Source organism: Flavobacterium terrisoli, assembly GCF_030167905.1.
GTDB classification, from domain to species: domain Bacteria; phylum Bacteroidota; class Bacteroidia; order Flavobacteriales; family Flavobacteriaceae; genus Flavobacterium; species Flavobacterium terrisoli.
In genome coordinates, this window is record NZ_JARGNA010000005.1 from 173015 (window position 1) to 228971 (window position 55957).

At 38.1% G+C, this 55957-nt stretch carries 65 protein-coding genes and 1 tRNA gene (2 of these 66 cut by a window edge); 19 read left to right on the plus strand and 47 right to left on the minus strand.

Going from position 1 to position 55957, the window contains the following annotated elements:
• From scpA to P1K33_RS08340, 6 genes are all read right to left on the minus strand, one after another.
• Positions 1-191 carry the start of a methylmalonyl-CoA mutase gene (scpA, locus tag P1K33_RS08315; protein WP_284652479.1) on the minus strand. 1954 nt of this gene lie to the left of the window's left edge, so 191 of the gene's 2145 nt are visible here — the first part of the coding sequence; it begins with the start codon at positions 189-191; its stop codon lies off the left edge, out of view.
• A 2-nt stretch (positions 192-193) separates the two neighbouring features.
• Positions 194-643, minus strand: a complete 450-nt coding sequence (locus tag P1K33_RS08320; RefSeq protein WP_284652480.1) for a hypothetical protein — start codon at positions 641-643, stop codon at positions 194-196.
• Positions 644-647: 4 nt separating this feature from the next.
• Positions 648-2048 (minus strand): methylmalonyl-CoA mutase subunit beta, encoded by a 1401-nt coding sequence (locus P1K33_RS08325; RefSeq protein WP_284652481.1) that lies wholly within the window; start codon positions 2046-2048, stop codon positions 648-650.
• A 10-nt stretch (positions 2049-2058) separates the two neighbouring features.
• Complete coding sequence (locus P1K33_RS08330) at positions 2059-2412, minus strand: FtsB family cell division protein (RefSeq protein ID WP_284652482.1); 354 nt, start codon at positions 2410-2412, stop codon at positions 2059-2061.
• A 9-nt stretch (positions 2413-2421) separates the two neighbouring features.
• Positions 2422-3030, minus strand: coding sequence for a uridine kinase (udk, locus tag P1K33_RS08335; protein ID WP_284652483.1), 609 nt, complete (start codon positions 3028-3030; stop codon positions 2422-2424).
• A 290-nt stretch (positions 3031-3320) separates the two neighbouring features.
• A tRNA-Pro gene (locus tag P1K33_RS08340) sits at positions 3321-3395 on the minus strand.
• A gap of 151 nt (positions 3396-3546) precedes the next feature.
• On the opposite strand from P1K33_RS08340, the gene trxB reads away from it, so the two are divergent.
• The gene (gene trxB, locus P1K33_RS08345; RefSeq protein ID WP_284652484.1) at positions 3547-4494 is read left to right on the plus strand and encodes a thioredoxin-disulfide reductase; all 948 of its coding nucleotides are present in this window, start codon (positions 3547-3549) and stop codon (positions 4492-4494) included.
• Positions 4495-4982: 488 nt separating this feature from the next.
• On the opposite strand, the gene P1K33_RS08350 is transcribed toward trxB, so the two are convergent.
• The 6 genes from P1K33_RS08350 to P1K33_RS08375 form a co-directional block, all read right to left on the minus strand.
• On the minus strand, positions 4983-5819 hold the full coding sequence (locus P1K33_RS08350; protein WP_284652485.1) for a GIN domain-containing protein: 837 nt from the start codon (positions 5817-5819) through the stop codon (positions 4983-4985).
• A gap of 106 nt (positions 5820-5925) precedes the next feature.
• Positions 5926-6666 carry a head GIN domain-containing protein gene (locus P1K33_RS08355; protein ID WP_284652486.1) on the minus strand — a complete coding sequence of 247 codons (741 nt, stop codon included), beginning with the start codon at positions 6664-6666 and terminating at the stop codon, positions 5926-5928.
• A 2-nt stretch (positions 6667-6668) separates the two neighbouring features.
• Positions 6669-8420 carry a PspC domain-containing protein gene (locus P1K33_RS08360; RefSeq protein WP_284652487.1) on the minus strand — a complete coding sequence of 584 codons (1752 nt, stop codon included), beginning with the start codon at positions 8418-8420 and terminating at the stop codon, positions 6669-6671.
• 5 nt (positions 8421-8425) lie between these two features.
• A complete protein-coding gene (locus tag P1K33_RS08365; RefSeq protein WP_121314380.1) occupies positions 8426-8755 on the minus strand; it encodes a PadR family transcriptional regulator in 330 nt (109 codons plus the stop codon).
• Positions 8756-8837: 82 nt separating this feature from the next.
• Positions 8838-9215 (minus strand): hypothetical protein, encoded by a 378-nt coding sequence (locus P1K33_RS08370; protein ID WP_284652489.1) that lies wholly within the window; start codon positions 9213-9215, stop codon positions 8838-8840.
• A gap of 135 nt (positions 9216-9350) precedes the next feature.
• Positions 9351-9806, minus strand: coding sequence for a DUF4870 domain-containing protein (locus P1K33_RS08375; RefSeq protein WP_284652490.1), 456 nt, complete (start codon positions 9804-9806; stop codon positions 9351-9353).
• A 197-nt stretch (positions 9807-10003) separates the two neighbouring features.
• Here P1K33_RS08375 and P1K33_RS08380 point away from each other — a divergent pair, with 197 nt between their 5' ends.
• The 11 genes from P1K33_RS08380 to P1K33_RS08430 all read left to right on the plus strand — a co-directional run bounded on the left by P1K33_RS08380 (position 10004) and on the right by P1K33_RS08430 (position 21540).
• The gene (locus P1K33_RS08380) at positions 10004-10456 is read left to right on the plus strand and encodes a DUF4442 domain-containing protein (RefSeq protein ID WP_284652492.1); all 453 of its coding nucleotides are present in this window, start codon (positions 10004-10006) and stop codon (positions 10454-10456) included.
• Positions 10457-10532: 76 nt separating this feature from the next.
• The gene (locus tag P1K33_RS08385) at positions 10533-11438 is read left to right on the plus strand and encodes a TIGR01777 family oxidoreductase (protein WP_284652493.1); all 906 of its coding nucleotides are present in this window, start codon (positions 10533-10535) and stop codon (positions 11436-11438) included.
• Positions 11439-11703: 265 nt separating this feature from the next.
• Positions 11704-12273: a nucleotide exchange factor GrpE gene (locus P1K33_RS08390; protein WP_372508220.1), complete on the plus strand. Its 570-nt coding sequence runs from the start codon at positions 11704-11706 to the stop codon at positions 12271-12273.
• Between the two features lie 8 nt (positions 12274-12281).
• Positions 12282-13406, plus strand: coding sequence for a molecular chaperone DnaJ (dnaJ, locus tag P1K33_RS08395; RefSeq protein ID WP_284652494.1), 1125 nt, complete (start codon positions 12282-12284; stop codon positions 13404-13406).
• Between the two features lie 193 nt (positions 13407-13599).
• Positions 13600-14523 carry an ABC transporter ATP-binding protein gene (locus P1K33_RS08400; RefSeq protein WP_284652495.1) on the plus strand — a complete coding sequence of 308 codons (924 nt, stop codon included), beginning with the start codon at positions 13600-13602 and terminating at the stop codon, positions 14521-14523.
• Complete coding sequence (locus tag P1K33_RS08405; protein WP_284652497.1) at positions 14523-15821, plus strand: ABC transporter permease; 1299 nt, start codon at positions 14523-14525, stop codon at positions 15819-15821. The genes P1K33_RS08400 and P1K33_RS08405 overlap by 1 nt, the downstream gene beginning before the upstream one ends.
• Before the next feature lie 3 nt (positions 15822-15824).
• A complete protein-coding gene (locus P1K33_RS08410) occupies positions 15825-16256 on the plus strand; it encodes a Cif family virulence factor (RefSeq protein WP_284652498.1) in 432 nt (143 codons plus the stop codon).
• An 84-nt stretch (positions 16257-16340) separates the two neighbouring features.
• The gene (locus tag P1K33_RS08415) at positions 16341-17450 is read left to right on the plus strand and encodes a sensor histidine kinase (protein WP_284652499.1); all 1110 of its coding nucleotides are present in this window, start codon (positions 16341-16343) and stop codon (positions 17448-17450) included.
• Positions 17443-18129: a response regulator gene (locus P1K33_RS08420; protein ID WP_284652500.1), complete on the plus strand. Its 687-nt coding sequence runs from the start codon at positions 17443-17445 to the stop codon at positions 18127-18129. Before P1K33_RS08415 ends, P1K33_RS08420 begins: the two co-directional genes overlap by 8 nt.
• A gap of 100 nt (positions 18130-18229) precedes the next feature.
• Positions 18230-20164, plus strand: coding sequence for a KUP/HAK/KT family potassium transporter (locus P1K33_RS08425; protein ID WP_284652501.1), 1935 nt, complete (start codon positions 18230-18232; stop codon positions 20162-20164).
• A 2-nt stretch (positions 20165-20166) separates the two neighbouring features.
• On the plus strand, positions 20167-21540 hold the full coding sequence (locus P1K33_RS08430; protein ID WP_284652502.1) for an outer membrane beta-barrel protein: 1374 nt from the start codon (positions 20167-20169) through the stop codon (positions 21538-21540).
• 6 nt (positions 21541-21546) lie between these two features.
• Here P1K33_RS08430 and P1K33_RS08435 read toward each other — a convergent pair whose 3' ends face one another.
• From P1K33_RS08435 to P1K33_RS08445, 3 genes are all read right to left on the minus strand, one after another.
• The gene (locus tag P1K33_RS08435) at positions 21547-21981 is read right to left on the minus strand and encodes a response regulator (RefSeq protein WP_284652503.1); all 435 of its coding nucleotides are present in this window, start codon (positions 21979-21981) and stop codon (positions 21547-21549) included.
• A 69-nt stretch (positions 21982-22050) separates the two neighbouring features.
• On the minus strand, positions 22051-23478 hold the full coding sequence (locus P1K33_RS08440) for an L-serine ammonia-lyase (protein WP_284652504.1): 1428 nt from the start codon (positions 23476-23478) through the stop codon (positions 22051-22053).
• Between the two features lie 59 nt (positions 23479-23537).
• The gene (locus P1K33_RS08445) at positions 23538-23870 is read right to left on the minus strand and encodes a potassium transporter KefB (RefSeq protein ID WP_284652505.1); all 333 of its coding nucleotides are present in this window, start codon (positions 23868-23870) and stop codon (positions 23538-23540) included.
• A 127-nt stretch (positions 23871-23997) separates the two neighbouring features.
• Here P1K33_RS08445 and P1K33_RS08450 point away from each other — a divergent pair, with 127 nt between their 5' ends.
• Entirely contained in the window at positions 23998-24768 is a 771-nt protein-coding gene (locus P1K33_RS08450; RefSeq protein ID WP_284652506.1) for an oxygenase MpaB family protein, read from the plus strand.
• A 12-nt stretch (positions 24769-24780) separates the two neighbouring features.
• Here the strand turns inward: P1K33_RS08450 and P1K33_RS08455 are convergent, their stop codons facing one another.
• From P1K33_RS08455 to P1K33_RS08465, 3 genes are read right to left on the minus strand one after another with little or no spacing between them, the layout of a single operon-like run.
• Complete coding sequence (locus P1K33_RS08455; RefSeq protein ID WP_284652507.1) at positions 24781-25179, minus strand: FKBP-type peptidyl-prolyl cis-trans isomerase; 399 nt, start codon at positions 25177-25179, stop codon at positions 24781-24783.
• A gap of 24 nt (positions 25180-25203) precedes the next feature.
• The gene (locus P1K33_RS08460; RefSeq protein ID WP_284652508.1) at positions 25204-26307 is read right to left on the minus strand and encodes a ligand-binding sensor domain-containing protein; all 1104 of its coding nucleotides are present in this window, start codon (positions 26305-26307) and stop codon (positions 25204-25206) included.
• Positions 26308-26320: 13 nt separating this feature from the next.
• Positions 26321-26953: a hypothetical protein gene (locus P1K33_RS08465; RefSeq protein ID WP_284652509.1), complete on the minus strand. Its 633-nt coding sequence runs from the start codon at positions 26951-26953 to the stop codon at positions 26321-26323.
• 150 nt (positions 26954-27103) lie between these two features.
• On the opposite strand from P1K33_RS08465, the gene P1K33_RS08470 reads away from it, so the two are divergent.
• Positions 27104-28162 carry an NAD(P)-dependent alcohol dehydrogenase gene (locus P1K33_RS08470; RefSeq protein ID WP_284652510.1) on the plus strand — a complete coding sequence of 353 codons (1059 nt, stop codon included), beginning with the start codon at positions 27104-27106 and terminating at the stop codon, positions 28160-28162.
• 68 nt (positions 28163-28230) lie between these two features.
• Here P1K33_RS08470 and P1K33_RS08475 read toward each other — a convergent pair whose 3' ends face one another.
• From P1K33_RS08475 to trhA, 8 genes are all read right to left on the minus strand, one after another.
• Complete coding sequence (locus tag P1K33_RS08475) at positions 28231-29688, minus strand: T9SS type A sorting domain-containing protein (protein ID WP_284652511.1); 1458 nt, start codon at positions 29686-29688, stop codon at positions 28231-28233.
• Between the two features lie 158 nt (positions 29689-29846).
• Positions 29847-30011: a hypothetical protein gene (locus P1K33_RS08480; RefSeq protein ID WP_284652512.1), complete on the minus strand. Its 165-nt coding sequence runs from the start codon at positions 30009-30011 to the stop codon at positions 29847-29849.
• 125 nt (positions 30012-30136) lie between these two features.
• Positions 30137-30835, minus strand: coding sequence for a cupin domain-containing protein (locus tag P1K33_RS08485; RefSeq protein WP_284652513.1), 699 nt, complete (start codon positions 30833-30835; stop codon positions 30137-30139).
• A 119-nt stretch (positions 30836-30954) separates the two neighbouring features.
• Complete coding sequence (locus P1K33_RS08490; protein ID WP_284652514.1) at positions 30955-31752, minus strand: helix-turn-helix domain-containing protein; 798 nt, start codon at positions 31750-31752, stop codon at positions 30955-30957.
• Between the two features lie 203 nt (positions 31753-31955).
• Positions 31956-32330: a hypothetical protein gene (locus P1K33_RS08495; RefSeq protein ID WP_284652515.1), complete on the minus strand. Its 375-nt coding sequence runs from the start codon at positions 32328-32330 to the stop codon at positions 31956-31958.
• A 13-nt stretch (positions 32331-32343) separates the two neighbouring features.
• Entirely contained in the window at positions 32344-32742 is a 399-nt protein-coding gene (locus P1K33_RS08500; protein WP_284652516.1) for a cupin domain-containing protein, read from the minus strand.
• Between the two features lie 76 nt (positions 32743-32818).
• On the minus strand, positions 32819-33592 hold the full coding sequence (locus P1K33_RS08505) for a sulfite exporter TauE/SafE family protein (protein WP_284652518.1): 774 nt from the start codon (positions 33590-33592) through the stop codon (positions 32819-32821).
• Positions 33593-33598: 6 nt separating this feature from the next.
• On the minus strand, positions 33599-34231 hold the full coding sequence (gene trhA / locus P1K33_RS08510) for a PAQR family membrane homeostasis protein TrhA (protein ID WP_284652519.1): 633 nt from the start codon (positions 34229-34231) through the stop codon (positions 33599-33601).
• 115 nt (positions 34232-34346) lie between these two features.
• On the opposite strand from trhA, the gene P1K33_RS08515 reads away from it, so the two are divergent.
• Positions 34347-35594 (plus strand): YncE family protein, encoded by a 1248-nt coding sequence (locus P1K33_RS08515; protein ID WP_284652520.1) that lies wholly within the window; start codon positions 34347-34349, stop codon positions 35592-35594.
• On the opposite strand, the gene P1K33_RS08520 is transcribed toward P1K33_RS08515, so the two are convergent.
• The 5 genes from P1K33_RS08520 to P1K33_RS08540 form a co-directional block, all read right to left on the minus strand.
• Entirely contained in the window at positions 35560-36216 is a 657-nt protein-coding gene (locus P1K33_RS08520; RefSeq protein WP_284652521.1) for a Pr6Pr family membrane protein, read from the minus strand. The genes P1K33_RS08515 and P1K33_RS08520 overlap by 35 nt on opposite strands.
• A 9-nt stretch (positions 36217-36225) precedes the next feature.
• Positions 36226-36684: a hypothetical protein gene (locus P1K33_RS08525; RefSeq protein WP_284652522.1), complete on the minus strand. Its 459-nt coding sequence runs from the start codon at positions 36682-36684 to the stop codon at positions 36226-36228.
• A 6-nt stretch (positions 36685-36690) separates the two neighbouring features.
• Positions 36691-37146, minus strand: coding sequence for an META domain-containing protein (locus tag P1K33_RS08530; protein WP_284652523.1), 456 nt, complete (start codon positions 37144-37146; stop codon positions 36691-36693).
• Positions 37147-37198: 52 nt separating this feature from the next.
• A complete protein-coding gene (locus P1K33_RS08535) occupies positions 37199-38176 on the minus strand; it encodes a YitT family protein (RefSeq protein WP_284652524.1) in 978 nt (325 codons plus the stop codon).
• Positions 38177-38266: 90 nt separating this feature from the next.
• A complete protein-coding gene (locus tag P1K33_RS08540; RefSeq protein ID WP_284652525.1) occupies positions 38267-38725 on the minus strand; it encodes a hypothetical protein in 459 nt (152 codons plus the stop codon).
• Positions 38726-38962: 237 nt separating this feature from the next.
• Here P1K33_RS08540 and yaaA point away from each other — a divergent pair, with 237 nt between their 5' ends.
• Complete coding sequence (gene yaaA / locus P1K33_RS08545; protein WP_284652526.1) at positions 38963-39721, plus strand: peroxide stress protein YaaA; 759 nt, start codon at positions 38963-38965, stop codon at positions 39719-39721.
• 38 nt (positions 39722-39759) lie between these two features.
• Here yaaA and P1K33_RS08550 read toward each other — a convergent pair whose 3' ends face one another.
• From P1K33_RS08550 to P1K33_RS08595, 10 genes are all read right to left on the minus strand, one after another.
• Entirely contained in the window at positions 39760-40110 is a 351-nt protein-coding gene (locus P1K33_RS08550; RefSeq protein WP_284652527.1) for a hypothetical protein, read from the minus strand.
• 189 nt (positions 40111-40299) lie between these two features.
• Entirely contained in the window at positions 40300-41070 is a 771-nt protein-coding gene (gene trpA / locus P1K33_RS08555) for a tryptophan synthase subunit alpha (protein ID WP_284652528.1), read from the minus strand.
• 2 nt (positions 41071-41072) lie between these two features.
• Positions 41073-42260: a tryptophan synthase subunit beta gene (gene trpB, locus P1K33_RS08560; RefSeq protein WP_284652529.1), complete on the minus strand. Its 1188-nt coding sequence runs from the start codon at positions 42258-42260 to the stop codon at positions 41073-41075.
• Positions 42257-42889 carry a phosphoribosylanthranilate isomerase gene (locus tag P1K33_RS08565; protein WP_284652530.1) on the minus strand — a complete coding sequence of 211 codons (633 nt, stop codon included), beginning with the start codon at positions 42887-42889 and terminating at the stop codon, positions 42257-42259. Before P1K33_RS08565 ends, trpB begins: the two co-directional genes overlap by 4 nt.
• Entirely contained in the window at positions 42889-43674 is a 786-nt protein-coding gene (gene trpC, locus P1K33_RS08570) for an indole-3-glycerol phosphate synthase TrpC (RefSeq protein ID WP_284652531.1), read from the minus strand. Before trpC ends, P1K33_RS08565 begins: the two co-directional genes overlap by 1 nt.
• Positions 43671-44669 carry an anthranilate phosphoribosyltransferase gene (trpD, locus tag P1K33_RS08575; RefSeq protein ID WP_284652532.1) on the minus strand — a complete coding sequence of 333 codons (999 nt, stop codon included), beginning with the start codon at positions 44667-44669 and terminating at the stop codon, positions 43671-43673. The genes trpC and trpD overlap by 4 nt, the downstream gene beginning before the upstream one ends.
• Before the next feature lie 74 nt (positions 44670-44743).
• Positions 44744-45313 carry an anthranilate synthase component II gene (locus P1K33_RS08580; RefSeq protein ID WP_372508221.1) on the minus strand — a complete coding sequence of 190 codons (570 nt, stop codon included), beginning with the start codon at positions 45311-45313 and terminating at the stop codon, positions 44744-44746.
• 9 nt (positions 45314-45322) lie between these two features.
• Positions 45323-46717 carry an anthranilate synthase component I family protein gene (locus tag P1K33_RS08585; protein WP_284652534.1) on the minus strand — a complete coding sequence of 465 codons (1395 nt, stop codon included), beginning with the start codon at positions 46715-46717 and terminating at the stop codon, positions 45323-45325.
• 263 nt (positions 46718-46980) lie between these two features.
• Positions 46981-47544 carry a YceI family protein gene (locus tag P1K33_RS08590; RefSeq protein WP_284652535.1) on the minus strand — a complete coding sequence of 188 codons (564 nt, stop codon included), beginning with the start codon at positions 47542-47544 and terminating at the stop codon, positions 46981-46983.
• A 65-nt stretch (positions 47545-47609) separates the two neighbouring features.
• Positions 47610-48068 carry a MarR family winged helix-turn-helix transcriptional regulator gene (locus P1K33_RS08595; RefSeq protein WP_284652536.1) on the minus strand — a complete coding sequence of 153 codons (459 nt, stop codon included), beginning with the start codon at positions 48066-48068 and terminating at the stop codon, positions 47610-47612.
• Between the two features lie 171 nt (positions 48069-48239).
• Here P1K33_RS08595 and P1K33_RS08600 point away from each other — a divergent pair, with 171 nt between their 5' ends.
• Genes P1K33_RS08600 through P1K33_RS08610 form a run of 3 tightly spaced genes read left to right on the plus strand, consistent with a single transcriptional unit; the run spans position 48240 to position 50534 of the window.
• A complete protein-coding gene (locus tag P1K33_RS08600) occupies positions 48240-48560 on the plus strand; it encodes a rhodanese-like domain-containing protein (protein ID WP_284652537.1) in 321 nt (106 codons plus the stop codon).
• 6 nt (positions 48561-48566) lie between these two features.
• On the plus strand, positions 48567-49871 hold the full coding sequence (locus P1K33_RS08605; protein WP_284652538.1) for an NAD(P)/FAD-dependent oxidoreductase: 1305 nt from the start codon (positions 48567-48569) through the stop codon (positions 49869-49871).
• A gap of 3 nt (positions 49872-49874) precedes the next feature.
• On the plus strand, positions 49875-50534 hold the full coding sequence (locus tag P1K33_RS08610) for a M15 family metallopeptidase (RefSeq protein ID WP_284652539.1): 660 nt from the start codon (positions 49875-49877) through the stop codon (positions 50532-50534).
• On the opposite strand, the gene P1K33_RS08615 is transcribed toward P1K33_RS08610, so the two are convergent.
• The 6 genes from P1K33_RS08615 to P1K33_RS08640 form a co-directional block, all read right to left on the minus strand.
• Positions 50531-51100 (minus strand): hypothetical protein, encoded by a 570-nt coding sequence (locus P1K33_RS08615; RefSeq protein ID WP_284652540.1) that lies wholly within the window; start codon positions 51098-51100, stop codon positions 50531-50533. The genes P1K33_RS08610 and P1K33_RS08615 overlap by 4 nt on opposite strands.
• 4 nt (positions 51101-51104) lie before the next feature.
• Positions 51105-52283, minus strand: coding sequence for a THUMP-like domain-containing protein (locus P1K33_RS08620; RefSeq protein ID WP_284652541.1), 1179 nt, complete (start codon positions 52281-52283; stop codon positions 51105-51107).
• Position 52284: 1 nt separating this feature from the next.
• Positions 52285-53400, minus strand: a complete 1116-nt coding sequence (locus P1K33_RS08625) for an AI-2E family transporter (protein ID WP_284652542.1) — start codon at positions 53398-53400, stop codon at positions 52285-52287.
• Between the two features lie 85 nt (positions 53401-53485).
• On the minus strand, positions 53486-54442 hold the full coding sequence (locus tag P1K33_RS08630) for a zinc metalloprotease (protein ID WP_284652543.1): 957 nt from the start codon (positions 54440-54442) through the stop codon (positions 53486-53488).
• Positions 54443-54605: 163 nt separating this feature from the next.
• Entirely contained in the window at positions 54606-55244 is a 639-nt protein-coding gene (locus P1K33_RS08635) for a DUF4159 domain-containing protein (protein ID WP_284652545.1), read from the minus strand.
• 9 nt (positions 55245-55253) lie between these two features.
• Positions 55254-55957: the 3' portion of a 16S rRNA (uracil(1498)-N(3))-methyltransferase gene (locus P1K33_RS08640; protein ID WP_284652546.1), read on the minus strand. The gene runs 4 nt beyond the window's last position; 704 of the gene's 708 nt are visible here — the last part of the coding sequence; its start codon lies beyond the right edge, outside the window; its stop codon occupies positions 55254-55256.

Sequence of the window (55957 nt, forward strand, 5' to 3'; positions counted from 1 at the left end):
TTGGGCGCAAAGCCGGCTCCGAATTCCAGATGCTCTAAATCGGTTATGTCTTCCTTCGAATAAGTCGGTTTTACTTCGATGTTTTCGGCGGTTGTAAAGCTGTCAGCTTTTAGCGGTTGGCTGTTAGCTAATTGCGGACTGCTAACGGCTGCCTGCTCTAATTTTATATGTTGGATGTTCTTTCTCGACATGCTTATTTTTTTTGAGGAGTAATTGTATTGCCAAATTCAAATGGCAGGGCGAAAGTGCAGCGAACCATTTTAATTGTCTGGTCGTACTTTTTACCCGGAATCCATTTGGGTGACAGCTTTAGTACTCGATTGACTTCTTGAGTGACTGCAGAGCCAAAATTGCCATTCACAACTCCTTCTGAAAGCGAACCGTCCTTTTCTACAATGAAAGACACGTAAAGTTTCGTTATCGATAGGCCTTCGGGAATTTTGAAATTAGCATAAAAGAACTGATAGAATTTTTCTACGCCACCCTCGAACCGTGGTAGGACATTGATATTGTCCCGACTGTAAATGTGGTTGTCAACTTCGTTTGTTGCAATTGTTGGCGGTTCAACAAGGTCGATGATTTGCTGTTGGGCAAAAATGCTTTGAATACTTAAAATAGCTATAAATACAATAATCTTCTTCATAATATCATTCTTCGGTTGCCAAACGTTCCTGTTCCAGTTTCTCAGCTAATCTTTTTTCGATAATCGGTGTGATTAAGGTTTTGCGCGGATTTTGTTTGACGAATGGGTACAATTCCAAATCGTGTTTCATTTTGTCGTTCTTGTTGGGGTATTTGTTTGTGCCCAATAAAACTTCTTTGCCGCTGTCGAACAATTCCTGTTCCTTGGCAGCGCTTTCGCTGATTTTCTTTTGGATATTGCCTTCGATGAGTTGGGTAATCAAACCGCCATTGGCTTCAATGTCTTTGAACAGGAGCAAGGCTTTTTCGGCCAATTGTTCGGTCAACGATTCGATATAGTAAGCACCATCGGCGGCATTATTGACTTTGTCGAAATAGCTTTCGTGTTTTAAGACTAACAATTGATTGCGCGCAATGCGGTCGCCAAATTCATTGTCTTTATGGTACAACGCATCGTAAGGTAAATTGGCAATGGCATCTGCTCCGCCTAAAATCGCCGACATGCATTCGGTTGTCGTGCGCAGCATATTAACGTTGTAATCGTATAAGGTTTTGTTGCGTTTCGTTGGTGTCACAACAATATGGCAATCTAAATTGTGGTTGTATTCCTTGGCTAAGGTTTGGAACAATAATCGCAGCGTACGCAATTTGGCGATTTCAAAAAAGTAATTGGTGCCTACTGATACTTCAATAGTAATAGGTTGTCCAATGCTTGGAATTCGATTGAAATATTCATTGATATGTGCCAATGTATAAGCCAATTGCTGTACCATATTGGCTCCAGCATTCTGATAGATGCCTGACTGAATATTTATGAAAGGAACTATTGGCATGTCGTTGTCCGGGTCACTAGCGGATGGTGCAAATCCTTTTACGATATTTAACTCTTTAAAATCGCTTTCAAGATTAACAAACCAATTACCATCTTTTGCCAACTGACCGATTGGATCAACCTGGATTATGAATTTTGACTCATCATTTCTGTAAGCATAATTCATAATCTTAATCTGCATGTAATCGATATCCAAAAACGGCAGATTAAAATAATAGAGGGTATTTTCTATCGGAAGGTCTTTCATTAATTCTTCAATAGAAACAGTGTCATTCTCAATGGTAAAACGAATGCTTTCGGCACCGCGGTTTAAGGCCTCTAATGCTCTTTTATTGGATAAGGCCACATCGTGGACAAAGATGTTTTGCAGTATGGAAAAACTGTGGTCGGTTGCGATTCCACCATATTTTTTTACGTCTTCGTCAATATGATAGAAAGGCTTTACTTTGATGCCTTCCGGGCTTTCCCACACTAAAGTTTCGTTATAATCGGCGCCTTTGAGTTCGTACTGGATTTGTTGTTTCCATTGCTTGGAAGACACCGGTTCGAACCCATTGAATAAATTGTCAGCCATGATTAAGCAGTTATAAGGATTTTGATTTGGATTGCTCTTCTTTTAGGGAATCCTCTTCAAATTCGATGATGTAAACGTCTTCGCTGTCGCGTTTCATATAGTATTTTTCGCGGGCGTATTTTTCGATTTGATCAGGATTTTTGAGGAGTTTGATATTCTCCTGGTCTTTTCTGATTTCTTCCTGATAGTATTTTTTATTGTCTTCCAATTCATCAAGTTGCTTGTTCAAAACACGTTGTTCCATATAGGAAGTATTGTCGATGAAAAGCATCCAAACGGTGAAAAAACACAACACAATAACATATCTGTTTCCGAGAATTTTCAGAATGGGATATTTATCGGTTAAGTTTTTAAAGAAGCTCATAAATGGATTTTAGGTAATTCTTTGGTTGATTACGGCTCTTACGACGTCAATCGCCACGGTATTGTATTTGTCATTCGGGATGATGATATCGGCAAAAGCTTTTGTTGGTTCGATGAACTGTTGGTGCATTGGTTTCAAAGTCGTTTGGTAACGGTTGAGCACTTCTTCCATGTCACGGCCACGCTCGGCAATGTCTCTTTTTAATCGTCTGATCAAACGTTCGTCAGAATCGGCAGTCACAAAAATCTTTACATCAAACAAATCACGTAGTTCCGGGCTGGTTAGGATTAAAATACCTTCAACAATCATTACTTTTCTCGGATGGGTTACAATGCAGTCATCGGTCCTGTTGTGTGTGATGAACGAATAAACCGGTTGCTCAATGGTTTTGCCTTCTTTCAAATCTTTGAGGTGCTGTACCAAAAGATCAAAATCAATGGCGCGAGGATGGTCAAAGTTGATTAAGGCTCTTTCTTCAAAACTCAGATTATTGTTTTCTTTATAATAAGAGTCTTGCGAAATCACGCCCACTTCTGTCTCGGGCAATTCATTCATGATTTGGTGCACTACGGTTGTTTTTCCACTTCCTGTTCCACCGGCAATTCCAATGATAAGCATATATAGTTGTGTTATTTTTACTGAGAACAAAAATAGAAATTATATCGGAAGAGAATTTTATTTTTTAGAGAAAAGAGAAAAGAAAATAGAGAAAAGAAAAATGTAACGCGGAGCTTTGACGAGTTGGGTTCTTTTTGGCAGGATTAGATATCCTGATTAGAGCTTTATTACAAGTAAATCCATTTGAATGTTCCATTCAATGTATTTTTCATTTTTAAAATACCTTCAACGAGTTGGGGTGTTTTATAAAATAAAAAATCCCTTCTGTTACACAGAAAGGATTTACTCGGTCGGGGTGGCAGGATTCGAACCTGCGACCTCCTGGTCCCAAACCAGGCGCGATAACCGGGCTACGCTACACCCCGAATTCCCTTAAAAAGGGAGTGCAAATATAAAGCTATTATTTATTTTTCAAAGCATAATATAAAATTATTTTTTCATAGCTTTTTCTGATTTAAGGAGATTAATTTTTTCATTTTAAACAGTTACATTTGCAACCGAAATAAAACACAAATCATGTCAGATACTATAGAAAAAATTAAATGCCTTATAATAGGTTCAGGACCTGCGGGCTATACAGCAGCCATTTATGCAGCCAGAGCCAATATGAATCCAGTGCTTTACCAGGGAACACAACCGGGTGGACAATTGACCACGACCAATGAAGTAGAAAATTTCCCGGGTTATCCTGATGGGGTTACCGGACCGGAAATGATGGTACAACTACAGGAACAAGCCAAGCGTTTCGGAACTGATGTTCGCGATGGTTGGGCCACCAAAGTTGATTTTTCAGGACCAGTTCATAAAGTTTGGATTAATGATAGCATCGAACTTCATGCAGAAACGGTAATTATTTCTACCGGTGCTTCAGCAAAATATTTAGGTTTGGCGTCTGAGCAACATTATCTGCAAATGGGTGGTGGTGTTTCGGCTTGTGCCGTATGTGACGGATTCTTTTACAGAAACCAGGAAGTAGTAATTGTTGGTGCCGGAGATTCAGCTTGTGAAGAAGCCCATTACTTATCTAAATTGTGTAAAAAAGTAACCATGTTGGTAAGAAGCGAGAAATTCAGAGCTTCTAAAATCATGGAAGAACGCGTACGCAAAACGGAGAACATTGAGATTTTAATGAACCATGACACGGTTGAGGTAATTGGTGATGGACAAGTAGTGACTGAAGTGAAAGCGTTGAACAAAACGACAGGAACAGAAATTACGATTCCGGCGACCGGTTTCTTTGTAGCGATTGGCCACAAACCAAACACCGATATTTTTGCCGATTATATCACGTTGGATGAAACCGGATATATCATTAATGTTCCGGGGACTTCTAAAACCAATGTAGCCGGAGTATTTGTTGCCGGTGATGCTGCCGATCATGTGTACCGTCAAGCGATTACTGCTGCGGGAACCGGTTGTATGGCGGCTTTGGATGCTGAAAGGTATTTGGCGGCTTTGGATTAAATTTTCAATATTATACCATAAAAAAATCCCTTCTGATTCAGAAGGGATTTTTTAGTCTTATTACTTTTTTCCTTGATGAAAAAAGTAATCAAAAAAATCAAGCCTGCATAGTCTTATCTTGAAAACTAACCTCGAATGTCATTCCGAGCCCCAAGCCGCTCGCTGTGATCGTCTCGTGGAATTCTGCCACTCCATTCATCGTTGTTTTGCTGCGCCTGTTCGCTTCGCTCGAGTCTACGCTAATTCTATGAGGGCGGTTTCTTTCTTACGCTATTGTGCTTAGAAAGCTCCTTTTACGCCAGTGTAGATTTCAAAATCCGTTTAGAATTTTCGAAGCCTTGGAAAAAATTTAGGATTTTGAAATTGGTTTTGCGAAGCAAAAACACCTTCGTAAAAGTGCCCTTTCTTTTGGTTCGTTTTCTTTGGGCAAGCAAAGAAAAGGAACAGAAAATCACATAAAAAATCCCGCTCAAAGACGGGATTTTATTTTATTTGGATGGCTTCTTTCTGAGTTCGGCACTATCGGCAAAGCGTTTCATGTCTATTTTCACCGGTTCGCCATACAATTGGATTTCGCTGTTTCCTGAGGCATCAATAGTAACAACGTTACTGACACCAATACTGCCTTTGGCATAACTACCGGTTTCGAGTAAGGCATTTTTAGCGGTTAGTTTTTTTCCGATGAAATCGGAGTTATTGTCTAAGCGTAATTTTAATTCTAGGATGTCGCCTTCAATTTCGGCGGATGATTTTTGATACATGTCAAATCGCATTTCACTTGACGAAATCAACGCTTTTACATAGGCACTTTTGCTGAGGTCAATGGCAGTTTTAACCGATTTTAAATTGAGTTCCACTTTTGATTTATCATTGGCCATCAAAGTGAAGTTTTTGGTATTGGCGTTGAGGAATAATTTGGCATAATCATAACTTTTAAAAGTCACATTGTCCAAAACCACATCGGAAAGCGCAGTTACATTGGTTTCATCTTTGGCAATGACCATATTGAATTGGTCATTGTAGGTCACGCGAACACTCAGTTTTTTATAACTTGAAATGTCTCTTGTGGTTGAAATTCTGAGTGTGCTTCCGGCCAGTTTGTATTCTACGAATTCAATCAGGTTATCGTCGGCTTCGACTTCAAGGGCACATTCATTTCCTTTTACTAAAAAAACTTCGAGATTGTCTTCCACTTCCAGGCTGACAAAATCGCCAACTTGTTTCTGTTCGAGTTTGACAATTTTAGATCCTTTCACTTTCTCCTTTTTTTGGGCAAAAGAAAGAGCAGTGAGTAAAAGAAAGCTAAATAGTATAATTTTTTTCATAAAAGTAGGTGGTTAGGTTGTTACTTCGTACAGTTCGGCCTTGCGGCCTCGAGTGTCAAAAATAGAAAAAAAAACATCCCAATTTTCATTGAGATGTTTTATTAACTTATTCTTTCGAAACACTTCCGCCGGAGCTTTCTTCCTTTCGGACTTCCTTGGCTTGTCCGACGTAGTTTATTGAGCTGCCACTTGAGGCTTTGGCATCTAATAATACGGCTGCATTTACTGATGATGAACTTCCGCTTGAGGATTGTGCAAACACTTCGTTGGCAATTAATCCGGTGGCGTCAATGGTACTTCCGCTGGAAGAAGCAGTGTTTAATTTCAATGCTTTTCCTTTGACTCTTTGTTCACTTCCGCTGGAAGTTTCCAAAGTAATATTATCGGCTTCCACATCGGCTTCTAAGGTACTTCCGCTGCTTGATTTGATTAAGATATCAAATGCAGTCAGTGTATTTCCTGATTTCAGCGTTGAACCACTGGTACTTTCCAGGCTCACAATTTTTGGCATGTGAACGATGATTTTTTTTGACTTTACATTGATGTAGTTGTCATACTCAGAACTGATATCCAAAGTACCATTTTGAATGGTAGTGTGGATTCCGTTGATCAGATTGTCATCGGCTTCTACCGTTACTTCCAGCTTGTCTGAAATGAATACTTCACACTCCAAGCCTTGGCTTACGGTAACTTTATCAAAGTTGGATACATTTCTTTTTTCGGTTACTACATTACCGCTTCCGGTGATGCTGTTGGCAAAATCAATATTGTGATTACATGAGGTAAGCGATAATGCTACCAGTGTAGCGGCTACCAATTTTGAAATGAAAATTGCAAATTTTGTCATGATTATTCAGTTTTAATGATTACTCCGTCACTTCCTACTGTTAATTTTCCTTTTTTATCTGACTTATCTGATTTACCTGTTTTGGTTTCGGTAACTACTTTTCCATTTACTTTTACCGTAACTACATCAGTTGAGTCATTTTCGTTTGTTATATTGATTTCTTCACCTTCTACATCTCCATATTCGTTTTCTTCAGGTGGACAATCCAAACATTTTATTTGGTTTTCCTCTACTTTATAAGTGTATTTTCCTGAACTGTAGTGCAGATTGAAATACTGATTATTTGATCTGTCAAAGTGTTGTACAGTTTCATCTGCTACAAACACAGTTCCTTTTGGAAGATACAAGAACAATTCTACATGTTGGTTTCTGTATTTGCTCGCCATTTCGGTTACCAAATAATTGTCTAATAACAATTGGTTGCCTACGACTTTGAAGCCATATTTGATTTTTTCTGCTCTAACATTGGCTTCTTTAAACGATTTCCCATCAGCTAATCTTTCAATTTGAAGATAAGGTTGTGGTTTATCGGTGCTTTTGATTTCAAAACTGATTTCATTTGAATAAATCACTTCGTTTTTAGAAGAATCCTGTGTGAAAGAAAAACTTTCACGGTCATAAACATTTTTAGAGAAGAAATCATTGTTTACAAATTTGATTTGCAAAGTGTCAGTCGGCTGAACGTTGATTACTTCTTTTTGTACTGTTTTACCTTCGAAAGCAGATTCAGTAGATTGTTTGATGCCAATGATTACTAAAGCACCTACGGCAAAAATCCAAATGCCTAATAAACTGTATTTAGCGGCTGCACCCAGCGATTTCATATTGGCTACCAATAATTTCAATCCTAATAATAAGAAGAAGAAGAAAGGAATACCGATGGCTAAGAAACCTAACAATCCAAAAATCCATAACGGAACATCAGTATAGTTTACCGCGTCAACATAACGTTGCCATGGCGCATCAATAAAAGAAGTAGTTCCGAAAGTAAAAAGGGCGATAAACAACCCGGCCAAACTCATTGCTGAGAATACTAAGATTATAGCTCCTAATACTTTAGCGAATACACCGAATATTTTCATGATAACATCTCCGATTCCGCCGGCTACTCTCTCAGCACCCGACTTTACCTGGTTTCCCATTTCGTCGTAGTTGGCATTTTTGAATTTGTTGGCCATACTGTCAAACTCTTCTCTTACTTTTTTCTCGATATTAGAGATGGTTACCGGTTCGCCGGTCATTTCTAATTTTTCAGTAGTGGTTATTGCTTTAGGAGTCGCAATCCAAAGGATGATATAAGCGATGATACCAAAGCTGGTGAAAGCCAACAATAAGAAGATGATTTTAATCCAAACGGAATCAACTCCAAAGTAGTGTGCCAAACCGGTACAAACACCACCAATTAAACCTCTGTCTTTGTCTCTGTACAGTTTTTTTCTTGGAGGAAAATTGTAGTAAGGCTCTGATTTGGTTTCTTTAGCCTCTTCATCGTCCAATCTGTAGTCTTCCGGTTGTCCCATTACTACAATCACTTCGTCAACATCTTTATTATTGATTACGTGTTTGTCTGTTTTTTGTTTTTCAGTCAAAAGCTCGGCAACGCGCATTTCAATGTCTTTCATGATTTCGTCCTTACCGGAAGAATTAGAAAGAGAACGTTTTATAGCATCAAAATATCTTGATAATTTTTGGTATGCATCTTCATCGATATGGAAGAATAAACCACCTATATTAATATTTACTGTTTTGTTCATGATTGTTATTTTTGATTGGTTATGATGTTCACAGCGTCAGACAACTCTGTCCATGTGCCGTTCAATTCAGTTAAAAATGTTTTTCCTAATTCGGTCAAACCATAATATTTTCTTGGTGGTCCCGATGTTGATTCTTCCCAACGATAGTTGAGCAATCCGTCGTTTTTCAGTCTTGTCAATAGCGGATAAACTGTTCCCTCTACTACAAGCAATTTGGCGTTTTTTAAAGTGTCTAATATTTCAGAGGTATACGCGTCTTTTTCTTTTAGGACAGACAAGATACAAAATTCTAAAACACCTTTACGCATCTGGGCTTTTGTGTTTTCAATGTTCATAATACATGATTTAATTTTTTGTGATTAACATTCGCTTTTTGGTTGATGATTGAAACCCTTGATGATGATTGATGATTTTTTTTTAATCTTCGGAAACACAAACAATTAGATTAGATTGTTTTTCTCCGGCTAATTTGACAACATATTTTTCGTTTTGGCTCATGGAAAAGGTCAATCGGTTGTCACCTTCTTTTTGAAACTTTCTTGTCAAAATAACCCTGTCTCTCTGGTCTGTTACAACAATGTTGAGGTTGTCTTCTTTTTTGAGGCTGAATTTTAGATTAACATCCAGTTCATCTTTGGCCACAATTTCGAATTGATGATTTTCTTTTTGTGCTGAAGCTTTAATTCCGGCAGACTTTTGCGGCAGTTGATTAATTCTGATTGCATTTTGGTCCTGAGCCATTAATTTAGTTGTCATTGCAACTGTAAATACTGTGATTAAGAGTAAATGTTTCATTTTGATTGATTTTTAGTGATTGATGATTGATTGATTTTTAGTGATTGATGATTGATTGATTGATTGATTGATTGATTGATTGATTGATTGATTGATTGATTGATTGATTGATTGATTGATGATGTTCTTTAGTGATTACTTAAAGAATGTTATGCTTAACGGATATTTATAGGCTTCTCCATTGGAAGCTTTTACTGCGGCATATATAGTTAAAATAAATTCTATCACTTTTAGGAAACAAAATAGGAGCACAGCTACGATTCCCAGGATGGCTAATCCGGTAATGTTTTCGCCACTCAAATGATTAATGATAAAATCGTCATTGAAGTGGATGTCGTGGAGAGGAACATTTTTAAAAATCGAATAAATTAAAATCGGGATGGCAATTAAACACAATACAACAGTATATAAAAACAGACTCAATTGAAAATTCAAGACATTTTTACCGTTGGCATTCACAAATTCTGATTCGTTTTTCTTGGCGCTCCAAATTACAATTGGGAAAATATAATTTCCCAAAGGAATAAAATACTGTATCAAAACACTGAGGTGTAGTAATGTAGCAATGCTTTTTTCGTTGTTAGTTGTCATTTTATTTGATTTTAAGTTGATGATTAGAATTGATTCTTAATAATACTATTGATAGGCTATTAATTTCTTATACAAAGATAAGTCTAAAAAAAGGTATTATGCAATACAAAGTACTTAAAATTAACAAAATATTAACAATTGAATAATCAGTGAATGCCAAGTCTTTTTTTGTACTTTTATAGCAAAATCAAGCACTTATGGAATTTTCACCTTCAAAATTAAATACTTTTTTATTTTTCAAATTACCGTCCGCTTTTTGGTCTGGTGTCAGGGTGAAGTCCATTTCGAATGACCAATGTGTCGTAACGGTAAAGCATCGCTGGTTCAACCAAAATCCTTTTAAATCCATGTATTTTGCAGTGCAGGCGATGGCTGCCGAGTTGACTACCGGTGCTTTAGTCATGATGCAAATCAAAAACTCTAAAAGGAATATCTCTATGCTGGTCGCCAATAATAACGCCAACTTTACTAAAAAAGCCACCGGAAGGATCACTTTTACCTGTAATGATGGTCATTTGATAGCAGAAGCGATTCAAAGAACTATAGCCACAGGTGAAGGACAAACCTTCTGGATGAAATCAATCGGCGTCAACGAAAAAGGCGAACAGGTTTCCGAGTTGAACTTTGAATGGAGCATCAAATTGAAGTAAGGAACAAACGTTAAACCCTTTATAATTAGGGTTTTTTTATGATTGTTTGGTTGTAAATTTGGTAAAAATCACTAAGATGACGATTCTAATTACAGGCGCGACGGGTTTGATTGGCCATGAATTGGTACAATTCTTATTAGCAAAAAGCCACATTATTCATTATTTAACGACTTCAAAAGAAAAGATTGAAGCGGAATCCAATTATATAGGTTTCTATTGGAATCCGCAGGAAGGGAAAATAGACGAGAATTGTATTTTTGGTGTGGATGTGATTGTTCACCTGGCCGGAGCCAATATTGCCAAACGTTGGACAGATACTTATAAGCAGGAAATCATCGAGAGTCGTATTTTATCCAGCGAACTTCTTTTTAATCTGGTTAAGAAAACTCCAAATCAGATTAAGCAAATTATCTCCGCTTCGGGAACGGCCATTTATCCTGACAGTATTTCCAAAGTATATGACGAAAGCACCGCAGAAACTGAAGACAGCTTTTTGTCGAATGTGGTCAAAAAATGGGAGGAGAGTGTCAACGTTTTTCAGGTATTGGGCATCAGAGTCTGTAAGCTGAGAACCGGAATCGTATTGTCCAATAAAGGCGGCGCTTTACCTGAAATGGCAAAGCCAATTAAATTAGGTCTTGGTTCGGTTATGGGTTCGGGAAAACAAATGCAATCCTGGATACATATTAATGACTTGGTAGCATTGTACACTTTTGCGATTGAAAACCAACTTGAAGGGGTTTACAATGCGGTTACACCCAATCCGATAAGCAATAAAGTATTGACTAAAGTCATTGCGAAAGCACTAAAGAAACCATTGTGGCTGCCCAATACCCCAGAGTTTGTAATGAAACTGATCTTAGGAGAAATGGCTTACCTGCTTTTTTCCAGCAAAAACCTTAGCGCTGATAAGATATTGGAAACGGGTTTCCAATTTCAGTTCCTTGATATAGAAAAGGCTATTCCCGATTTATATCCATAAAAAAAGCGCTGTCATCTGACAGCGCTTTTTTTACTATAAAGATTGTTGAATTAATAATTTATGCTAACCTAAAATGTATGATTCTTATTAATATGCTAACAAATTTAGTCAAAACGAAAACGTAATAGTCTTAAAATTATATTAAAATTAGGTTAAATGATTTAGCCCAATTCGAATTAAATCAAACAAAAAGCAATGACAATTTGACATTTTAAAAGAAATGGCAGTACTTTTGCATTCCGAATTCCCGGAGAAAATTCCGAAAATGAAAATCAAGAAATTTTTTAAAAATACACCAACAATGAATAAGGATAAGACGGAAAAAGAGCCTATTGAAAACCCAATTGAAAATGGGACCAATGAAATTGAAACGGCAGAAGAACTGAGTGTTGAAGCGCAACTTCAGGAAGAATTAGCCAAAGAGAAAGACAAATTTTTACGCCTTTTTGCTGAATTTGAAAACTTCAAAAAAAGAACAGCCAAAGAACGCATTGATTTATTCAAAACTGCCAATCAGGAAGTATTGCAGGCGATGTTGCCGGTTTTAGACGATTTTGACAGAGCGATGGTGCAAATTGCCAAAAGCGATGATGAACTATTGTTAAAAGGTGTCGAATTGATTCACGAAAAGCTAAAAAGCACTCTGGTTTCAAAAGGTTTGGAACAAGTTGAGCTTAATGCAGGCGATGATTTCAATGCCGATTTTGCAGAAGCGATTACCCAAATTCCTGCACCAAGTGCGGATTTGAAAGGTAAAATTGTTGATGTTGTAGAAAAAGGATATAAATTGGGCGACAAAATTATTCGTTTTCCAAAAGTGGTAATCGGACAATAACATAGAGTATGAGCAAAAAAGATTTTTACGAGATATTGGGCGTTTCCAAAGATGCTACTCAAGAACAAATAAAGAAAGCTTACCGAAAAAAAGCCATCGAGTTTCACCCTGATAAAAATCCGGGGAATAAAGAAGCGGAAGAGAACTTTAAAACGGCAGCTGAAGCTTACGAAGTGTTGGGTGATCCGGACAAAAAAGCCAAATATGATCAATATGGTCACGCAGCCTTTGACGGTGCAGGCGGTTTTGGCGGTGGTCATCACATGAACATGGATGATATTTTCAGCCAGTTTGGAGATATCTTCGGTGGTGCTTTTGGCGGCGGCGGATTTGGCGGATTTGGTGGTAACTCAGGTGGTCAGCGTCGTGCCAAAGGAAGCAATCTTCGTATTAAAGTTAAAATGACCTTGGAAGAAATTGCCAATGGTGTAGAGAAAAAAGTAAAAGTAAAACGCAAGGTGCAGGCACCAGGCGTAAAATATAAAACCTGTACCACTTGTAATGGGCAGGGACAAGTATTGCGTGTAACCAATACAATTTTGGGCCGCATGCAGTCGGCCACGACCTGTCACACTTGTGGTGGTGTTGGCCAAATCATTGACAGCAAACCTAACAATGCCGATGCACACGGAATGATATTGGAGGACGAAACTGTTTCTATCAAAATCCCGGCAGGTGTTGTTGATGGAATGCAGCTGAAAGTATCAAGCAAAGGAAACGATGCTCCGGGTAACGGAATCCCTGGAGATTTGATTGTGGTGATTGAGGAGTTAGAGCACGAATTCTTAAAGCGTGAAGGTGAAAATCTTCATTATGATTTATACATCAGCTTTGCCGAAGCCGCTTTGGGTGTTTCCAAAGAGATTGAAGCCGTTAACGGAAAGGTCAGAATCAAGCTGGAAGACGGAATCCAATCGGGTAAGATTTTACGTTTGAAAGGCAAAGGAATTCCAAGTCTTAATAGTTATGGTAGCGGCGATTTGTTGGTGCATGTAAATGTTTGGACGCCAAAGAGTTTGACTAAAGAGCAACGTCAGTTTTTTGAAAAATCATTAACAGATGTCAACTTTATTCCGAAACCTGAAAAGAGCGACAAATCTTTTTTTGAAAAAGTAAAAGATATGTTTTCATAATTAAAAAAATAGTTTTACATTTGGTTATTACTTGGAAACAAGTAATTTCTTTTTCATAGCAATTTTTCCCATCCTTTTGTAAAAATTAGGGTGGGTTTTTTTTGTAACAAACATTTCCATTTCCCTACTTATTGTTACTTTTACCAACCCGAGACCAGAATGGTCGAACTGATGAAATAAACAAAAAATAAGTATGAGCAATATACTTGAAGTAAACAAAGTCGTTAAGCAATATGGTGATTATACCGCGCTCAACGAAGTTTCTTTAACCGTTCCAAAAGGCAGCATCTACGGACTTCTCGGTCCAAACGGCGCCGGAAAAACTTCCTTAATCAGAATCATCAACCAAATCACCATGCCCGATAGTGGTGAAATCATACTCGATGGGGAAAAACTCAATCCGTCACACGTGCATACGATAGGCTATATGCCTGAAGAACGCGGTTTGTACAAAACCATGCGGGTAGGTGAGCAGTGTCTTTATCTGGCCCAATTAAAAGGATTGTCTAAGGCTGATGCCCAAAGAGAACTGGACTATTGGTTTGACCGATTGGAAATACAAGGTTGGTGGAACAAGAAAATCCAGGAATTGTCCAAAGGAATGGCGCAAAAGATTCAGTTTGTGGTCACCATTTTGCACAAGCCAAAGTTGCTCATCCTGGACGAACCATTTTCGGGATTTGATCCGGTAAATGCCAATTTGATCAAAGACGAAATCATAGAACTAAACAAACAAGGGACATCGGTTATTTTTTCAACACACCGAATGGAAAGCGTGGAAGAAATGTGTGATCATATTGCCTTAATCCATAAATCCAACAAACTGATCGAAGGCAAATTGTCGGATGTGAAAAAGCAATTCAGAACCAATAATTATGAAGTAGGCATACTGTCTGATAATATCGAAGGTTTGATGTATGATTTGTCACAAAAATTTACTTTGTCACAAACCGATTTCAAATCGTTGAATGACGAACTGAAACTGGAAATTAATTTGGGCAAAGCGACACCAAACGAATTGCTCAATACTTTAACGCAACGCGGTCAGGTAACCCATTTTGTAGAGAAAATTCCAAGTGTGAATGATATTTTTATTAAAACAGTAAGCGAGAAATAATGAGCAAGATAAGTCTAATCATCAAAAGGGAATTTGTGGCCAAAGTGCGCAACAAATCATTTATTGTCATGACTTTTTTAAGTCCGCTATTGTTTGTCGGGATTGCTGTTTTTGTGGGCTTTTTGAGCACAATGAAAGCCGATCAGAAAACGATTGCCATTCATGACGAAAGCGGTTTATTTGTCAAGGAATTTAAAAACAATGAGGAATTCAGATATGTCGATTTGTCTTTGGTGGATTCCAAAATTTTAAAAGACAGTATTATTAGCGAAAGCTATGACGGCTTATTGGTCATTCCAAAAGCCACTGACAGTCAATCACTCGCGAAAGGAATTCAATATATTTCTAATGACAGCCCCAATAATTCTTTCATTGAAAAAATGCAGGATAAGATTGCGAAAGTAATCACTGCTCAAAATTTCAAGGTAGCTAATTTAGATACAATTGCCTATAAAAAAGCAGAGGCTAAAGTTGAAATCAATCTAGCAAAAGCTTCGGGAGAAGAAGCTTTGAAAGGAATTAACGAAGTCAAAATTGTAATCGGTGGCGCTTTCGGTTATTTGATTATGATGTTTATTGTGATTTATGGCAATATGGTCATGCGAAGTGTGATTGAGGAAAAAGTATCCCGAATCATTGAAGTGATTATTTCTTCAGTAAAACCATTCCAATTGATGATGGGCAAAATTATAGGAACATCACTGGCTGGTGTTTTACAATTCCTGATTTGGGCGATTATTGCCTTTCTACTTTATTTTGGCGCTTCAATGATTCTTGGTGTTCAAATGGGCAGTAAGGTTCCAGCTTTAACGGCAGAGCAAGCAGAGATGGCCAAAGCCTTTAATTGGAATACACTTCAATTATACATGAATGAAATTCCATTTGTATTGATGGGAATTTGTTTCATCTTTTACTTTATTGGCGGTTATTTTCTTTACAGTTCGTTTTATGCTTCTATCGGCGCCGCAGTAGATAATGAAACCGATTCACAACAATTCCTGTTGCCTATTATTATGCCGCTGATTTTGGGCGTTTACATAGGTTTTGCAACAGTAATCAATGATCCGCACGGAACAGTTGCCACCGTTTTCTCTATGGTTCCGCTAACATCACCCATCGTAATGATGATGCGTATTCCGTTTGGCGTGCCGTTATGGCAGATTGCCGTGTCCATGATTTTATTGTTTGGCACCTTCTTCCTGGTGGTTTGGTTTGCAGCCAAAATCTATCGGGTAGGGATTTTAATGTATGGCAAAAAACCAACCTGGAAAGAACTCTACAAATGGTCTAAATACTAAAAGATGAAAAAACTAAGTCTTATTATTGCCTTGTTATTGGTGACTGTGGCCAATGCCCAAAAAGAAGAAGTGCAAAAAACCATCGAAACATTCTTTGAAGGTTTTCACGCCAAAGATACAGTCAAAATCAAATCGACCTGCAGCGACAAATTGATTCTACAATCAATTGCAGAAAGCGCTAAAGGCAACAAATTTTCAGAAGAAAGCCCAGAGAAATTCTATACTTCTATGGCAACCATTCCGGCAGAAATGAAATTTGAAGAGCGAATTTTAAGCTACAATATTCAAGTCGATGGCACGATGGCACATGCCTGGACGCCTTATGAATTCTATATCAACGGCAAACTCAGCCATAAAGGTGTGAATGCCTTTACACTGTATAAAGACAATGGCCAATGGAAAATCATTCACCTCATTGATACCCGCAGGAGATAATCTTTATAAAATCTTTATGCTTTCCCGAGTTTACTTTATATCCTGCTTATAAGTATTGCCGTAACTTTGTCAAAAATTAATGCGATGGACAAGTTATCGTTAAAGAGTACTAAGAACCAATATCTTATCAGCTTCTTATCAGTGGCTGTTCTTTCTTTTTCCTGTTTGACCATCAGAGATATCATCGATTACAGAATCGTCGGTTATCTGTTATTGGTTGTCGTGTCATTGCTCGCCATTTTTCTCGAAATAAAACCCGTTTTACTCGGTGCCGTTTTGAGTGCATTAGCGCTGGATTTCTTTTTTATCAAACCCTATTACACACTTCATGTGGATAGCGCAGAAGATGGACTGTTATTAATTTTATTTTTTATTATAGTATTGATTAATGCTGTGCTGACAATTAATTTCAAACGGATGCAACGCGCCATTCAGGCCAAACAAACCCGAGCTAGTACCTTAAAACTATACAACACTTTACTCGATTCGCTTTCGCATGAATTGCGCACGCCAATTGCCGCTATTTTAGGCTCGATTGATACACTTCAACAAAAGAATGTCAACTTATCTCCTGAAACCCAGCAAAAACTGCAGAACGAGATTGAAAAAGCGACGATGAAGCTGAACTATCAGGTGGAAAACTTATTGAACATGTCGCGCTTGGAATCGGGTTATATTCATCCTAAATTGGATTGGTGCGATGTAAAGGAAATCATTTATAATGTTTGTGACCGGTTAAAGGAAGAAACGCGTGACCATAAAATCACTTATAGCATCGATGAAAATTTACCGCTGTTCAAACTCGATTATGGTCTGATGGAGCAGATTGTCTATAATTTGGTTTACAATTGTGCTCAGCATACGCCAAAGGGTGCCAATATTTTCATTAGTGCCCAATATGAAGTCGATGCCGATTACGAATCCCATATCGATTTAATCAAAAAATGCGTTATTACGATTTCCGACGATGGATATGGATTTCCACCCGAAGAAATAGACAAAGCGTTTGACAAGTTTTACCGATTCAAAGAAGCCAAAACCGGCGGAACCGGATTAGGATTATCAATCGTAAAAGGTTTTGTTGAAGCGCAAAACGGAGCCATTCAATTGAGCAATGCTGAAGAAGGCGGCGCTGTTTTCAAATTGAGTTTTGCAGTGGATTGTTTACCCATAAATGCTGTAGCCAATGAGTAACGGATTCTCCATATTGGTCATTGATGATGAAGTCCAAATCAGAAAGCTACTCGAGATTTCTCTGGAAGCCAATGATTATAAAGTCCTTTTCGCGGTCAACGGAAAAGAAGGCATCACCATGTCGGCCAGTCACCAACCCGATTTGATCTTATTGGATTTGGGTTTACCCGATGAAGACGGACAAGTGATTCTGAAAAAACTGCGTGAATGGTATCAAAATCCGATTATCATTTTATCGGTAAAAAGCGGCGAGGAAGAAATCGTAAAAGCCCTGGACAGCGGTGCCAATGATTATTTAACCAAACCTTTCCGTACACAGGAATTATTGGCCCGAATCAGAACCGCTCTGCGAAATAAAACCAGCGTGAACAATGAGTCAATAGTTACTTTTGGGAACTGCTCAGTCGATTTTACGTCCCGAATCGTCAAAGCCAATGATGAAATGATCAAACTCACGGCAACCGAATACAACTTGTTGACGTTGTTAATCAAAAATGATGGCCGCGTGTTGACCCATCAATACATTTTAAAGGAAATTTGGGGCCAAAGCTATGCAGATCAAACACAATATTTGCGTGTTTTTGTAGCGCAGCTCCGTAAAAAAATAGAAGAAGATGCCAACCGTCCGAAGTTCATCATCACCGAATCGGGCGTAGGCTATCGATTTAATTCCGGCTAAATAATCTAAAAAAAATCATCTGAAATGCATTTTGTGAAAACCACTTTTGGTCTTCGCCTGGGCATTCGCATGCCAAAAAATAATTAAAATTTAAACAAAAATGAATACAACTGTAAAGCAAAAAATCACCGCAGCCTCACTGTTAGTCGCACTCGGAATCATTTATGGCGACATCGGAACCAGTCCGTTATACGTAATGAAATCCATTATTGGTGACAGAAGCATCACCGAATTACTAGTCTATGGCGGAATTTCCTGCGTGTTTTGGACGCTAACCTTTCAAACGACTTTTAAATACGTTTTGCTGACGCTTTCAGCCGATAACCATGGTGAAGGTGGTGTTTTCTCATTGTATGCTTTGGTCAAAAGATTTGGTAAGGGGAAATTAGTCATTCCGACGATACTCGGCGCCACAACGTTATTAGCCGATGGCATTATTACACCGCCAATCTCTGTAGCTTCGGCAGTTGAAGGATTGGAAGCGTTGGTGCCGCATTTGCCAACGATACCAATCGTAATTGCGATACTTTCCGGTTTGTTTATTTTTCAACGTTTTGGTACGCAAAAAGTGGGTTACATTTTTGGACCGGCCATGGTGGTTTGGTTTACGATGCTGATGGTTTTAGGTTTGTCGCAAATCATTCACCATCCCGATATTTTAAAAGCACTAAATCCTGTTTATGCTTATCGTTTGTTGGTCGAATATCCTCATGGGTTTTGGCTGCTTGGAGCTGTTTTCCTTTGTACGACAGGAGCTGAAGCCTTGTATTCTGACCTTGGGCATTGCGGTAGAAAAAATATTCGCATCACCTGGATATTTGTAAAGTCGGCTTTGTTGATCAATTATTTGGGTCAAGGCGCTTGGTTAATGCACCAACCTAATCAGTTTTTAAACGGTCAAAATCCGTTCTACACGATTATGCCGCAATGGTTTCTACTCATCGGAATTGTCATAGCCACTTTGGCCGCTATTATTGCGTCACAAGCCTTAATCAGCGGTTCGTTTACATTAATTAATGAAGCGATATCGCTCAACTTTTGGCCGCGTGTAGCCTTAAAAAATCCAACCAATTTAAAAGGACAGATTTATATTCCATCAGTCAATACTATACTTTGGATCGGTTGTGTTTTAATGATTTTATACTTTAAAAATTCTGCGCATATGGAAGCTGCCTATGGTTTCTCCATTACGATTGCCATGCTGATGACCACAGTTTTATTGTCTTATTATTTGATTTTTATCAAAAAAGTAAAAATGAGTTGGGTGATTTTAATGCTTATGGTTTTTTCTGTTATTGAAGTTTCCTTTTTTGTGGCCAATATTGTCAAAATCAAGGAGCGATGGATGTTTCTTTTCTTTGAGTTGTTCATTTTTATGGTGATGTATGTTTGGTACTATTCCCGAAAAATCAACAACCGTTTTCTGAAGTTCACCAATTTAGTCGAGCAAACGCCAATGCTTCAAGAACTCAGTACTGACGATGGGATTTCGAAGTACGCCACACATTTGATTTACTTGTCAAAAGCCAATAAAACCTATGAAATAGAGGAAAAAATCATCAAATCCATTTTTGCCAAAAAGCCAAAAAGAGCCGATGTCTATTGGTTTCTCCATATCAATCGTACGAACGAACCGTTTACGCTCAATTATGAAGTCGTCGAATTATTGGATGATAAAGTGATTAAGGTTGTACTCAATGTTGGCTTCCGTGTACAGCCGAAAGTCGAGTTGTACTTCAAAAAAATTGTACAGGAACTGGTCGAACGCAAAGAACTCAACTTGCATATTCGCCCCGATGGTTCTACAAAATACAATGCCGAACCCGATTATAAATTTGTCATTATCGAGAAATTCATCTCTGTTGAAAACGAATTTGCCCTGAAAGAAGGTTGGTTGCTGACATCCTATTTCTGGCTCAAAAAATTATCCCTTTCCGATGAAAAAGCTTTCGGCCTAGACCGAACTGATGTCGAAATCGAAGAATACCCAATGGTGTATTCACCCGTAACTAATTTAGAACTAAACAGAAAATAAAAATGAAGAACACATTAATTACTCTTGCCGCTTTAACAACCATCAATTGCTTTGCGCAAAAAGACACCATTACTTCCGGGATTCCGTTTGACGGTATGGATTTGACTTGGATCAATGGTCAGAATCGTCAAAAGCATTTTCCGCTGACATTTAAAGATAAAGAAGAAACCATACTCACAGGTGTTGCTTATTTGGACACTTATTACAACTATAATTTTGCCAACCCGATTGACAATACCCAAACTATTTCCTCCACGATTGGTCGTCACAATGAATTTACGGTAAACCTTGCCAGCATTGGCATAGAAACCAATTATAAGAATGTTATTGGGCGACTTTGGCTGCAATATGGACAAATGGGTTCAATTATTCAGGATTTGGATGGTTCGGTGAATCATGGCAGAAATACCAGTATAAATAATCTGAAAAACATCCGTGAAGCCGCAGCCGGTTATCATTTTGATGTCTTGTATGGTTTGAATGTTGAAATGGGAATCTTTATGAGTTATATTGGTTTAGAAAGTTATATCACGCAGGAAAACTGGAGTTACCAACGAAGCATGGTTTGCGACTTTACGCCGTTTTATTTCTCCGGCGCGCGTGTTCAATTGTATCCATCACAAAAATTCAAAACCGAATTATGGCTGCTCAACGGTTGGCAAACCTACAACAGTTCGAGTAACGGCCTGGGTATCGGTAATTCCAATTATTATCGCCCGAATGAAAATTTGCAGTTGGTAGCCAATTTTTATTATGGCAAAGACACTCAAAATCCCGATGCGTTTGGCAATCAATCCAATCGCAAACGGTTTCATCACGACAATAGTGTCGTAGCTCGTTATTATAAGAATCCAAAGGCGAAAGGCATTTCGCAGGCGGCTTTTAGTATCAATTCCCATTATGGTTTTCAGAGCAATAATGAAACCAATGATAGGGTAAAAGCTTCAGAAAATTTCATGATTGGAACTTCGGTAGCGAATAGGGTTTGGTTTCGCCAAAACAAATTAGCGCTGACTTTACGCGGAGATTATCTGACCAATCAATCGGTGGTGAATGGAGTGAATGTAGCGCCCTATCTAGCATTTACACCGGCTATTTCAGGTGATGTACCCAATAATTTTGATTTGGCTATAGCCAATGATGAAAAGTTGAGGTTATTCCAGTTTACCGCTACTTTTGATGTAATGCCAAATGATTATGTAACGTTCCGATTGGAATATGGTTATCGCAATAGTTCGATTCCTTATTTTACATCTTCCGGTGGTACGACTTCACCAAGCGGTTATGTAAACGGACCTGAAGGTGCAACGCCTTGGGCAGCTGAGTTGCAGAAAAATGAACACAGGATAACTTTAGCCGTTAATTTTAGATTATAAGCATAATTACGCAAACTTCATTTCCAGCACTTCTTTAAAAGCGACACTATAATCTTCAGGATGGGTTCGTTTCATAATATGCTTTATTCCTGCATCTGCATAACTTTTCATTAATTTTCTAGGTAATGCGCTTGTGATGATTATCACAGGAATGTGGTTTAATTCTTTTGAATTTTTTAATATCATAATCAATTCTTTGCCCTGCAAAATAGGCATGTTGCTACCCAAAAAAAGAATATCAGGTTTGGTTTCCGATTTGCTCAAGTCCTGCATCATTTTATGACCATCTCTATAAATAGAAATCTTATGTCCTAAACCTTCTATGGCATGTTTGAAGAAATACAAATCTTCATTTTCAACATCAAGATAATATATGTATTTGGATTTTTTCATGGTATCTTTTGAGTGAACGAAGATACCGGCACAATTGTATAATTGCATTATACAATTCTTGAAGAAAATTGCATAATTCTTTCATTTATAAAAAAACGTATTGAGATTGAAAGGAATTTAACAATCTGCCATATTCACAGCTACAGCGAGACCTCCTTCGGAGGTTTCTTTGTATTTGGAATTCATGTCCTTAGCCGTTTGCCACATGGTATCGATTACTTTGTCCAATGGTACTTTGGCATTTTTGGCATCGGTTTCCATCGCGAGTTCAGCGGCGTTGATGGCTTTGATAGCACCCATCGTATTGCGTTCGATGCACGGAATTTGGACCAATCCGCCAATTGGATCACAAGTTAAACCTAAGTGATGCTCCATGGCAATTTCGGCAGCCATTAAAACCTGTTCAGGTGTTCCGCCCATGACTTCGCATAAGGCACCCGCAGCCATCGCCGAGGAAACGCCGATTTCGGCCTGGCAACCACCCATGGCAGCAGATATGGTTGAACCTTTCTTGAAGATGCTTCCGATTTCTCCGGCCACCATCAGGAATTGTTTGATTTGTTTTTCGTCGGCTTTGTGGTTTTCAATCACCATATAATACATCAATACCGATGGAATAACGCCGGCACTACCATTGGTTGGCGCTGTTACAACTCTTCCTAAAGCCGCATTGACTTCATTGACAGCCAAAGCAAAACAGCTTACCCATTTGAGGATTTGCCTGAACTTTACTTCAGTTTTGCGAATGGTTTCAAGCCATTCCTGAGGATTGGAATAATTGGCCAAACCAATCAAGCCCTGGTGCATGTCAAACGCACGACGACGTACATTTAAACCACCCGGAAGGATTCCTTCGGAATGACAACCAATGTACATGCATTCCAACATGGTGTTCCAAATGCGCATCAGTTCGCTGTGGACTTCTGCTTCGGGACGCATGGAAATTTCATTGGCATAAACAATTTCCGAAATGGATTTCTTTTGACTGATGGTATATTGAAGTAACTCTTCCGCATTCTGAATCGGAAAAGGAAATGCACATTTAATCTGGTGTTTTTTTCTGGCGTTGATGCGCTCTTCTTTGACCACAAATCCACCACCGATAGAGTAGAAGGTGGAAATGATGGTTTTGCCTTCGCTGGTTTCAACCGTAAAAGTCATTCCATTGGCATGAAACGGCAAAAAGTTTTTATTGAAGACAATATCAGTTTCAGGATCGAAAGGAATCGGAAACTGATTGGCCAAATTGATTTGGTGGGTTTTTTTAATCGTTTTTATAATGGAGTCGATGTTTTGCACGGGGATATATTCGGGATCCTGACCACTTAATCCCAACATCACCGCATAATCAGTCGCGTGGCCTTTGCCGGTAAGCGATAACGAGCCGTATAAGTCAACCTGAATGGCTTTTACTTTATCTAAGTGATTATCAGCTTGTAGTTCGTTTAAAAAGCGTTCTGCGGCACGCCAAGGGCCAAGAGTATGGGAGCTGGACGGTCCAACGCCTATTTTGAGCATATCAAATACCGAAATGCATTCTTCCATTACTATATCGATTTAGTTAGGGCAAAGATAGAGAAGAATTGTGGATTTAGAAAGGAGTTTTAATCCCAAAGTGTACTGTCTAATCCCAAGACAATTCCCATCCAAATCCCGATTAAAAATACTATAACGCTTAATATGTTAGCGGCAAATCTGTTTGCACTGCCTTTAGTTGTTATGTGATTCATATAGTAACTGAATGCACCACCTGTTGCTCCGGCTAATGGAGTTATGATTAATGGTCTGATCATCCAAAATTTTCCCCATTCAGGTTTAGGTTCAGTAGGAAACACAAAAATGGAGATTACAATCAATCCAATTCCGGCACCTAAGAACATTCTTTTAAGAAGTAATGCTTTGTCAATAGGCTTTGCGTTTAAATTATTCTGTGTCATAATCATTTGGTTTTTAAAGTTATAAATAAATTTTACAGTTCAATTTATTGCAAATGTAAAAATAACTTTGAAATACAAAGTACTTTTAATTAATTTTTTTACATTTGTTGAAAATTAGTTTGAAGTCATGGAATTATTTGTTGAAGAACATTCGATTGTTAGAAAAATTTGGGGTAAGAGCGACACCATCCTTTTTATTTTTGGAGGTGCAGCAGCTGAATTTGCGCTGAATAAAGCAGTGGATTGGCTGTATTTTACCGGTAGATTGCCTTCAGATCCTTTAGGAAGATTATTTTCTACTGTCAGATATGCCCGAATGATTGTTTTCGCTCCGATGGAAGAGGCTAATAAAGCGATTGACACGATGCGTAAAATTCATGCAGCCGTAGAAGAAAATCGTGGTGCTACCATACCCGATTGGGCTTATCGCGATGTACTGTTTATGCTGATTCATTATTCTATTGCAGCTTATGAATTACTCGAAAAGAAATTGACTGAAGCAGAAAAGGAAGAAGTTTACAATGTCTTTTACCGAGTTGGTGTCAGAATGGGATTGAAAGAATTGCCACCAACCTATATTGAATGGTTACCGGTAAGAGAAGCCCATTTAATAGCCGATTTACAAAAGAGCGAATATACAGCCGATCTCTTTAAGCAATACAAAAAACACCTTGGCGCTATGCGTTTTAAGGTACTCGTTGAAGGTCAGAAATTAGTTTGTCCCGACAGGGTAAAAACGATGCTGCAGTTTAGTGAATTTTCATTGCTGATACCGGTTGTTCCTGTGTATAAAGTAAGCCGACTGATGAAAATGGATTGGCTACTCAAGAGTGTACTTTTGCCTTCCGATTATAAAGACCAGATCAATGAATTGGATATTTATAAGGGTAAAAAGTAAGGTTTGCAATCTTTATTTCGATAGGATTTTATCGAGCTTCATTTTGATTACTAAAATAGAATCAGGGGAAACATTTGGCGGATAGCTTTTTCGTTTGACTAAGTTGGGCGCCGCAATAAGTTCACGCACTTCTCCAACGCGCATGCCTCTCAAACCTTCATCAACCGCTTGAGTCGCCTGATTACCGCCAATCAGAACTTTCACAGGTGAAGTTGAATTGTAATTGGAATACAAAACGGTTCCGTTGCGGTAACTGGTTGTTTCGTAAATCAGGACTTCGTCACCGGCTTTGGCTTGTGGCCCGGTACCTTTTTCCAAAATGCGGTACCGCAAACCCGATTGGGTTTCAGTGAATTTTGCCGCACAACCGATTAGAAGTACAGCTGCAATAAGTAAGTAAATTGTTTTCATGTGATTTTGATTTTTGATTAATGATTAAGGTATGAATTTTTCAAAAGATTTTCCATTGAATTTGTAAATCCCATTTTGATCGGTGCCAAACCAAAGTTCGCCTTTTCTATCTTTGTAAATGATATTGACTGCATTACTGCTTAGTCCGTCTTTTGTATTGTAATTCGTAAGTTTGTTTCCATCATATTGCCAAACACCTGCATCAACAGTTCCTATCCAAAGGTTGCCGTTGTTATCTTCGTTTATCGAATAGACACGTGCAAGAGAGTTTGGATTTGACTTTCCGGAAGCTTTGAATTCGGCATTACCCAGCCCTTTTTCTGTGGTGAAATTGGTCAACTCTTTTCCATCATATTTGAATAAACCGCCGCCATTATTTCCAAACCAAATGTTACCCTTACTGTCTTCGAATATGCCCAACACAGCCGGACCAGCCAAACCTTTTTCAGTAAACCAGGTAAACGATTTTCCATCATAACGGCAAACGCCCTGAGATTGTGTACCAAACCAGAGATTTCCTTTTTTATCTTTCAGGATGCTATAAACCGCATAAGGGCTGAGATTGTAAGGATTGTTTTGTGAGTTTTTTGAATCAGCAATATTTTGGGCTAATGGCAAATAGGCAAATGAAGTAGAGCCATAATGATAAACGCCGCCACCGGCATAGAACCACAAATCGTTGGCTTCAATTTTCCATTTGTTTTCATTCGTATTGTCTAATCCCAAATTGTTTTCATTGGTGAATGTGGTAAAAATCTGCCCGTCAAATTTGCTGACACCAAACAAACCGGTGCCAAACCAAAGATTACCAAACTTGTCCTCCTGAATATGCTGCACTTGATTATTAAACAAACCGTCTTTATCTGTGAACTGAATTATGGTTTTTCCATCATAGCAATATACACCTGAACCATTGGTGCCAAACCAATAATTGCCTTTACTATCCTGAAAAATACTGCAGATGTTTGGGTCAATTTCGGTTACTTTATTGGCTTCGAAAGTATTACTGTTGGCTTCTGTCTTCTGGGTTGTGCTTTCGGCTAAATTATCGGCTCTCTTTTGCTTGTTGCAGGAAGTGATTAAAAGTGAAAGAAAAAGTAATGAACAATTGATAATTAGCTTTGCCATTAGTTTTGTTGTTTTATTTATACTTTTCGATTCCTTTCTTCTGTAATATAGCTCTTATAACACTATATAAAACACTAGTATTCCAGTCGTCTTTGTAATTATAACCTCTATTTATTTCCGCTGCATTCTCAGTTGAATATATTGAAAAATAAGTATGATAATTTTTTGTTCTAACTTTTTCCCAAGGAATAATAATCCTTTTTTGATTAAAAAATCCACTTACATTTAATTCAATAAAATCTTTGCTAAATAAAACATCCCCAATCGAAAATTCTTCATCAGCGTTATGTTTTTCAATGCAATCATTAATAATATGGACAAAATAATAATCCCATAAACCATCAACAATTTCTGCGTATAACTTATGAAGAGTTTCTCTTTTGCGACCTAAATATGATTTGAAACTAATTTTTATAATCTTATTTTCTTTACTACGAATGAATATCTGATATTCTCTTCCATATGTAAGTTCAAATCGAATCCAACGAATTCCATATCTATAATCTTTAATTTCATCTTTTGTGAAAATCGTGTATGGGTTTTCAGAATCTTTGTCTTCAATTTTCAAAAAGTTCTCGTTAAAAATCAATTCTCTGGAATGACCATCGCTAAATCCTCTCTTAAAAACGAATTTCTTTTCTTCCATCTGAATTTTCAATTTGAATATTAGCCATCATAAATCGCTTAGCTAATATATAAAAAAGATTACAAAAAGTTAATAAATCAAATTTTGCCACGCTATCAATTATCATTATCTTTAAAAGATAAATTCACAATCAAACAACAACTATAAAAAATGGCAACAACAAATGTAAAAGCTTATGCAGCAGGCGCACCGGATGCACCTTTAGCCCAAATGAATATCGAGCGCAGAGACGTTTTGGCAAACGATATTGAAATTGAAGTTATGTATTGTGGCGTTTGCCACTCCGATTTGCACTTTGCAAGAAACGATTGGGGAATGACCACTTATCCGGTAGTTCCGGGTCACGAAATTGTGGGTAAAGTAACCAGAGTTGGCAGCGGCGTCAGCAAATTAAAAGTAGGCGATTTTGCAGCCGTGGGTTGCTTGGTCGATTCCTGCCGCACCTGTAAAAGCTGCGAAAAAGACCTGGAGCAATATTGCTTAAATGGCTGGGTTGGCACTTATGGCGGTTATGACAAACATTTAAATCAACCAACGCATGGCGGTTATTCCCAGAAAATTGTGGTTGATGAGCATTTTGTTTTGAGTATACCGGCCAATTTGGATTTGGCTGCCGTAGCACCCTTACTTTGTGCAGGCATCACGACTTGGTCACCATTACGCCACTGGAATGTGGGCAAAGGAACCAAAGTAGCCGTAGTAGGTTTAGGCGGATTAGGACATATGGCCATTAAGCTCGCCAAAGGGTTAGGGGCAGAAGTAACGCTTTTCTCCAGAACACCGGGCAAAGAAAAAGATGCTTTAGACTTAGGTGCAGATGCCGTAATCATTTCTACAGATGATGCCCAAATGGCTTCCGTAGCCGGAAAGTTTGATGTGATTATTGATACCGTTCCTTATGTACACGATGTGAATCCATACGTTGGGACTTTAGGCATCAGCGGAACTTTAGTTTTGGTGGGTTATCTTGGCGGATTAGAGCCCATTTTAAATACGGTTCCAATGATCATGGGCAGAAAATCAGTCGCTGCTTCTTTGATTGGAGGAATAGCTGAAACTCAGGAAATGCTTGATTTCTGTGGGAAACACAATATTGTTTCCGAAATAGAAATCATCAAAATGCAGGATATTAACGATGCCTATGAAAGAATGCTGAAAAGTGACGTTCGTTATCGTTTTGTTATTGATATGGCTTCTTTGAAAGACTAAAAGCAAAAATATACAGTATAAAAAAAGCAGCTTAACGCTGCTTTTTTGTTTTTATGAATAATAGCTTGTTATTCGATTATTATTGCTTTTGCCGATTTTCCTTTATTGGTTAACACTTCAGCATAATAAGTGCCTTGCGCTAAAGACGAAACATCAATCGTGTTTGATTTGGCTTCCTTAACAACTTGTCCCAGATTGCTGTATAATGTTACCTTTTCCAAGGTTAAGCCATCGGATAACTGAATATTTAAAATGTTCGGGGCCGGATTTGGATAGACATTGAAATGAGACAACACAAAACTATCAGAGGATAAAAGTGGAGCGATATCATAAACACGTGCCACACCCGAACTTGTGCCATTAGTGCTGTTGTATGGAGCACCAACGATAACCGTATTGCCGTCAGCGGCCAGTGCAATGCTAAACCCTGAATTTTCATCGGCAGTTTCACCATCGATATCAATTCCAACTTGTGTCCAAACCCCGGCTGTTTTTTTATAAACTCTGGCATGACCCGATCCGGTTCCGTTGCCATCATTTCCGTCAGCACCTACGACAACCACTGTTCCATCAGCAGATATGGAAACACTCCTTCCGGCAGTGTCATTCGTAGCTTCACCATTAATGTTATTGCCATCCTGTATCCATTCGCCTGCTATATTTTTAAATACTCTTACCTGACCTGAATTGTTCCCGGTGCCAATAGCGCCAATGGCTATAGTAGTGCCATCCGAAGACATCGAAATATTAAAACCTGAAATATTGTTGGCACTCACACCTCGGATATCTAATCCTTCCTGAGTCCAAACCCCGGCTATGTTTTTATACACCCGAACACGACCAGAATAACCTCCGTTTAAAGAATTATAAGGTGCGCCAATAGCGACAACTGTTCCGTCTGATGAAATAACAACACTTCTCCCGGAAGCATCATAAAAATTACCGCTGTTGATATCGGTTCCCTGTTGTGTCCAGGTTCCTGCTATATTTTTATAAACACGCACCAATCCTGAGTCGTTCCCATTATTGGTATTATAAGGAGAACCAATGGCTACTGTGGTCGCATCTGCCGATAAAGCAACACTAAACCCCGATTGGTCACCGGCAGTTTGTCCGTCGATGTCATTCCCTATTTGTGTCCAAACCCCGGCTATGTTTTTATAGATGCGCACATGACCCGAATTGGTTCCATTGGTATTATTTTTTGGCGCACCAATCGCAATTGTGGTTCCGTCTGAAGATAGTGAAACACTATAACCGGATTGGTTTCCGGTGGCTTCTCCATTGATATCAGCTCCTTGTTGGATCCAAGATCCTGAAATGTTTTTATAGACACGTACACAACCTGAATCGGTTCCGTTATTGTCATTCAGATGGGCGCCAACAGCTACGATGGTGCCATCTGCCGAAATCGAAACACTTCTGCCGTTATTTTCACCTTCAGTTAGACCATTGATATCTGAGCCTATTTTGGTTTGGCCCATTCCCAAAAAAGGAAGCAAAATAAAAAATAATGTTATTCTCATATTGATATGTTTTATCCAAATATAGAAAATTTAATAGTTTAAAAATCAATTATTTATAAATTTTATGAGATTACCACTGTTGTTTTATAGCAAACAAAAAACTCCTGTCCCAAATAAGGGAAAAGAGTTTTAGTTGTTATGCTGACAGAATTACAGCACTATCTTTCGTTGTTCAATTCGTCTTCTTCAATAAATTCAGAAGCATCGGCATTAAAATGTTCTGTGACGTCTTCTTTGTCTTTTTGATTTTGGCGAATCAGATAGGCTATCAATCCAAAAGCAACAATCAATACAGTGACTATTATGATCCAGTTGGTTTCCATTGTTCCGGAGTTTACATAAAGATAAAGTATTTTAGCCTCATTTGGCTGTTTTCCGGATTATGAAATTGTTAATAAGCGTATTGGATTTGCATAAATGCTAAAATTGTCGTGCTGCTGTCATAGCATTAATGCTTATTTTGGGATACTTCTTTTTGGTTCTTTCGAATATCATACTCCGGATAAAAGCTTTTATAACCTGCAAGTCTGATGGCCGGTGTAAGTAAAAATCCGGTTGCCTTTTGCACACCAACCGGCGGTCCGTCGGCCAAATAGGAATCAAAACCTGCCGAACTAAACAAGGCCATCTGAAAAGCGGTTTCAGGAGTTTTGCCAAAATTAGGCTCGTTATCCATTACACCATAAACTTGTGTCAAGTAGTAAGCAAATTTTTCAGGAAACGCAATGGTTCCTTTTGTTACTATCGTTTCATTGGTTTCATTGAATGGCTTGTGTGGTGTACCTCGAGGAACAAATAAGGAATCGCCCGGTTTTAATTTGACCACTTTTCCATCAACCCAAACTGATAATTCCCCGTTGGTCACCTCAAAGCGTTCGTCAAAATCGGTGTGGACGTGTTTTGGCGGGCCATCGGCAAAAGGATCAATAATGGTAGAGCAATAAACCATTCCGTTTTCTTGTTTGACCACAGTTTGATGAACTCCTTCCGTTTTACTGAAAAAGGTTTGTCCGGGTTGGAAGTAGGTTGTAACATCGGGTTTACTTTCGGGAAAAATAACCAGATGGAACAAATAACCAATGGCTAAGTAGGCGAAAAGGGCAATAACAAAATACATAGCTGATTTTTTAATGATTTTTTTTAACATTTTTTCTTGATTTAATGATTAAACTCGGTGCAAATGTCGGAAGTAGGTCAAATCAAAAATTGTATATATCGGACATCTTTCAGGATGCGATATAAAGTCAGTAGAAAACAGAGGAAAAATTAGCTAAACAAGTGGAATGGCAGTTCGCCTTTTTGGTTTTGGTAAGCTTTGGCGGTTATTCCGGAGTAGTTTTTAAAAACACGGCTGAAATGCGATTGGTCATAAAATCCGGAACGGTAAGCAATATCGGTGAGTGTCGTTTTTTCGCCATGCATCAGATTTACAGAGTGCAAAAACTTCTTGTAGATCACCAGTTCCTCAGCCGACATACCGAAGATACTGTGCACTTTTCGGTTGAGGTGACGGGATGAATAATAAACCTGTTCGGTGAGTCGGTCTACAGATTGGAAGTTCTCAATCGAATTGGATAAGAAAAGAGTGGATAATTTTTTGGTTCGAATAGAATCTGTTTCTTCCAATATGGGAAATAGCGTTTCGATGATTCTAACCCGTTCTTCAAATGATTGCGCTTCGATTAGTTGTTCCCAAATGAGATTAAATTCGGGTTTGATTAGGGTCAGATCAACAATGATGTTATTCAGTTCAGAAGGCATAATCCCCAATAAACTCTGAACCATATGCGGTTGCAGGCGAATGCCAAACAAATGCTGTTGCCCATGATAATTGGCGTTGATTACCTGTGTATTAATGCCCTGTATAAAGCATTTTGGCGTGCGTATCAATTGGTGTGCAAACGGCAAAATACCGTCCATATCATCGGCTAGGTTAAAAACCATTTCAAAAATGCCTTTGGGTAATATGGTTTCCGTAAGATAGCGCTGTCCATACACTTCCCAAATGGCGGTAATGTATTCTTTTAGCGGAGAACTAACGGGAATGTGCAGGTCTGCCTTCATTCTTTATGGTTTTGCCAAGTGTTGGTTGGATTTTTTCGCAACATTTTGGGGTATAGGTAGTTGCAGCATGCATTTTGTTACAATGACAAAGTTAGAAAAATAAAATTAGTCGATTACTTAAAATATTTTTATCCATATAATTAAGCCGAAAATCATAAAAAAAGCCACTCTCACAACTTAGTTATAGGTGTTTTAATATTGATTTATATTACCCTTTTTCGGGTTCTTATGAATTTTGATAATTCTTCGGTGGCTTTGTTCAACGATTCAGCAGAGGTAATAATGATGGTAAGCATTTCTTTTAGTTCATTCGTTTCAATAGTCACATCCTCATTAATTAAAGTTGAAATGGCTAAAATATTAGCCACCGAACTTCTTACTCTGTGTGAGATAGTGAACATAATTTGTTCCAAATCGCTGTTTAAGGCGATAGAAACTTTTTCCTTATCAATGATACTTTTGTCTACTTTTTCATTGGCAATAAATAAATCTTCATTACATTTTTCTAATGCTTTTTGATTTAAATTTACTTCTTGACGAACTTCTTTTAATTGTTCTTGTGTAGTTTTCTCAGCCATAATTATAGTAGTGTTAAGTGAAACTTTTAATTATGGTTATAATCAGTTTAAAGGGTTCATTGGCAATAAAACAGTACATTGTGTTTTGCGGAATAATAATGCTTTCTCCTAAGTTGAGTTTAAAATCTTTTTTTCCGATGGTCACTTCGGCTTTGCCATCAATTACTTGAACATAAGTATCCTCTTCCGTAGTTTTTTCACAAAATATTTCACCTTCATCAAAAGAGACAGCGGTCAAGCTATTGTCTGCTTTTTTAATGATGGTTTTGCGCGCTATGGTATGAGGCACATATTCAACAATTTCAAGGATGATATGAGCAACAGATTTTGGGAGTTCTTTTTCGCTCTCCAATTTTTTCGCTGTATTGGCATCGGTTTGCATCTTATTTTTGAGCAAAGTTCCGAAATTCAATCAGTTATGTTGTTGTAGAATTCTTAAGGTTATTTTTATAATTCCTATATTAATGTAAAAATGGGTTGTGTGAAAATTACCATAATCCTGAGCCTAAGCCTATGGAAATAATAATAAGTAAGATGGCAACCGTTATTTTTACAAAATGTAAGGTAACCTTTTTTAATAATTGGTTACCAATGTAAGCGCCAGCAATAGCCGACAAGGTGGCACAGCTAATTAAAGTCAAGTTGTCGGTCAATCCGGCCTTGTCGAATCGTGTAGTGTAGACACTTAATCGAGTAATATCCACAAAGGTAGAAACTACCACAGTCGTGGCTATAAAAGATTCTTTAGACAATCCGGCTCTGATGAGAAAAGCACTTCGCAATGCGCCTTGAACGCCAGCCAATCCACCAAAAAAACCACTTAAAATACCGCCAAGCGGTAGTTTTTCTTTGCCAAATTCCAATTTACTGAAATAAGGAATAAGGTCAAGACAAGCAAATAGAATTAGCAATAAAGCTATGGTAAACTTAACAGGAAAGACTTCAATGGTTTTGTCAAAAAGATTGTAGGTAAAAAGCGGTTCCATAGCTGAAATATTCAAAAGCAACCACGAACCTAAAACCGCAGCGATTATGGCAGGAATTCCAAAACGCAGTACAACATTTCTATCGGCTTTTTTGCCCACTAAAATCAGTTTGAAGATATTATTGAAGAAATGAACAACACCCGTCAGTCCGATAGCAATATTCACCGGAAAGAACATCATAAATACCGGTGTTAAAATGGTTCCTAAACCAAACCCTGAAAAAAAGGTGAGAATGGCAACAATAAAAGCGACAATTGAAATGATAAATATTTCCATAGAAAATTAAAGACTTTTGCAGATGGCCACAAAATGAAGGACAGTGCCTAATAATACAAAGCCGTGCCAAATGGTGTGAAAATAGAGTTTATAACTTTTGACATAAAAATAAACACCAATAGTATAACTTAAACCACCTGACAATATCCACCAAAATACTTCCAACGGAACTGAATTTATCAAAGGTTTAATCACAAAAACAATCATCCAACCCATTACCAAATACAACACCACGGATAACCATTCAAATCGATTGATAAAAAAGATTTTGAAAAACATACCCAAGAAAACTATAGTCCACATGGTCGTCAGAAATACAAAACCCGTTTCTGCCGGTAAATATTTTATCATCAAAGGCGTGTAAGTTCCGGCAATTAGAAAATATATACTAATGTGATCCGCAATTTTGAGAAGGCTTTTAGATTTTTCTTTTTGGGTAAAATGATAGAAGGTAGAACAACTGTAAACTAAAAACATCCCAACGGCAAAAGCAGCCACGGAATAAAAAGTGGTTAAGTCTTTATTGTCATAAGTGATAGCCAATACAATGGGCATCGCAATAATACAAAACAGCACACCTAATCCATGCGAAATAGCATTGGCCAGTTCTTCTTTGAGGGTTTGATCACGTTGTTTCATTGGAGTTGTAATGTGGTTGCGTAAAAATAGTCAAAAAGCAAAAAGGATTTTTATTGGGATTGTAATAAATTCTTCTTTTATGCGTCAAACGGTTATCGGCCTTAAATTCATCACTATGAGACAATATTTATACTTGCTGTCAATTTTTATAAGTGCTTTGGTTTCGGCACAATCCCAAAGAGAATTGTACAATAACAGTATCAAAGCTTATGAAGCCAAAGACTACGCAACTTTTCTAAAACTGACCAAAACGCTCGACAGCATCAGGCCATTTCACCCAACATTTACCTATAATCTGGCTTCAGCCTATGCGTTGAATGGCAAAACCGATGAATCTTTAGCAGTATTGAAAAAAGTGGTTTTGATGAACAATGCCAATGATTTTGAAAAAGACGCCGATTTTAATTCGCTCCAAAATACCGAAGGTTTCAAAGCCGTTTTGCAGCTCAAAGCAAACCAAAGTATTTTGGTTGCCCATTCCAAAAAAGCAGTGACTTTATCCGAAAAGGATCTGCATACCGAAGGTTTGACTTATCTATCCAAATCAAAAACCTGGCTGGCATCGAGTATTCATAAAAGAAAGATTGTCTCGTTTGATCTCAAAACCGGCATTTGCAGCGATTGGTTAAAAACCGAAGATATGTTGGCTGTGTTTGCCATGAAAGCCGATGCCAAAGAACAATATTTATGGGTGGCCACTTCGGCGATGCCGGAAATGGAAAATTATTCGGCAGCACTTGATGTTAAAGGAGAAATCCTGAAAATAGATATAAAAACCAAGCAAATTGTCAAGCGTTTTAATGTGGATGGCAATCACGTTTTTGGGGATATTTATGTGGCCAAAAACAATGTAGTTTATATTTCTGATAGTGCCAAACCAATGCTTTACAAAATCGAAAATGATAAAATGGAAATGTTTTTGTCTTTTGAAAACGAAGGCTTCAATTTGCAGGGCATTGCAATGAATGACAAAGAAGACCAACTCTTTATTGCCGATTATTTGAAAGGAATTGCAGTAGTCGATATGAAAACCCAATCCAAAACCTGGTTGACCCTTCCCGAAGGAACCATTGGAAAAGGAATAGATGGATTAGTATTTTACAAAAACAAATTGATAGCCGTGCAAAATGGCGTTACACCAATAAGACTGACGCAATTTAATTTGAATGCCGCTCAAAACGAAATTGAAAGTTTCAGTATTCTTGACAATAGCCGTCCTGAATTTGACGAACCGGCGCTGGCAACGATGGTTGGAAACCGATTGTATTTCTTTTCCAATGCACCATGGAAGGCGTACGACAAAAATGCGGTTTTGGATATAACCAAGGTTAAGAATCCGGAGCTGTATTATTTTGAGTTTTAGGCTTGCTGATTGATTTTCCGATGGCGACAAACAAGATAGCCAATACTACAAAAGCCAATAATAAAACACCACTGTTGACCAATACTTTTTCCATTCCAAATTCATAAACATTCACAAAAGGATAAGGATAAAACCCAGAAATGTCTCCTCGTAAAAGAATATAAATCAAATAGAGTAAAGGGAAAACCAACCAACCAGGAACAGATCTCCAGAAAACGTCTTTTTTGTTCTCGTAAGCTAACCAATAGGCAATCACATACAAAGGCATGAATGAGTGGAGCAATTCATCTACTAATCGTTGCATGCCGGTTGGTTCCCAAATGCCACGCAAAATGAATTGATACACACAGAAAACCGTGGTAATGTAAAGTGTTATTGCAGTTAAGAAACCGGGTTTCTCAAACCGGGTTAGGAGGAAAGCAGGTTTTTTGTGCCAGATTACGGTAAAATAAAGGATAACCAAACAATTCGTCAGTATGGTAAAATAGCTAAAAAAACGAATGGTGGTTTCGGTTAAGGATTCTACCCGGTTTTGCATCATCAGCACAAATTGCATGATTACGGCAAACCAACCTATTGCGGCGCCAAAGAAAATGGCTTTGTCTTTTAAGGAATCTGTCATCGGAACCAATTATTTAGGACAATCTGTTTTGCTCAACGGCATCGTTGGGCTAAATTTCAATTGGGAAATATCTTTGAATTCGGTTCCGTCTTCATTCATTTCCCCGAAACCTTCTATCAGTTGGCCGTCTTTTAATTCAAAGGCAACCTGACGCTTGCTTTGTGTTCCTTCCGATTGGAAAGTATAATCCAACAAAAGAATATTGTTTTTCCATTTGCCTTTTAAAAGTCCGGCACTTTTGTCTTTTTCAGCCAAACTATAAGCCATTGCCCCAAAAACATCTTCTCCGGAAGTTTCTATTTGTATTGAAATAGAATTACCGTCTTTCTCATAGGAATAACATTCTTCGTTGCCTTTCGGTGTAGGTTCGACTGTTACCGGTTTACCTAAAATTTCAACATTGTCAACTTTTTTACAGCCAATAAGCAGCAAGGGAAAGACCAGCAAAAGAAATACACTTTTTTTCATGAGATATTATTGTTGAGGTTTGGAAATTTTTTTAAAACGCATCATCGGAACGTCATCGGTAAGTAATAGTAATTTTCCATCGTTGTCAAAGGCCAACTTATTGACTTTACCCAACATTTTCAAAAAAGTTTCTTCACCGCCGCCTTCGCAGAATATCATCGTTTTGATGGCATCGCCGAATTTAATGGTATTTTCTTTTTTGGTATAGGTTCCGCTGTAGCCATTGCAACTGGTATTCCCGCTGAATTGGTTATCGCCATCTTTGAACATGATGTATGGTTTTTTATCAGGATACAATCCGTTAAAGGTGATGCGTGGTCCGGAGATGTATTCCAGTTCCCAGGCATTGTCATATAAAGCAGTTTTGCTATCGTTGGTTTTTGCTTGGTTTGTTTTGGTGGTACAACAAGCCGAAACCAAAATCGAGAATAATGTTAACAATAAAAGCGTGTTTTTTTTCATGATGAATACTTTTAAAAACACTCAAATTTAGTAAAAAGTATTTACTTCATTGTTAATGTTTTAGCGGTCTTTTCTTAATCATACCGCCTTTGGTGTCTTTTACGCTGTTCATCACGACAAAAGCTGTCGGCTCAATTTTTTCAATTTCGGTGTTGAGTTTGTTGAGTTCCAATCGGGTGATTACGGTATAGATAATGTCAACTTCTTTGGTTTCACCGCGTTTTCCATAGCCGTGTTTTCCACTGTAAACGGTTACACCACGACCCATAACCTCAATAATCATCTGTTTGATTTCGTTGTTTTTGGGAGAAACAATAGTCACTCCGATATATTCTTCAATACCTTCAACGATAAAGTCGAGTGTTCTGGAGGCTGCCAAATAAGTTATCATGGAATAAAGTGCCACTTCAATTCCCAGAAAGTAAGCTGCTGCGGAGAAAATAATCACATTGATTACCACAATGATATCGCCTATGGTGGTTCCTAATTTTCGACTGAGATAAATCGCCAGGACTTCGGTTCCGTCAATCACAGCGCCACCACGAACGGAAAGCCCAATTCCTGCACCGAGAAAGAAACCGCCAAACACAGCGACCAATAAATTGTCATTGGTCACATTCGGAAATGTAACAGTTGCAAGGCAAATAGCCAATCCGGCGATGGCCAATGAAGTTTTGATGGCAAAGGCTTTGCCCATGACTGAATAGCCCAGAATGATAAAAGGAATATTGATACAAATGATGAGAAGCCAAAGCGGGACATCGGTTAAAATGGAAATCAGAAGCGAAATCCCGGTCGCACCGCCATCGATGAAATTGTTGGTAAGCAGGAAGCCTTTAAAACCAAAAGAAGCAGAGAAAATCCCTAGCAAAATCAATACAAAATCCTTGCTGTTGCGTTTGGCTAAAATGCTGAACTCGCGATAGCCTTTGGCCAATTCATATTTTGTATAGTGCTTTTCCTTGCCGGATTTCGTCCTTGCTTTTTTAAGGATGGTTCGGATGATTATTTTTTCCCAGAATGAATTCATAAAATTGTTGTTTTAAGGCTTGTACTTTTACTTTATGTCTTGGGTCAAGATACAACAATTTAGCGGAATTTCATCACTTTAACATCATTTTCACAATGGTTTGGGTTCAATTTCTTTAGTGGAAATGGCAGAAACCTTATTCTCAGCATTCACCGTTACAAACAGTTCGCGTTTATAATATTTCTTTTCATAATTGATACTGTAACGAAATACATATTCTTCGGTATTCCGGTAGTAGGTGATATCGATGAGGGCAATCCCTAAGAATCTTCCGTTTCTTTGGTTTATTTTTTTGCAGACCGCCGAAATTTTTTCCTTGGTGGCATTTTGTCTCACTTTCTCCGTGGCTTCCGCACTGGTAAAAGCCCTGAAACGTGAAGTGTTACAGGTTTCCAATAGTCTTTCACCCAAGTCATCGGCTCTTTTCTTTTTGATGACTTCTACTGCAACTGGCTTTACAATTTCTGAAGATTTGTTAACCACTGCTGCATTTTTACTTTTACAGGATACCAAAAGCAGGACAAAGCAAAATAAAATAATTCTTTTCATGACGCATGAAGATTTAAAGATTGTAATTGTTCCTTAGGGATATAGCAAATGTATAATGATAACACAGCTAAGGTGTTATAAAATTTTGTAGAAGATTTATAAGATTTGCCAATGGTTCAATCCAATTTGAAAATTTGATGCATCGAATTTAACAATCGATGCATCGAAACAATTCATTTTACCGTATATGGTTTTCAATGTCGAATTTGTATTTTTGGGTCACTTAAAGAATAAAACATGAAAATCGTAATATCTCCTGCCAAATCACTGAATTTTGAAAAAGAGGTGCCAACACTCATCTGTACGGAACCACAATTTTTGAAGCAGGCCACCACCATTCAGCGAACACTGAAAAAGAAAAAACCAAAACAGCTTTCGGCTCTGATGGACATTTCAGAAAAATTGGCCGAACTCAACTGGCAGCGCAATCAGGAATGGCACACGCCGTTTACGCCTGAAAATGCACGACCGGCGGTGTATACTTTTGATGGTGATGTGTATCTAGGTTTGGATGTTTACAGTTTGCCTGTCGAAAAACTGGATGTGATGCAGGACAAACTCCGAATCCTATCAGGATTGTACGGTTTGCTCAAACCCTTGGATTTGATGCAGGCCTACCGATTGGAAATGGGCACATCAATTCCAATAGGAAAAAGTAAAAACTTATATGAATTCTGGAAAAAGACCATTACCAAAACGCTGAACAGCGAATTGCAGAAAGGCGAATTGTTTATCAACCTGGCGAGTAATGAATATTTTGGCTCGGTAGATACCAAAACTTTAAAAGTGCCTGTGATTACACCTGAATTCAAGGATTATAAAGATGGCCAACTCAAGATGATCAGTTTTTTTGCCAAAAAGGCGAGAGGCATGATGGTGCGTTATATTTTGGATACTAATGCTGAAACAATTGACGATTTAAAAGGATTCAATTACGAAGGCTATGCTTTTGATGCCAATCTGAGTAAGGGAAATACTTTGGTTTTTACGAGATAGTCATAAAAAAAAGCTCCCAATCAGGAGCTTTTTGTTTTTTATTTCAGATAGATATATTCTTCATATTCCATACTCGTCTCGCGAGTGATTTTGCGTTGGTCACGTGCCAATTCCCGCATGGCTTCCACGCCTTTTTTGGCACAACGCTTTATTTTGGTTAGCCTGGAAGAGAAATCCACCAGTTTCTTGGCATCTTCCGGACTCAGTTTTGTTTTTAATTCATCCACAAAGGAAGAAAATTCACGAACGACTTCTCGATTTTCATCATAATCGCTTTTCAAATCATCTAACAATTCATCGATTTCTTTACTGATTTCTTTGAAATGGTCTTCGCTTTTTTTGTGAAGTTCTTCAATAATCTTCTTTTCTCTGTTACCAAAAAGTCCCATAGCAGTTTGATTTAAGTTAGTTGTTTTTGACAGTGCTAAACCAAATTTAGGAAATTGTTTTTAAAAACAATGCAAATTGTTAATAACTAAGTAATTAGCCTTATAAGCACTTCAAAATCACCTTCAGATTAGTCACTATAAGTAAAATCTATATTGAATATTTAAAAAATTGTTTTTCAGATATATATGCTATTTTACATGAAGTATATTTTGGATAAAACTTTGAATATTCTCCAATCCGTTTTTGGAAATAAATTGGATAAAACTACTACCGATAATGGCTCCTTTTTGGTGTTTTGTGGCTTGTTTAAATGTTGTTTTATTACTGATTCCAAAGCCAATTATCTGTGGATTTTTAAGATTCATGCCCGCAATTCTTTCAAAATATCCCAGCTGATTGTCGTCAAAACTATCCTTGCTCCCTGTTACGCCCGCACTGCTGACCATGTAAATAAATGAATCGGAATTGGCATCAATCAACCGGATTCTCTCTTCTGAAGTCTGTGGTGTAATCAGGAAAATCATCGCAATGCCATATTTTTCAAATAGTTCTTTGTATTCGGAAAGGTAGATTTCTAGAGGTAAATCGGGGATTATTAAGCCATCAATACCGGTTTCCCGGCATTGCTTGAGGAAGTTTTCTATGCCAAACTGCAGCATCGGATTGAAATACCCCATAATGATTAACGGGATATTTACCGTGGTTCGAATGGCAGTCAATTGGTCAAAAAGCACAGCGGTCGTCATGCCGTTTTTTAAGGCGCGCGTAGAGCTCGTCTGTATGGTTGGTCCATCGGCCAAAGGATCGCTAAACGGCAATCCGATTTCTATCATATCGACATTGTTTTGAGCTAAATTTTCTATTAAACTTTTAGTGTCGTTCAGGTTAGTAAAACCCGCTGTAAAATAAATAGATAGTATTTTATTTTTATTTGATAATGTATGTTGGATTCGATTCATGATTACAGTTTAAAATAGTTAATATAAGTATTCAAATCTTTGTCGCCGCGACCGGATAAATTGATTACCACAATGTCGTTAGGCAGGAAGTTTTTGTGCTTCAAAACGGCAAAGGCATGTGCGCTTTCTATCGCCGGAATGATGCCTTCGGCTTGGGCTAATTCCATTCCGGCCTGCATGGCGTCGTTGTCAGTGATGGCGATGAATTCGGCTCTTTGGGTTTGGTGTAAATGAGCATGCATCGGCCCAACGCCTGGATAGTCCAAGCCTGCGGAAATAGAGTAAGGTTCGGTGATTTGACCGTCATCGCTTTGCATCAAAAGGGTTTTACTTCCGTGAATAATCCCGATTTTCCCCAAAACAGAGGTTGCCGCACTTTCCCCGGAATTAATGCCTTTTCCTGCGGCTTCAACGGCAATCAGTTTTACATTTTCATTATCCAAAAAATGGTAGAAAGCACCGGCTGCGTTGCTTCCACCGCCAACGCAGGCAATCACATAATCGGGATTTTCCCTGCTTTCCTTTTCTGATAACTGGCTTTTTATTTCTTCAGAAATCACACTTTGAAACTTGGCCACCATGTCAGGGTAAGGATGAGGTCCAACGACCGAGCCAATGATATAAAAAGTATCTTCAGGGTTACTGATCCAATCGCGAATCGCTTCATTAGTGGCATCTTTCAGGGTTTTTGAACCGGAACTTGCCGGGCGAACTTCGGCACCGAGCATTTTCATTCGGGCAACATTCGGTGCCTGGCGTTCAATATCGACTTCACCCATATACACAATGCATTGTAAGTCCATTAAGGCACAAACAGTTGCGGTGGCCACGCCGTGTTGACCTGCGCCGGTTTCGGCTATGATTCTGGTTTTGCCCAATCGCTTGGCTAAAAGGATTTGTCCAATGGTGTTATTGATTTTATGTGCGCCGGTATGACACAAGTCTTCGCGTTTTAAATAGATTTTGGCATTGAATTGCTTCGAAAGTCGTTCTGCGTAGTATAATGGCGTCGGACGGCCAACATAATCCTTTAAAAGCGCTTTAAATTCGTCTTGAAACTCAGGTTCGGCAGTGATGGATAAATATTGTTGACGCAGTTCTTCCACATTCGGATAAAGCATTTCTGGGATGAAAGCACCGCCAAATTCGCCGTAAAAGCCTTTTTCGTTGACGTTGTATTTTGATTTCATGGCTGTTGTTTTAGGTTTTGAATAAATTTCTTTAATGTTTCCGGGTTCTTCAATCCGGGCTCAATTTCAAACTGACTGTTGCCGTCGATGGCGATGCAGTTTTTAGCATAGTCTTTTTGAAGAAAAGTTTTTAAATCGGTTAGGTTGTTTGGTCCGATTCCACCACTCAGAAAGTAGGGTTTGCTTAAATAATACCGTTCTAAAATCCGCCAATCGAATGCTGTTCCGTTGCCGCCATAATGAGTTCCTTTGGTGTCAAAAAGAAAGCAACTGCAATAATCATTATAAGTATTTAAATTATTAAAAATAAATTTGTTATCAATACTGAATGACTTTATTACTTTAAGTCTGTGAAGTTGTAGTAAAAAACAAAACTCCGGACTTTCATCACCGTGTAATTGCACCAAATCCAATTGGTGCTGATTGACTTTCTCCAAAATATATTCCAGAGAAGCATTGACAAAAACCCCAACTTTTTTGATTGATTTGTCCAGTTGCGGAATCTCGTTTTCGAAATATCTCGGTGATTTTTCGTAGAAAATAAACCCCAAATAATCAGGTTTCAAAGCCGCTATTTCCTGAATATTATCCGGGAATTTCATACCACATATTTTGATTTTGGTTTCCATTAGGATTTCAATTGATTGATGAATTGTTCCAAAGCTGCTCCCGGATTATCCGTTTTCATAAAGTTTTCACCGATTAGAAAGCCTTGAAATCCATGAGTTCTTAGCAATTTTATGTCTTCAGGTTTGCTCAAGCCGCTTTCTGAAATCGTGACAAAGTCATTCGGAATTTGGGTAACCAAATCCATGCTGTACTGCAAATTCACTTCAAAGGTTTTGAGATTTCTATTGTTCACGCCAATGATATCAAGACTTGGCATAATGCTTTTTTCCAGTTCTTCTAAATTATGAACTTCCAATAATACTTCCAAAGCAATAGAATGTGCAAATTCTGAAAGTGATTTGATTTCTGCTGCAGTCAAAACCGCTGCAATCAATAGTATAACATCGGCACCATTGGCTTTAGCTTCCAAAATTTGATACTCATCAATGATGAATTCTTTGCGCAGTAATGGTGTGTTTACCGAGGCTTTCGTCAAAATTAAATCATCAAGCGAACCGCCAAAATACTGACTGTCCGTCAAAACTGAAATACCACTCGCACCGGCATTTTCGTAACCTTTTGTGACTTCTTCGACTGATAAACTATGATTGATGGTCGCTTTTGAAGGCGAACGGCGTTTGTACTCAGCAATGATTCCAAAAGGTGAATTGATAATCGATTTGCTCAGCGAATTGGTTTTAGTGTTGAATAAATCGCTGTTTTCCAATTGATTTATAGAAATAATACGCTTCTTTAAAGCCACTTCCCGTTTTTTACTAGCTATGATTTGGTCTAAGATGTTCATGATGTTTGGCTGATTTGTTGTAGTTTTTGTAATTTCTCTAAGGCTTTCCCCGATTGTAAACTTTCTTTGGCTTTGGCAAAAGCTTCCAGCACAGGAGTATTTTCAACGGTTGCTATCGCCATCGCGGCATTTGCACAAACCACATTTTGCTGTGCTTCGGAGCCGTTTCCGGAAATGATTTTGATAAAGATATTAGCCGATTCTTCGATAGTCGTTCCGCCTTTAATGTCTTCAAATGTCAATTTGGCGAGATTGAAATCATTAGCATTAACAATGCTTTCCGAAGATTTGGTAATGATTTTGGCATCTGCAGTCAGCGAAATTTCATCATAGCCGTCCAAAGCGTGGAGAATTGAATAGTTAACAGTGGTGTTTTGATACAAATAAGCATACATCCGCGCCAATTCGAGACTGAAAACACCAACCAATTGGTTCTTTGGAAACGAAGGATTGACCATTGGTCCAAGCATGTTGAAGAAGGTTTTGACGCCCAATTCTTTTCGGATTGGTCCAACATTTTTCATCGCCGGATGGAATAACGGTGCGTGAAGTATGGCGATATTGGCTTCTTCCAGGCATTTGGTTAAAAAATCTTTGTCGTTGCTAAATTTCACACCCAAAGTTTCCATCACATTACTCGATCCCGAAATGGATGAAACGCCATAATTTCCATGCTTGGCAACCTGAATTCCCGCGCCGGCTGTGACAAAGGAAGCTAAAGTTGAAATATTGAATGTGTCTTTGCCATCGCCGCCGGTTCCGCATAAATCGATGGTATTGTAGGCAGAAAAATCGATGGCAATGCAAAGCTCCAATAGCGCTTCACGAAAGCCCGAAAGCTCTTCGATAGTGATATTTCGCATCATATAGACTGTGAGGAATGACGCGATTTGACTCGGATTGTATTGCCCTGAAGAGATATTAACCAAAACAGCTTTGGCTTCTGCTTTACTCAGGGTTTCGTGATTGATTAATCGATTTAAGATAGTTTTCATGATACTTAGTTTTAGTGAACTGCCGAGAATCGACAGCGTAAAAAGTTTACCGTCGACGTTAAGCAGACAGCAAACTAAGCGTTAAGCCAGTTTTTTAAAATGGTTTTTCCGTGTGGCGTGAGCACGCTTTCAGGATGGAATTGAACACCTTTGATGTCAAAGGTTTTGTGTCGGAGTGACATGATTTCGCCGTTTTCATCGGTAGAAGTGATTTCCAAAACTTCGGGAAAATTATTGGCATTGACTACCCAGGAATGATAGCGCCCAACTTCAAACTCATTGGGCAAATCAGTAAAAAGCGATTCATCAGTTACTGTTTGATTTACTTTGGTGGCCACGCCGTGGTAGACTTTGTCAAGATTGGTCAGGCTTCCGCCAAAAACTTCGCCGATGGCTTGCTGTCCCAAACAAACACCTAAAATGCTTTTGCTGGCGGCGTATTTGGTAATAATGGATTTTAATAATCCTGCTTCATCGGGAATTCCCGGTCCAGGCGATAATAGGATTTTATCGAAAGACTCGAGTTCGTCTAATTCCAACTCGTCGTTGCGAAAAACAGTCACCTTTCCGTCCAAATCTTCGAGATAATGAACAAGATTATAAGTAAAACTGTCGTAATTGTCGATAACGGCTATCTTCATGATGGTGTAAAGTTAAATGGTTTCTGCTAATTCCAAAGCATTATTCAATGCTCTTAATTTGTTATATACTTCCTGCATTTCGTTTTCTTCAGATGAACTTTCTACGATTCCGGCACCAGCCTGGTAATGCAGTTGGTGGTTTTTGGATAAAAATGTTCTAATCATAATCGCGTGATTAAAGTTGCCTTCAAAGTCCATAAACCCAATCGCACCGCCGTAGAATGTACGGTTGGTGTTCTCAATACTTTCGATCAATTGCATTGCTTTGTGTTTTGGAGCGCCGCTTAAAGTACCTGCCGGAAAGGTATTGGCCACCAATTTCATGGAACTTCCTGTTAATTTGCCGGTGACTTTAGAAACGAGATGGATGACGTGCGAAAAGAATTGGACTTCTTTGTATTTCTCGACTTTGACTTCGGTACAATTGCGGCTTAAATCATTTCGGGCCAAATCGACCAGCATCACATGTTCGCTGTTTTCCTTTTTGTCTTCGGATAGTTTTTTGGCCAAATCGGCGTCTTGTTCATCATTACCGGTGCGTTTAAAAGTTCCGGCAATCGGATGGATTTCAGCATGATTGTTATGGATGACGAGTTGTGCTTCGGGCGATGATCCAAAGATTTTGAAGTTGCCGTAATCAAAAAAGAACAAATAGGGTGAAGGATTGATATTGCGCAATGCCCGGTAAACATTGAACTCATCGCCTTTAAAGGTTTGCGAGAATCTACGAGATAACACCAATTGGAACACATCACCGCGATGGCAGTGTTTTTTGGCTAAAGCCACATTGGTTTTAAATTCGGAATCGGATAAATTAGAAACTGCATTGCCTGCTTTGGTAAAAGTATAACTCGCGAAGGTTTTGGTTTGCAACAATTGTTCAATTTCCTTAATGTTATTGGTATTGTCAATGCTGTGGCAGAAAATATAGGCTTCGTTTTTGAAATGATTAATCGCGATGATATTCTGGTAAACAGCATAAAACAGTTCTGGAATTGCTAAATCATTAGCCTTTTTGTTAATCTCAATTTTTTCGAAATATTGTACTGCATCGTAACAGATATAGCCAAACAAACCGTTATTGATGAACTTGAAATTGTTTTTCTGTGGTTTGAATTGCGAAGCAAAATCTTCGATGACTTTTGGCACATTGGTATTGGCTGAAATTTCGATTACTTCTGAAGTTCCATCCGGGAAAGACTTTACAATGTTATTATTTTCCAGCTTGATGGAAGCAATAGGATTGCAGCAGATATAAGAGAAACTGTTATCTGCGGTATGATAATCGCTGCTTTCGAGCAAAATGCTGTTGGGGAATTTGTCCCTGATTTTCAGGTAAATACTCACCGGTGTAATGGTATCGGCCAGGATTTGTTTGAAGTGCGTATGGAGTTGATAGGTTTTCATATTTCGATTTTTTGCATAAAAAAAAGGCTTGTCGTGATTGACAAGCCTTTTTCGGATATTTAGATTTTAAAATATACTCATAGCGGACAAGTTCACGACGTTCGACGTAAAGTATTCCACCACCAAGTATTGTTTAAAATGTTGTTCATTTTCTTTTTTGTATGAAACAAATGTAGCTAAGTGTTTTTAATTTCCAAGCAAAAAATAAAAAAAACCTCGAAAATATTTTCGAGGTTTTGAGATTCATAGCAATGATTCCCTGTTTAGAACTGTAAGTTTACAGCTAATTCGAAATCGTCGTAGATTGCTTTGTCACCTACATCGAAGAAGCTTTTTGAACCGTATTTGATACCGTATTTGGTTCTGTCGATGGTCAACTTAGTTGAAGCGGTATTTCCGTTTACAGTCAAATCAAAAGTTGTTGGGTTTGTAACACCTTTGATGGTTAAATCAGCGGTTACAGTATATACACCGTTTCCTTTGTCAGCAATTTTAGTAAATTTCAAAGTAGCTGTTTTAAATTTGTCAGTACCAAAAAAATCATCCGCTTTCAAGTGTCCGTCTAATTTTTGTTTCCATTCTCCGGTTAAATCAGTAGCAGTCAGCGAAGTCATGTCAACGGTAAAGTTACCACCAGTTACTTTTTTACCTTTGAAAATCAACATTCCTTCTTGGAAATTTACTGTCCCACTGTGTTCTCCGGTTACTTTTTTACCAACCCAGTTGATCGTGCTTTTTGAAGCATCAATCTTTTTTGTTTGTGCTGTAGCCACTGTTGTTCCGAAAGCTACTAATAATGCAATTGCAATTGTTTTTAAGTTTTTCATTGTAAATTAATTTAGTTTTAGATTATAAATTTTTCTCTTTTTAGGTGTGTACTTTTTAGTACGGATTAATTAATATTTCTGTATTTCTCTAATAATGCATTCAATTGTTCTAATTCTGCAGTGCTAAGATTAGCAGCGAAAATTTGTTCGTGTTCGGTTACTTTCGGATCTAATTCGGCTAAAACAGCCAATCCTTTAGCGGTAATCAGCACCTCAATCTTTCTGCGGTTGTCCGGACAAACTTTACGCGTAACAAAATCCTTTAACAGCAATTTGTCAATCAATCGGGTAGTGTTGCTGTTTTTGGCTAACATGCGTTCCTGTATGACACACATATTGGCAGGCGAACCTTTTTGACCACGAAGAATTCTCAAAACATTGTATTGTTCCCCTGATAAGTCATAAGGTTTCAGTATTTCGCTGAATTTATCACTAATTACGTTTTGGGTATACATAATGTTAAGGATGACTTTCTTTGCATTATCCATAGCAACCGTCGACTTTATGATTTCTTCAATTTTCATTATTACCTTTACAATATTTGTATGTACAAATGTAATGCAAATTTATTGTTTGTATATACAAATGTTCTGTTATTTTTTTGTTAAACTTTAAAATAGGGTGTTAGTTTAGTGTTTTCCTATTGGGTTTTAAAACATTAAATAAAGTATATTTGTTATACAAAATATTATTAGATGAATTTATCACAACAAGACTGGAAATCGCAATTCGACAGAGATCAGAATGCTGTAATTTTAGACGTAAGAACGGCTGATGAATACAGTGATGGCTTTATTCCCAATGCGATTAATATCGATATTTATAAAGGTCAGGGATTTATTTACGCCATAGATGAATTGGACAAGACCAAAAACTATTATGTGTATTGCAAAGCCGGAGCCAGAAGTGCTCAAGCCTGTCAGATTATGAACCAAATGGGTTTTGAAAACACCTATAACCTTGAAGGCGGTTTTATGAATTGGAAAGGCGATGTGGCCTTTTATTCTGAAGGCTAACCAATTATGAATATTCCAGCGTCAAATAAACCCCGTGTGGTTATTATCGGTGGCGGTTTTGCCGGTATTGCTTTGGCCAAGAAACTAAAGAACAAAAATGTTCAGGTGGTTTTATTGGACAAACACAATTACCATACATTTCAACCTTTGCTGTATCAAGTTGCGACCGGCGGACTCGAAGCCGGTTCGATTGCGTATCCCATCCGGAAAGTGATCCAGGAATACAACGACTTCTATTTTCGGTTGACCTCGGTCAAGGAAATTGACACGGCCAATCAGAAAATTATCTCCGAGATTGGTGATTTGCATTATGATTATCTGGTCATTGCCACCGGTTCTAAAACCAATTTCTTTGGCAACAAGGAAATCGAGCGCAATTCGATGTCGATGAAAACCATTCCTCAGTCCTTGAATATCCGCAGTTTGATTTTGGAAAATTTTGAACAGGCTGTTTTAATCAAGGAGGAAGCCGAAAGGAATCTGTTAATCAATTTTGTTCTCGTTGGTGCCGGACCTACAGGCGTTGAGCTTGCTGGAGCTTTGGCAGAAATGAAAAAAGCCATTCTTCAGAAAGATTATCCCGATCTGGATATTTCCAAAATGCAAATCAATCTGATTCAAAGCAACGACAGGGTTTTAAACACGATGAGTGAGAAATCTTCGGCCGAGGCTGAAAAATTCCTGACTGATTTGGGTGTCAAAATCTGGAAAAACATTCGGGTGACCAATTATGACGGAAGAACCATCACTACCAACACCGATTTGACTTTTGAAACGGCGACTGTGATTTGGACTGCCGGAGTTCAGGGCGTTAAGATTGTAGGTTTGGATCCCAAATCCTTAGTCGAAAAAGTAGAGCGCATCCGCGTGAACGAATTCAATCAGGTGAAAGGGTATGACAATATTTTTGCCATAGGCGATATCGCTTCGATGGAAAGTCCGCAATTTCCGCAAGGTCATCCCATGATGGCGCAACCGGCGATGCAGCAAGGGAAATTATTAGGAGAGAATTTGGTAAAATTAATCGCTGGTACAATTATGACGCCTTTTGAATACAATGATAAAGGTTCGATGGCCACCATCGGAAGGAACAGGGCAGTAGTTGATTTGCCCAAATACCATTTCAGTGGTGTGTTTGCTTGGTTTGTCTGGATGTTTGTCCATTTGTTCTCCTTAATCGGATTCAAAAACAAAGCCGTGGTTTTTACCAATTGGGTTTACAATTATATTCGTTTTGACCGCGAAGGGCGATTGATTGTTCGTCCGTATAAAAAGAAAAGTTTTACCACGTTTACCAGTGATGAAGTATAGCTTATGAAAAAAATCTCCTTTTTGTTGATGGTTTGCTTGCTTATATCCTGTAAATCCACCTATCTCGATACTAAAAAATCACCTGTTTTATTGGATATCAACAAAGAAGCAGATGACAACGCCTTTGTCAACCTGAAGAACTACAGCAACAATTTTGTGTTTGACATGAAATACGCCACAGCGGATAATTTCCTCAAGGAAAAAGTCTATCCGTGTGCCGAATGTTTCCTTCGGGTGAAAACGGTTAAATCATTATTGGAAGCCAATAAATCATTTCTCGAAAAAGGGTACAGGATAAAATTATACGATTGTTATCGACCATTGGCAATTCAAAAGCAGATGTGGAAAATCGTTCCCGATGCCAATTATGTGGCCAATCCTAAAAAAGGTTCGATTCACAATAAAGGCGGCGCGGTGGATATCACTTTGGTGGATTCGCTTGGCGTAGAATTGAATATGGGGACAAAATTTGACTTTTTTGGTGAAGAAGCGAGCCATAATTATCTCAATCTTTCGGAGGAAGTTTTGGCGAACCGTAAGTTTCTTAAGGAAATAATGCTCCAGCACAATTTCAAGTCTTTTGATTCAGAATGGTGGCATTACAATTTGAATAACAGCTCAGCCGATAAAGTGTCCAACCAGAAATGGCGTTGCGACAATTAGTTTTCGATACACTTTAAAAAATCAATAAAGTAGGTTTCGGGTTCGTATACTTTTTTGTCCATTTCAGAAACAAATGCCGTTCTAAAAGGATAATCAATGATTTCTCCTGAAAATTTTATTCGCATAAAAGTGACTGGTGACGTTTTTAAATCTTCGTAATTATCAGTCGAAAACACAAAAGTTCCCGAAAGCAGTCTGTTATTGCCATTTTTATCATCACGCAGCAGATTGCCACAGTTTTCTGTACCGGCAAAAAGTAAGGTTACAATCTTACCATTATTCAACTGCAAATAAATCTTGGAAGTGCTGTCAAAACACATGGCTTTTATAAAATCGGGGCTGCGCTGCAGGATTTGGGTTTCGAGTGCCAATAAACCATTGCTGTTGGATAACGCAAAGAAAATGTCTGTTGAATTACCGGCAAAGCTTCTTTCAAAAACGGTGTATTGTTTGGTCGATTTATAAGTACCTAAACTGTCTTTGATGTCATTGTCAATTTCGCAGGGTTTCTGGGCAAATGCGGTTAAATTCAGGATAAGAAATAATGCTGAAAACAGATTCTTCATATTGTCATTGTAATTTGCTGCAAAGTAAAACTATTTTATTATTATTTGCATCGGTTGTGAAAAAACAATACAGATTTCCGCCGTCTTTGATTTTCCATTTTTTACGGATGACTTCTACCGAATCAGGGAAATTTCGGGTTGTGATATTGGCTTTCTGGTTTTCGAGTGATTGTTTGAGGTCATTTTTATGGTAACCAATGACTTTTACAATTTCGAAACTGCGTCCGGGAAAATCAATTAAGGTATCTGAAGTATATAAATGCGAGTGCTGATGCAATTTATTAATCCCAAACCCGCTAGAAACCACATCAAATCCACCTGATTTCATAATCGCAGCGTTGGGTTCGTATAAATATTTTTTAGGCAAACCATAAGTTGGATTGTGCTCTGCATCAAGTGTAAAGCTAAATTCTTCTGTTTTATCCTTTAAAAGATTTACCGCAATGATTTTGACGACCGAAGTATAATTTTTTTCCAAAATCCACAGCAGTTCCTTAACCTCGTTTTCCAAAGCTACAATATGAATGGCTTTTACATTCTTCAATTCAGACAATCCGGCGGTAATATCCAATAAGGGTGCGGTTTTAATCATTACATTCGGTGCAAATCCAAAATAAAAATCGAGATTCTCAGGAACATTTGGCAAACAATCCTTGAGCATGAAAACTTTGCCTTTGGCTTCGTTTCTTCGCGATGGATCAATATAAATCCAGTCGAGTGCTGCGTTTCTGTTTTGAAGTACATCATAACTATCGCCTGAAAAACACTGAATATTATCGGCTTTCAATTGCTCAAAGTTGTGTTTTACAATTTCAGAAAGTTCAGTGTTGATTTCGCAATGCATCAACTGTTTTACTTTTTTGGCAAAATAAAAATCATCAACCCCAAAACCACCGCTCAAATCCATCAGGCTTTCACCTGAAACCAATTGTGATTTGTATTCCGCTGTTTTTTCGGAAGAAGTTTGCTCTACAGAAATCTTTGAAGGATAAATGATGTTCCTGGTGCTGAACCAGGTTGGCAACTTGGTTTTGGCTCTTTGTTTGGCCGAAATTTGGTTCAAAATAGCATTCCAATCCGAATTGGGAAATTTATTTTTTTGCAGGGCCAATTGATTGACGTCAGTATTGATGTTTTCGTTTATGAAATCCTGAATCGCGACAGACAATATGGATTGATCCATACTAAATGTTTTTGGTTAACAGTTTAACGATTTTGTTGTCGGGGAAAAATTCTTTACCAAATACCTTTAGAATAGTGTAAAAAGGAATGGCTATAATCATTCCGACAATCCCAAAAAGATAGCCCGCGATTAACACGACCAGAAAAATTTCCAGTGGATGTGAACTCACGCTTTTAGAGAATATGATTGGTGAAGAAACATTGTTGTCGATTAATTGAACAATCCAAAAACCAATCATTACATAAATGGTCAACGGCAATATTTCAGTTTGAAAGTCACCGCCTAAATTCCCCAACATCGTTAAAATAGCAGCCACTACAGAGGCAATCAGTGGTCCGATGTAGGGAACTATGTTCAGTACCGCACATAAAAAAGCAATAAGCAATGCGTTTTCGACTCCAAAAATAAGTAAGACTATCAGATACAAAACAAATACAATCAACAACTGAATCAATAAGCCAATAAAATAGCGGGAAAGTAAAAGGTTGATTTTGCGAAATGAATGTAAAATTTTGTCTTCTTGTGCATCTGGAATCAAATCTTTAGCGCTGATGATGAAGATCAATCGGTCTTTCAAAAAGAAAAAGGTAATGAATAGGACAGAAGCCAATCCGATTCCGAAACTGCTTACGGTATCTAAGACGCCATTCAATAAATCGGGTATAAAACTGAAGTTTAATTTTGAGCTGACATTGGCTTCTTTGAACATGCGCTCAGAATCAATACCATGGCTTTCTAAAAACAGGGCTATTTTATTGATTAATTCGAGGGTGCTTTTTTCAATTTCTGCAGTATTTAGCAATGATAAATTTTCGCCCTGCGCCATGATTAAAGGGATAAACATCGAAAGAATACCAAAGATGATTAAGGTGAAGATGGTTAATGTGGCTATGGTTGCAAAAATGTGATTGAACTTTAGTTTTCTTTTAAAAAAGTCAAGGATTGGATTACCGATTAAGGTCAAAACAAACGCCACAACCAAATAGACAATCACTGCTTTAATTTGATAAATAAAATATAAAGCTAAGGCTGCCAATGTAATAATTCCGACTCCTTTAACTATTCCTAAAGCAATCGTTTTTGAAGTTATAATTGAAGTGGTCTTTGAACTCGCCATAGTTTTAATTTTGACTAAAAGTAAAAAAAAACTCGTCTAGTTAATCATAACAAGACGAGTTTTTCCAAATTTATATAAACAATTATTATGGCTGTCCAAAAGAGAATCTTGGTCCGCCAGAAAGGAAGATTGCATCCATTCTTGATTTTTGACCTGACGTAAACATGTACATTCCTCTGTCATCAGTATAGTCCATATAGTTCATGGTCATTTCCACCGGAGTACCTGAACAAGTGCTGTAATGAGGATAAGCTGGTACACCATAGTTTGCTGTATTGTGAGAAGGTGTATCTGCTACTAAGTCGTTTCCGCAAGTGGCATCACCCCAAATGTGACGTAAGTTCATCCAGTGTCCTACTTCGTGAGTAGCCGTTCTTCCTAAGTTGTAAGGATAAGCCGGACCACTGTTCGGCGTTACACCAAAATATCTTGAATCAACTACAACTCCGTCAGTAGCTGATGCACCACCAGGGAATTGCGCATAACCTAAGATTCCGCCACCAATGGTACAAACCCATAAGTTTAGTTTTGTTGTTGGTGATACTGCTGCCATTCCACCCTGAGCGGTTTTTTTCATCGCATCGTTTGTTCCCCAGGATTTTTTGGTGGTTGACTTTCTGTTTACCTGATCAAGTACGAATGTGATTCCCACATTGGCTTTTACTCCGGCAAATAAAGCTGGAACTTGGTTATAATCTGAGTTTTGTGCGTTGAAATCCGCATTCAAAACATCAATTTGTGATTGGATTTGTGCTAACGAAATGTTTTCAGCAGCGGTTTTGTACAATACATTCACTACTACCGGAATTTCAATGTGACCATTTACCAAGCGGCTTTCGTGTAGCAATGCATTTTCGGTAAAGGCTTCGATTTGGTTCATTCTGGCTGCCAACTCCGGATTTTCTTTTAATTGTCTTTCAAAGACTTCTTGTGTGTGACAAGCTCTTTTAGTAATTCTGGCTTCAGTGTTGGTAGATTTTTCATCCTCCTGACAAGAGAACAGCATTAGCAGGGCTGCTAATGATAAACAGATTTTTTTCATAAATATTTAAAATTTTGGTTAATTAGTTACTGCAATTTTAAAGAATAAGAACTTACTGTGAAAATAAAATAATGTGAGTTTTCAACAAATCGATGAACAACACCAAACTTTAAGAGTTTAGTGAACACAATCGGAATTAATGAAAGGGATAAACTACAATGAATTAGTTGTTGAAAATGTAGTTTAGGATGTTAGCGCCCATCTTTAGCGCTTTTTCGCGAACATCCTTAGGATCGTTGTGGACTTCAGGATCTTCCCATCCGTCGCCTAAGTCACATTCATAAGTGTATAAAAGCACCAATCTGTTTTCGATAAAAATACCGAAAGCCTGTGGGCGTTTCTTATCGTGCTCGTGGATTTTAGGCAAACCGTTGGCAAACACGTACGGTTTTTGAAAAATCGGATGATTGCCAGGAATCTCAACCAAATCATTGTTAGGGAAAATACGCTTGATTTCCCTACGGATGTATTGGTCCATGCCATAATTGTCATCAGCATGTAAAAATCCACCCGAAAGCATATAGTTTCTCAGGTTTACAATCTCCGCATCGCTAAAAACAACATTCCCATGACCGGTCATGTGTACAAACGGATATCCAAAAATATCCAGGCTTCCCGGTTCTACAGTTGCCGGTTTGGCTTTGATATTGGTGTTGATGGTTTGATTGGCATATTTAATCAAATTGGGTAACGAAGTAGGATTGGCATACCAATCGCCGCCGCCATTGTATTTTAAAAGGGCAATTTCCTGGGAAAAGCCGATTGATGTAATCAGTAAAAACAGAAAAACAATTCTTTTCATAAACTCTCGTTATGCTTCATTTTTAAAAACAACACTATGACAAGCGACTATCGCCGCGGTTTCTGTTCGCAAGCGTGTCTGACCCAAAGATACAGGAATATAGTTGTGCTCAAGCGCTGATTGGATTTCTTTAACAGAAAAATCGCCTTCGGGACCGATTAAGATGGTTGCGTCTTCGTTGGCTTTCAATTCATTTTTCAATGATTTTTTATCGGTTTCCTCACAATGGGCAATGAATTTCTGTCCGTTATTTTCTTTTTTCAGAAAATCTTTGAAGGCAATTGGCTCGTTTAATTTGGGCAAATAATAATGCAAAGATTGTTTCATGGCCGATTCCAAAATCTTCTGAAACCGATCAGTTTTGATTACTTTTCGTTCCGAATGTTCGCAGATAATCGGTGTGATTTCCTGTATGCCAATTTCGGTGGCCTTTTCCAAAAACCACTCATAGCGTTCGTTCATTTTGGTTGGCGCAACTGCCAGGTGCAAACTGAATTTAGGCTTTTCCTGTTGCTCAAACGAATTGATTTTGACCGTACATTTATTATCCGAAGCAATGGTGATTTCTGTTTTAAATAAAAATCCTAATCCATTTGTTACAAATAAAGTATCACCTTCTTTTTTACGCAAAACTTTAATAATGTGCTTGCTTTCTTCTTTGTCAAAAACAAAGGAAGCAACGGCTTCATTAATCGATGGATTGTAGAATAATT

Bases quoted from the DNA above. Each gene is read 5' to 3' on its own strand.
- P1K33_RS08455 (WP_284652507.1), bottom strand. From the start codon at position 25,179: ATGAAAACAATTTACTTACTTATTGCAGCTGTACTTCTAATCGGTTGT.
- P1K33_RS08320 (WP_284652480.1), bottom strand. From the start codon at position 643: ATGAAGAAGATTATTGTATTTATAGCTATTTTAAGTATTCAAAGCATT.
- P1K33_RS08550 (WP_284652527.1), bottom strand. From the start codon at position 40,110: ATGGGACTTTTTGGTAACAGAGAAAAGAAGATTATTGAAGAACTTCAC.
- yaaA (WP_284652526.1), top strand. From the start codon at position 38,963: ATGAAAATCGTAATATCTCCTGCCAAATCACTGAATTTTGAAAAAGAG.
- P1K33_RS08460 (WP_284652508.1), bottom strand. From the start codon at position 26,307: ATGGCAAAGCTAATTATCAATTGTTCATTACTTTTTCTTTCACTTTTA.
- P1K33_RS08620 (WP_284652541.1), bottom strand. From the start codon at position 52,283: ATGGATCAATCCATATTGTCTGTCGCGATTCAGGATTTCATAAACGAA.
- trpD (WP_284652532.1), bottom strand. From the start codon at position 44,669: ATGAAAACTATCTTAAATCGATTAATCAATCACGAAACCCTGAGTAAA.
- P1K33_RS08615 (WP_284652540.1), bottom strand. From the start codon at position 51,100: ATGAAGAATCTGTTTTCAGCATTATTTCTTATCCTGAATTTAACCGCA.
- trpB (WP_284652529.1), bottom strand. From the start codon at position 42,260: ATGAAATCAAAATACAACGTCAACGAAAAAGGCTTTTACGGCGAATTT.
- P1K33_RS08375 (WP_284652490.1), bottom strand. From the start codon at position 9,806: ATGACAACTAACAACGAAAAAAGCATTGCTACATTACTACACCTCAGT.
- P1K33_RS08625 (WP_284652542.1), bottom strand. From the start codon at position 53,400: ATGGCGAGTTCAAAGACCACTTCAATTATAACTTCAAAAACGATTGCT.
- P1K33_RS08520 (WP_284652521.1), bottom strand. From the start codon at position 36,216: ATGACAGATTCCTTAAAAGACAAAGCCATTTTCTTTGGCGCCGCAATA.
- P1K33_RS08535 (WP_284652524.1), bottom strand. From the start codon at position 38,176: ATGAATTCATTCTGGGAAAAAATAATCATCCGAACCATCCTTAAAAAA.
- P1K33_RS08595 (WP_284652536.1), bottom strand. From the start codon at position 48,068: ATGAAAATTGAAGAAATCATAAAGTCGACGGTTGCTATGGATAATGCA.
- trpA (WP_284652528.1), bottom strand. From the start codon at position 41,070: ATGAATCGAATCCAACATACATTATCAAATAAAAATAAAATACTATCT.
- P1K33_RS08610 (WP_284652539.1), top strand. From the start codon at position 49,875: ATGAAAAAAATCTCCTTTTTGTTGATGGTTTGCTTGCTTATATCCTGT.
- P1K33_RS08435 (WP_284652503.1), bottom strand. From the start codon at position 21,981: ATGCAATTATACAATTGTGCCGGTATCTTCGTTCACTCAAAAGATACC.
- P1K33_RS08515 (WP_284652520.1), top strand. From the start codon at position 34,347: ATGAGACAATATTTATACTTGCTGTCAATTTTTATAAGTGCTTTGGTT.
- dnaJ (WP_284652494.1), top strand. From the start codon at position 12,282: ATGAGCAAAAAAGATTTTTACGAGATATTGGGCGTTTCCAAAGATGCT.
- P1K33_RS08590 (WP_284652535.1), bottom strand. From the start codon at position 47,544: ATGAAAAACTTAAAAACAATTGCAATTGCATTATTAGTAGCTTTCGGA.
- P1K33_RS08430 (WP_284652502.1), top strand. From the start codon at position 20,167: ATGAAGAACACATTAATTACTCTTGCCGCTTTAACAACCATCAATTGC.
- P1K33_RS08355 (WP_284652486.1), bottom strand. From the start codon at position 6,666: ATGACAAAATTTGCAATTTTCATTTCAAAATTGGTAGCCGCTACACTG.
- P1K33_RS08600 (WP_284652537.1), top strand. From the start codon at position 48,240: ATGAATTTATCACAACAAGACTGGAAATCGCAATTCGACAGAGATCAG.
- P1K33_RS08445 (WP_284652505.1), bottom strand. From the start codon at position 23,870: ATGACACAGAATAATTTAAACGCAAAGCCTATTGACAAAGCATTACTT.
- trpC (WP_284652531.1), bottom strand. From the start codon at position 43,674: ATGAACATCTTAGACCAAATCATAGCTAGTAAAAAACGGGAAGTGGCT.
- P1K33_RS08325 (WP_284652481.1), bottom strand. From the start codon at position 2,048: ATGGCTGACAATTTATTCAATGGGTTCGAACCGGTGTCTTCCAAGCAA.
- P1K33_RS08420 (WP_284652500.1), top strand. From the start codon at position 17,443: ATGAGTAACGGATTCTCCATATTGGTCATTGATGATGAAGTCCAAATC.
- P1K33_RS08415 (WP_284652499.1), top strand. From the start codon at position 16,341: ATGGACAAGTTATCGTTAAAGAGTACTAAGAACCAATATCTTATCAGC.
- P1K33_RS08635 (WP_284652545.1), bottom strand. From the start codon at position 55,244: ATGAAAAGAATTGTTTTTCTGTTTTTACTGATTACATCAATCGGCTTT.
- P1K33_RS08405 (WP_284652497.1), top strand. From the start codon at position 14,523: ATGAGCAAGATAAGTCTAATCATCAAAAGGGAATTTGTGGCCAAAGTG.
- P1K33_RS08585 (WP_284652534.1), bottom strand. From the start codon at position 46,717: ATGAAAACCTATCAACTCCATACGCACTTCAAACAAATCCTGGCCGAT.
- P1K33_RS08365 (WP_121314380.1), bottom strand. From the start codon at position 8,755: ATGAACATTGAAAACACAAAAGCCCAGATGCGTAAAGGTGTTTTAGAA.
- P1K33_RS08370 (WP_284652489.1), bottom strand. From the start codon at position 9,215: ATGAAACATTTACTCTTAATCACAGTATTTACAGTTGCAATGACAACT.
- P1K33_RS08390 (WP_372508220.1), top strand. From the start codon at position 11,704: ATGAAAATCAAGAAATTTTTTAAAAATACACCAACAATGAATAAGGAT.
- P1K33_RS08400 (WP_284652495.1), top strand. From the start codon at position 13,600: ATGAGCAATATACTTGAAGTAAACAAAGTCGTTAAGCAATATGGTGAT.
- P1K33_RS08425 (WP_284652501.1), top strand. From the start codon at position 18,230: ATGAATACAACTGTAAAGCAAAAAATCACCGCAGCCTCACTGTTAGTC.
- P1K33_RS08630 (WP_284652543.1), bottom strand. From the start codon at position 54,442: ATGAAAAAAATCTGTTTATCATTAGCAGCCCTGCTAATGCTGTTCTCT.
- P1K33_RS08475 (WP_284652511.1), bottom strand. From the start codon at position 29,688: ATGAGAATAACATTATTTTTTATTTTGCTTCCTTTTTTGGGAATGGGC.
- P1K33_RS08505 (WP_284652518.1), bottom strand. From the start codon at position 33,592: ATGGAAATATTTATCATTTCAATTGTCGCTTTTATTGTTGCCATTCTC.
- P1K33_RS08480 (WP_284652512.1), bottom strand. From the start codon at position 30,011: ATGGAAACCAACTGGATCATAATAGTCACTGTATTGATTGTTGCTTTT.
- trhA (WP_284652519.1), bottom strand. From the start codon at position 34,231: ATGAAACAACGTGATCAAACCCTCAAAGAAGAACTGGCCAATGCTATT.
- P1K33_RS08330 (WP_284652482.1), bottom strand. From the start codon at position 2,412: ATGAGCTTCTTTAAAAACTTAACCGATAAATATCCCATTCTGAAAATT.
- P1K33_RS08465 (WP_284652509.1), bottom strand. From the start codon at position 26,953: ATGGAAGAAAAGAAATTCGTTTTTAAGAGAGGATTTAGCGATGGTCAT.
- P1K33_RS08350 (WP_284652485.1), bottom strand. From the start codon at position 5,819: ATGAAAAAAATTATACTATTTAGCTTTCTTTTACTCACTGCTCTTTCT.
- trxB (WP_284652484.1), top strand. From the start codon at position 3,547: ATGTCAGATACTATAGAAAAAATTAAATGCCTTATAATAGGTTCAGGA.
- P1K33_RS08605 (WP_284652538.1), top strand. From the start codon at position 48,567: ATGAATATTCCAGCGTCAAATAAACCCCGTGTGGTTATTATCGGTGGC.
- P1K33_RS08440 (WP_284652504.1), bottom strand. From the start codon at position 23,478: ATGGAAGAATGCATTTCGGTATTTGATATGCTCAAAATAGGCGTTGGA.
- P1K33_RS08565 (WP_284652530.1), bottom strand. From the start codon at position 42,889: ATGGAAACCAAAATCAAAATATGTGGTATGAAATTCCCGGATAATATT.
- P1K33_RS08540 (WP_284652525.1), bottom strand. From the start codon at position 38,725: ATGAAAAGAATTATTTTATTTTGCTTTGTCCTGCTTTTGGTATCCTGT.
- P1K33_RS08410 (WP_284652498.1), top strand. From the start codon at position 15,825: ATGAAAAAACTAAGTCTTATTATTGCCTTGTTATTGGTGACTGTGGCC.
- P1K33_RS08470 (WP_284652510.1), top strand. From the start codon at position 27,104: ATGGCAACAACAAATGTAAAAGCTTATGCAGCAGGCGCACCGGATGCA.
- P1K33_RS08380 (WP_284652492.1), top strand. From the start codon at position 10,004: ATGGAATTTTCACCTTCAAAATTAAATACTTTTTTATTTTTCAAATTA.
- P1K33_RS08385 (WP_284652493.1), top strand. From the start codon at position 10,533: ATGACGATTCTAATTACAGGCGCGACGGGTTTGATTGGCCATGAATTG.
- P1K33_RS08495 (WP_284652515.1), bottom strand. From the start codon at position 32,330: ATGGCTGAGAAAACTACACAAGAACAATTAAAAGAAGTTCGTCAAGAA.
- P1K33_RS08490 (WP_284652514.1), bottom strand. From the start codon at position 31,752: ATGAAGGCAGACCTGCACATTCCCGTTAGTTCTCCGCTAAAAGAATAC.
- P1K33_RS08525 (WP_284652522.1), bottom strand. From the start codon at position 36,684: ATGAAAAAAAGTGTATTTCTTTTGCTGGTCTTTCCCTTGCTGCTTATT.
- P1K33_RS08530 (WP_284652523.1), bottom strand. From the start codon at position 37,146: ATGAAAAAAAACACGCTTTTATTGTTAACATTATTCTCGATTTTGGTT.
- P1K33_RS08360 (WP_284652487.1), bottom strand. From the start codon at position 8,420: ATGAACAAAACAGTAAATATTAATATAGGTGGTTTATTCTTCCATATC.
- P1K33_RS08450 (WP_284652506.1), top strand. From the start codon at position 23,998: ATGGAATTATTTGTTGAAGAACATTCGATTGTTAGAAAAATTTGGGGT.
- P1K33_RS08485 (WP_284652513.1), bottom strand. From the start codon at position 30,835: ATGTTAAAAAAAATCATTAAAAAATCAGCTATGTATTTTGTTATTGCC.
- udk (WP_284652483.1), bottom strand. From the start codon at position 3,030: ATGCTTATCATTGGAATTGCCGGTGGAACAGGAAGTGGAAAAACAACC.